The 57,671-nt window shown below is 41.9% G+C and carries 39 protein-coding genes and 2 tRNA genes (2 of these 41 cut by a window edge); 22 read left to right on the top strand and 19 right to left on the bottom strand.

Annotation, left to right across the window (positions count from 1 at the left end; genetic code table 11):
• The 6 genes from B4A24_RS05220 to B4A24_RS05195 form a co-directional block, all read right to left on the bottom strand.
• Positions 1-171: the beginning of a nicotinamide mononucleotide adenylyltransferase gene (locus tag B4A24_RS05220; protein WP_293943302.1), read on the bottom strand. The gene continues 1,143 nt to the left of window position 1, outside the view; 171 of the gene's 1,314 nt are visible here — the first part of the coding sequence; the start codon lies at positions 169-171; its stop codon lies off the left edge, out of view.
• 78 nt (positions 172-249) lie between these two features.
• Positions 250-792, bottom strand: a complete 543-nt coding sequence (locus B4A24_RS05215; RefSeq protein ID WP_293943300.1) for an NUDIX hydrolase — start codon at positions 790-792, stop codon at positions 250-252.
• The gene (locus B4A24_RS05210) at positions 793-2,529 is read right to left on the bottom strand and encodes a phospho-sugar mutase (protein WP_293943298.1); all 1,737 of its coding nucleotides are present in this window, start codon (positions 2,527-2,529) and stop codon (positions 793-795) included.
• Positions 2,530-2,563: 34 nt separating this feature from the next.
• The gene (locus tag B4A24_RS05205; protein ID WP_293943296.1) at positions 2,564-3,247 is read right to left on the bottom strand and encodes a hypothetical protein; all 684 of its coding nucleotides are present in this window, start codon (positions 3,245-3,247) and stop codon (positions 2,564-2,566) included.
• Between the two features lie 21 nt (positions 3,248-3,268).
• Positions 3,269-4,033, bottom strand: a complete 765-nt coding sequence (locus tag B4A24_RS05200; protein ID WP_293943294.1) for an enoyl-CoA hydratase/isomerase family protein — start codon at positions 4,031-4,033, stop codon at positions 3,269-3,271.
• 39 nt (positions 4,034-4,072) lie between these two features.
• Positions 4,073-6,757 carry a TonB-dependent receptor gene (locus B4A24_RS05195; RefSeq protein WP_293943292.1) on the bottom strand — a complete coding sequence of 895 codons (2,685 nt, stop codon included), beginning with the start codon at positions 6,755-6,757 and terminating at the stop codon, positions 4,073-4,075.
• Between the two features lie 195 nt (positions 6,758-6,952).
• On the opposite strand from B4A24_RS05195, the gene purD reads away from it, so the two are divergent.
• From purD to B4A24_RS05155, 8 genes are all read left to right on the top strand, one after another.
• On the top strand, positions 6,953-8,227 hold the full coding sequence (gene purD, locus B4A24_RS05190) for a phosphoribosylamine--glycine ligase (protein WP_293943290.1): 1,275 nt from the start codon (positions 6,953-6,955) through the stop codon (positions 8,225-8,227).
• 90 nt (positions 8,228-8,317) lie between these two features.
• Positions 8,318-8,389: transfer RNA gene (locus B4A24_RS05185), tRNA-Glu, on the top strand.
• 707 nt (positions 8,390-9,096) lie between these two features.
• Entirely contained in the window at positions 9,097-10,554 is a 1,458-nt protein-coding gene (locus B4A24_RS05180) for an IPT/TIG domain-containing protein (protein WP_293943288.1), read from the top strand.
• A 38-nt stretch (positions 10,555-10,592) separates the two neighbouring features.
• Positions 10,593-13,724, top strand: a complete 3,132-nt coding sequence (locus B4A24_RS05175; RefSeq protein ID WP_293943286.1) for a SusC/RagA family TonB-linked outer membrane protein — start codon at positions 10,593-10,595, stop codon at positions 13,722-13,724.
• A 12-nt stretch (positions 13,725-13,736) separates the two neighbouring features.
• Positions 13,737-15,794: a RagB/SusD family nutrient uptake outer membrane protein gene (locus B4A24_RS05170; RefSeq protein ID WP_293943284.1), complete on the top strand. Its 2,058-nt coding sequence runs from the start codon at positions 13,737-13,739 to the stop codon at positions 15,792-15,794.
• 15 nt (positions 15,795-15,809) lie between these two features.
• Positions 15,810-16,793 carry a DUF4973 domain-containing protein gene (locus tag B4A24_RS05165; protein ID WP_293943282.1) on the top strand — a complete coding sequence of 328 codons (984 nt, stop codon included), beginning with the start codon at positions 15,810-15,812 and terminating at the stop codon, positions 16,791-16,793.
• Positions 16,794-16,850: 57 nt separating this feature from the next.
• Positions 16,851-17,597, top strand: coding sequence for an aspartate/glutamate racemase family protein (locus B4A24_RS05160; RefSeq protein ID WP_293943280.1), 747 nt, complete (start codon positions 16,851-16,853; stop codon positions 17,595-17,597).
• Positions 17,598-17,696: 99 nt separating this feature from the next.
• Complete coding sequence (locus tag B4A24_RS05155; protein WP_293943278.1) at positions 17,697-18,410, top strand: pirin family protein; 714 nt, start codon at positions 17,697-17,699, stop codon at positions 18,408-18,410.
• A 31-nt stretch (positions 18,411-18,441) separates the two neighbouring features.
• Here B4A24_RS05155 and xseB read toward each other — a convergent pair whose 3' ends face one another.
• Complete coding sequence (gene xseB / locus B4A24_RS05150) at positions 18,442-18,663, bottom strand: exodeoxyribonuclease VII small subunit (RefSeq protein ID WP_293943276.1); 222 nt, start codon at positions 18,661-18,663, stop codon at positions 18,442-18,444.
• A gap of 42 nt (positions 18,664-18,705) precedes the next feature.
• On the bottom strand, positions 18,706-19,989 hold the full coding sequence (gene xseA, locus B4A24_RS05145) for an exodeoxyribonuclease VII large subunit (RefSeq protein WP_293943274.1): 1,284 nt from the start codon (positions 19,987-19,989) through the stop codon (positions 18,706-18,708).
• 172 nt (positions 19,990-20,161) lie between these two features.
• Here xseA and B4A24_RS05140 point away from each other — a divergent pair, with 172 nt between their 5' ends.
• The 3 genes from B4A24_RS05140 to radA are packed head-to-tail and all read left to right on the top strand — an operon-like array spanning position 20,162 to position 24,460.
• Positions 20,162-21,886, top strand: coding sequence for a serine hydrolase domain-containing protein (locus tag B4A24_RS05140; RefSeq protein WP_293943272.1), 1,725 nt, complete (start codon positions 20,162-20,164; stop codon positions 21,884-21,886).
• Positions 21,883-23,043, top strand: coding sequence for a dipeptidase (locus B4A24_RS05135; RefSeq protein ID WP_293943270.1), 1,161 nt, complete (start codon positions 21,883-21,885; stop codon positions 23,041-23,043). The genes B4A24_RS05140 and B4A24_RS05135 overlap by 4 nt, the downstream gene beginning before the upstream one ends.
• A 31-nt stretch (positions 23,044-23,074) precedes the next feature.
• A complete protein-coding gene (gene radA, locus B4A24_RS05130; RefSeq protein ID WP_293943268.1) occupies positions 23,075-24,460 on the top strand; it encodes a DNA repair protein RadA in 1,386 nt (461 codons plus the stop codon).
• Positions 24,461-24,660: 200 nt separating this feature from the next.
• Here radA and B4A24_RS05125 read toward each other — a convergent pair whose 3' ends face one another.
• Positions 24,661-25,341, bottom strand: coding sequence for a peroxiredoxin family protein (locus B4A24_RS05125; protein WP_293943266.1), 681 nt, complete (start codon positions 25,339-25,341; stop codon positions 24,661-24,663).
• A gap of 75 nt (positions 25,342-25,416) precedes the next feature.
• Here B4A24_RS05125 and B4A24_RS05120 point away from each other — a divergent pair, with 75 nt between their 5' ends.
• From B4A24_RS05120 to B4A24_RS05110, 3 genes are all read left to right on the top strand, one after another.
• Entirely contained in the window at positions 25,417-26,565 is a 1,149-nt protein-coding gene (locus B4A24_RS05120; protein WP_293943264.1) for a methionine aminotransferase, read from the top strand.
• 141 nt (positions 26,566-26,706) lie between these two features.
• Positions 26,707-28,635, top strand: a complete 1,929-nt coding sequence (gene nagB, locus B4A24_RS05115; protein ID WP_409456474.1) for a glucosamine-6-phosphate deaminase — start codon at positions 26,707-26,709, stop codon at positions 28,633-28,635.
• 121 nt (positions 28,636-28,756) lie between these two features.
• The gene (locus B4A24_RS05110; protein ID WP_293943262.1) at positions 28,757-31,246 is read left to right on the top strand and encodes a TonB-dependent receptor; all 2,490 of its coding nucleotides are present in this window, start codon (positions 28,757-28,759) and stop codon (positions 31,244-31,246) included.
• 164 nt (positions 31,247-31,410) lie between these two features.
• Here the strand turns inward: B4A24_RS05110 and B4A24_RS05105 are convergent, their stop codons facing one another.
• The gene (locus B4A24_RS05105; RefSeq protein WP_293943260.1) at positions 31,411-33,927 is read right to left on the bottom strand and encodes a family 20 glycosylhydrolase; all 2,517 of its coding nucleotides are present in this window, start codon (positions 33,925-33,927) and stop codon (positions 31,411-31,413) included.
• Between the two features lie 140 nt (positions 33,928-34,067).
• Here B4A24_RS05105 and B4A24_RS05100 point away from each other — a divergent pair.
• Positions 34,068-34,139, top strand: a tRNA-Glu gene (locus B4A24_RS05100).
• 305 nt (positions 34,140-34,444) lie between these two features.
• Here B4A24_RS05100 and B4A24_RS05095 read toward each other — a convergent pair.
• From B4A24_RS05095 to prfB, 3 genes are all read right to left on the bottom strand, one after another.
• Entirely contained in the window at positions 34,445-35,746 is a 1,302-nt protein-coding gene (locus tag B4A24_RS05095) for a nucleotide sugar dehydrogenase (protein ID WP_293943259.1), read from the bottom strand.
• A 39-nt stretch (positions 35,747-35,785) separates the two neighbouring features.
• Positions 35,786-37,234 (bottom strand): glycosyltransferase, encoded by a 1,449-nt coding sequence (locus B4A24_RS05090; protein WP_293943257.1) that lies wholly within the window; start codon positions 37,232-37,234, stop codon positions 35,786-35,788.
• Between the two features lie 404 nt (positions 37,235-37,638).
• Positions 37,639-38,722, bottom strand: a protein-coding gene (gene prfB / locus B4A24_RS05085) for a peptide chain release factor 2 (protein WP_293943255.1) whose coding sequence is annotated in 2 segments (ribosomal slippage) — positions 37,639-38,661 and positions 38,663-38,722 — 1,083 coding nt in all. Because the reading frame shifts where the segments join, the coding sequence is not laid out codon by codon here.
• Positions 38,723-39,004: 282 nt separating this feature from the next.
• Between prfB and pgi the strand changes: the two genes are divergently transcribed.
• Positions 39,005-40,672 carry a glucose-6-phosphate isomerase gene (pgi, locus tag B4A24_RS05080; protein WP_293943253.1) on the top strand — a complete coding sequence of 556 codons (1,668 nt, stop codon included), beginning with the start codon at positions 39,005-39,007 and terminating at the stop codon, positions 40,670-40,672.
• 92 nt (positions 40,673-40,764) lie between these two features.
• Here pgi and B4A24_RS05075 read toward each other — a convergent pair whose 3' ends face one another.
• From B4A24_RS05075 to B4A24_RS05065, 3 genes are all read right to left on the bottom strand, one after another.
• Positions 40,765-42,660 carry a heavy metal translocating P-type ATPase gene (locus tag B4A24_RS05075; protein WP_293943251.1) on the bottom strand — a complete coding sequence of 632 codons (1,896 nt, stop codon included), beginning with the start codon at positions 42,658-42,660 and terminating at the stop codon, positions 40,765-40,767.
• A 197-nt stretch (positions 42,661-42,857) separates the two neighbouring features.
• Positions 42,858-43,199, bottom strand: coding sequence for a phage holin family protein (locus B4A24_RS05070; protein ID WP_293943249.1), 342 nt, complete (start codon positions 43,197-43,199; stop codon positions 42,858-42,860).
• Between the two features lie 110 nt (positions 43,200-43,309).
• A complete protein-coding gene (locus B4A24_RS05065; protein WP_293943247.1) occupies positions 43,310-43,462 on the bottom strand; it encodes a hypothetical protein in 153 nt (50 codons plus the stop codon).
• Positions 43,463-43,551: 89 nt separating this feature from the next.
• Between B4A24_RS05065 and B4A24_RS05060 the strand changes: the two genes are divergently transcribed.
• From B4A24_RS05060 to typA, 4 genes are all read left to right on the top strand, one after another.
• The gene (locus tag B4A24_RS05060; protein WP_293943245.1) at positions 43,552-43,977 is read left to right on the top strand and encodes a DUF2147 domain-containing protein; all 426 of its coding nucleotides are present in this window, start codon (positions 43,552-43,554) and stop codon (positions 43,975-43,977) included.
• 174 nt (positions 43,978-44,151) lie between these two features.
• Complete coding sequence (locus tag B4A24_RS05055) at positions 44,152-45,399, top strand: ABC transporter permease (RefSeq protein ID WP_293943243.1); 1,248 nt, start codon at positions 44,152-44,154, stop codon at positions 45,397-45,399.
• A 346-nt stretch (positions 45,400-45,745) separates the two neighbouring features.
• Positions 45,746-46,936 (top strand): glycine C-acetyltransferase, encoded by a 1,191-nt coding sequence (kbl, locus tag B4A24_RS05050; protein WP_293943241.1) that lies wholly within the window; start codon positions 45,746-45,748, stop codon positions 46,934-46,936.
• A 78-nt stretch (positions 46,937-47,014) separates the two neighbouring features.
• Entirely contained in the window at positions 47,015-48,820 is a 1,806-nt protein-coding gene (gene typA, locus B4A24_RS05045) for a translational GTPase TypA (RefSeq protein ID WP_293943239.1), read from the top strand.
• Positions 48,821-49,053: 233 nt separating this feature from the next.
• Here the strand turns inward: typA and B4A24_RS05040 are convergent, their stop codons facing one another.
• The 3 genes from B4A24_RS05040 to B4A24_RS05030 form a co-directional block, all read right to left on the bottom strand.
• Positions 49,054-50,541, bottom strand: coding sequence for a SusD/RagB family nutrient-binding outer membrane lipoprotein (locus B4A24_RS05040; protein WP_293943237.1), 1,488 nt, complete (start codon positions 50,539-50,541; stop codon positions 49,054-49,056).
• A gap of 32 nt (positions 50,542-50,573) precedes the next feature.
• On the bottom strand, positions 50,574-53,741 hold the full coding sequence (locus tag B4A24_RS05035) for a SusC/RagA family TonB-linked outer membrane protein (protein ID WP_293943235.1): 3,168 nt from the start codon (positions 53,739-53,741) through the stop codon (positions 50,574-50,576).
• Positions 53,742-54,042: 301 nt separating this feature from the next.
• The gene (locus tag B4A24_RS05030; protein ID WP_293943233.1) at positions 54,043-54,552 is read right to left on the bottom strand and encodes an ecotin; all 510 of its coding nucleotides are present in this window, start codon (positions 54,550-54,552) and stop codon (positions 54,043-54,045) included.
• A gap of 271 nt (positions 54,553-54,823) precedes the next feature.
• Between B4A24_RS05030 and B4A24_RS05025 the strand changes: the two genes are divergently transcribed.
• Positions 54,824-56,515: a GMC oxidoreductase gene (locus B4A24_RS05025; RefSeq protein ID WP_409456475.1), complete on the top strand. Its 1,692-nt coding sequence runs from the start codon at positions 54,824-54,826 to the stop codon at positions 56,513-56,515.
• Positions 56,516-56,625: 110 nt separating this feature from the next.
• A protein-coding gene (gene uvrA, locus B4A24_RS05020) for an excinuclease ABC subunit UvrA (RefSeq protein ID WP_293943229.1) crosses the window boundary here: on the top strand, positions 56,626-57,671 show its 5' end (the start). It continues 1,756 nt past the right edge of the window; 1,046 of the gene's 2,802 nt are visible here — the first part of the coding sequence; the start codon lies at positions 56,626-56,628; its stop codon lies off the right edge, out of view.

The raw sequence follows: 57,671 nt of genomic DNA, 5'->3' as shown, positions 1-57,671 counted from the left end.
CATGTCATAAGCTGACATCGTTTTCGCAATTGTGCCTGATGCAGCTCCTGCATTGAAAAAGTTACGTGCGACTTCCTGTCCAGCACCGATCTCGGCGAAGGTTCCGTAAATCTCTGGGTTTAGATTTATTTTCAGGGCCTTTCGCTTAGTTTCAAAAATTTCTCTTGCCATGGCACAAAGGTACAAAAATCAAAAGTCTAGTGAAAATTAAAGTATGAAAGGAAAAAACAGAATAAAATTAGGCTTGTTTTAAAACAAGCCTAATTTATTAAAAGCATAGAATAATGCACTGCTATGCAAAGCCTGGCTAAATTTGTTTTCCAGTAGCATCGTTTTTGCTTCCTCAAGTGGTATTAGGAAGACGTCAATCTCTTCGTGTTCATCCAGTTCCTGTTCCTGAACTTTCTGTCCTCCCGTCATGAGATAGGTATACGTAATATTACCACTTGTTGCCGGATTGGCATAGAGCGTAGCGATTTCTTCAATTTTTTCAAACTGATATCCTGTTTCTTCGAGCATTTCCCGTACTGCGGCATCTTGGGGGTTTTCACCAGGTTCCATTGTGCCCGCCGGAATTTCCAAAGAAAGGATCCCTGCTCCATGACGGTATTGCTTGATCACCAATAATTCGTTTTGCGCTGTAATCCCGACCATGTTGACCCAATCTGGATATTCCAGCACGTAATAATGGTCGTTGATGCGCCCATCGGGCAGTTCACACGTATCCCGGCGTAAAGTCGCCCAGGGTTCTCTGCAGATATATTCAGAAGATAGTAGTTTCCACTTTTCCATTTAACCAACAATATCTTTCATCATACGGTCTACTTTTTCTGCCAGTAGGTGTTGAAGGCTTGGATAGTCCTTTTTGTCCTGAAGTATTCCCTTAACGGAGCAATAAAATTTGATTTTGGGTTCCGTACCTGAAGGTCTTGCCGAGATCACGTCGCCATCCGTCGTGATGAATTGCAAGACATCCGACTTTGGAAGTGTAATCTCTTTCTTACTTCCTGTCTTCATGTCAGTAGTTTGGGAAAGTTGATAGTCCCGAATTTCCTTAACTTCGATTCCCCCAAGTGTCGTGGGTAGATTTTGGCGCAGTCCAGTCATCATGGCCTGTATTTCCTCGGCTCCGGCTTTTCCTTTTTTCGTTAAGGAGATCAGTTTTTCCTGATAGCAGCCAAATTCTTGATAGATCTCCAATAAAACCTCATAGACAGTCTTGCCTTTTGACTTAAAATATGCAGTCATTTCTGCCAGGAAAGCACAGGAATTAGGCGCATCTTTATCTCTGACCAGGTCACCGACCAGGTAGCCGTAGCTTTCCTCTCCACCGGCAAGATATTGTGCTGAATCACCTAATTTAGTGATTAACTCGCCGATATATTTAAAGCCAGTGAGGGTTTCATAGTGCGCTACATGGTAATGTTCGGCAATATCCGCCTGAAGGTTGCTGGTTACAATCGTTTTAACGATGTAAGGGTTGTGTCCCAATTGTTTTAGATCACTCTTTGCACTTAAGACATAGTAGATCAACAGACTGCCGATCTGATTGCCATTGAGTAACTGAAATTGGCCGTGGTTGTTTTTGACGGCGATTCCGACACGGTCCGCATCGGGGTCAGTCGCCAAAACGAGATCCGCGTCAATCTCTTCACCTTTTTTCTTCGCTAAGGCCATTGCGTCTTCCTCCTCCGGATTTGGATAGATGACCGTTGGGAAATTTCCATCCGGTGTTGCCTGTTCTGTAACTACCGTAACGTTTTCAAAACCCCATGATGCGAGCATTTTGGGTACGATTGTAATTCCAGTGCCATGGATCGGAGAATAGACTATTTTTAAATCTTTCTGCGCCCGAACAGCTTCGGGATGTATGCTCAATGCCTTATTGGCATCAATATAAATCTGGTCAATTTCTTCACCGACAGGGATAATATTTTGGCTATTTCCTTCAAACTGGATATCCTTTACGGAGGTGATTGCATTGACCTCATCGATTACATTTTCATCATGTGGGGCAGTCAATTGTGAGCCGTCGTTCCAATAGGCTTTATAACCATTGTATTCCTTCGGGTTATGTGAAGCTGTCAACATGACCCCGCTTTGGCAACCAAAATGGCGGATTGCAAAAGAAAGCATTGGTGTAGGACGTAATTCGTCAAAGAGATAAACCCTGATACCATTGGCAGCAAATACCTGGGCTACAAGGTGACCAAAAGATTGGGAATTGTTACGGCTATCGTAAGAGACTGCTACCTTTATTTCCTGGTTGGGAAACTGTTTGATTAGGTAGTTTGATAATCCCTGAGTTGCTTTTCCAATCGTGTATTTATTCATGCGATTGGAGCCTACCCCCATAATCCCTCTTAATCCTCCAGTTCCAAACTCGAGATCCTTGTAGAATGAATCAATCAGCTCCGTCTCGGCCTGCTCATCTATTAATTTCTGAACAGCATCTCTTGTTTCCTCATCATAATTTGAGGTTAACCAATCGTCGATTTTCTTTTGTATGTCTTTATCTAAATTTCCCATTATCATTAAATATGGCTAAATGTAAAAAAATCTTTTAGGCATCGCAACCCGCATATGCACGATCAATGACTGTGATGTACCATTTTTCTCCTTCTTTTGTAACGTGAAAGACAAATGGTTCTTCGCTTTCATTGGAGGTCATTATCGCGCGATAACTCCTGACTTCTATATTTCTTAATCGTTGTAATTCGTTACCCGTAATTTTTGCGTCTAAAATCTCATTCATAAACTTGGCTGTTTGTGACAGTTCATTTGGGCGGGATTTCTTGTCATAAAAAAAACCGAGCTTATCCCATTTCATTGTGCCGCAGTCAAAAACAGGAAGTTTCCCAGTTTTTAAAGGTCCTTTGTAACTCAGTTTTTCATACGAATGATACTCTGGCACCGGTTTGGAAAAGTTGAAATTATTTTGATGTACATACGAATCCAATGCCCCGGGACGATAGATGATATAGATCCCTAATTTGGGGTGTATATAATTATTGATTGTTTTGCTGTCTTGATCAATATACGCTTTGGCTATTTTTTCCAAAACTTGTTCTAATGTTTCTGTATCCTCTTTTTTGACTTCCTTTTCGAGTGTGTCGGGTTTGCTTATCGTATCTAAGGGGATAGAATCTTGGACAATTTTCACGGCCTTGTCTTCCTTTTTATTGTTTCTACAGGAGAATACACCTATCGAGATACAGATCAGAACAAAGAAAAAGAGATTTCTCATGTTGTTTTTATTTATTTAATACTATTTTTTTGAGGTCAGGTTATCGATGATCGACTTTAATATTGACCTTGTCGATGGCAGCCACCATTGTTCAAGAATTCCTTGAATTGTTTCTTCTCTATTTTCGCGCAATTTAAGAATTATTTCTTTTCTGAAATTCAGTTTGGAGGTTTGCCAGGTCTTTTGATTAAACTGTGAGATCTGTTTTATTTTCTTTGCTGCGGTATTAAAAAGCATGTTCGCCGGAACGACATCATCCACTAAACCTTGTGCTTTTGCTTCATTCGGCGTGAGCAATTTTCCTTCAAGAAGGTTCTGATACGCAGTCCGTTTTCCAATCCAAAAAGCATACAGTTGAAAAATACTTTCGGGAACAATTAACCCAACTGGTATTTCATTGAGCCCGATGACAAAATTACCTTCCGCCATGATTCTATAATCGCAGCACAAAGCAAATACGCAGCCTCCGGCAGGACTATGACCAGATATGGCCGCTGCGATCGGTTTTGGAAATGACGCCAATAGCGAGGTTGCCTCCAAAAAGAGATTCCAAAATTCCCTGATTTGATCCTCATTATAGCCAAATAAGGTGATGAGATCAAGCCCTGCGCTGAAAAAGTTCTCTTTACCAATCAGAATTGCACCGTGAACGGTGTCGTTTTCCCTACTTATCTCCAACGTCTCTATCAGCTCTTTCAGTAATAGCGTATCGATGGCGTTTGATTTTCCCCGATCCAGAAAAATGCTTAAAATATGGTCTTCTACTTGGGTTTTGATATGCTCCATAATGAGTTTATTTAAATGTATAACGGTTTGTTCGGCTTGCTATTGTGGCTTTACTTCCATTAAATATTCTAGGTGTGCAATTTTCCCCTCCATGTCAATTCCTTCAATCGTGATTTTATATGTTCCGGGTTCATCCGAAGTATAGAAATCAAATTTGGCTTTCCCATCTTTCCCTGCTACCAGATTAGGTTCCCAGGCGATTGTTGTTCTCAGATCACGCTTGAGCTCCTGTTTTTGAGTGCTGTTGTATTGTGGTTTAAAAAAGTTACGGTTCACATGAAGGCCCTTAGGTAAAATAGTTACGATTCCTGTGGGTGTGTAGGAAGCCGATAGTGCATCGCCAGATTTACTTGTGATAACCAATACACCGTTTCCTCCATACATTCCATAGATAGCGGTATTTCCAGCACTTCTCAGCACTTCAATACTCGCGATATCCGGGACGTTGATCATACTAATCTGGTCAGGCTCAATATACATGCCGTCTAAGATCACCTGCATAGGGCTGCCGCCATTTAATCCCACCGATCGGGTACTGTAAGGAACTCCGTTTTGGAAAATAACTCCCACTAGTCTCCCCGCAAGGCATTGCTCTAGGGTAGCACAGGTAGATAGGTCCTCGGCCGTAATCACCTGATCTGCATTGCCGGGGCCATTGAGGTTTCTTGAATCTTTATCTGCTTTATTGACTCTGACCCTGTTGACCTGAACTTCTTCCAATTTGATGCTTTTTTGGATAATACCGGCAGCTTCAAGTTCGGCCAGAAATTGCTGATTATCCTTGAGCTGGTTGATTAGCTTGGTGTTGATGTCATTCCGCATCAGTGGCTTGTCTTTACTTTCCTTGACAGCGGGAGAGGGGGGATTGTCAACAAGTATATCGACTCTATTCTTCTCTTTTTGACCATTCCCGGTGACAATAAACTTGATACTATCCGCAAAAAACAGGTTATCAAAGGCAAATCTACCATCACTATCTGTCAGCGTATCTATACTTAGCATCATATTGCTCGTGGGGACTAAAGTAACTTTTGCATTCGGAACAAGTGCCTTTCTTCCGGTTTTTTTAACAGTACCCGAGACTGCGAGGCCCTTCTCCGGAAGGTACGCATTATTCGTCGTATTAAGATAATTTTTCCAATCTAGCTTACGCCAGCCCTGGATCAGCATAAGGTTGTCAAGTTCATTGAACTTAATATTGTTCAGATCTTCAAAGTAATAATTTGGACGTTCTATAAAGCCCCTGAGATCGGATTTTAAGAGCAGCTCGGAGACAATCGAAGAATAATATTGCGCTGTAGCAGAATCGGCTTTATTGAGGTTGATTACCGAAGCTGAGAGCGCGGCTATTTTTGAAGTATCACTGCTACCTTCCTTAACTGAAAGATTTGCGATTACCTGATCCCGTGTTGTAAATGTTGGCTTGTTCAATTGTAAGGTTATGGGCAAAATTGTTTTTGGAGCATTGTAACTAAATACGAGCCTTTCGATGATCGGAACCAGGTGTTCATTCAGTACTGATAATTGGATTACTCCCGAGGGAAGGTCCTGTTTGGGAATGTTGAATAATATTTCCGGCCCGTTTAACTTTTGTTTAACAGCATGTAAAACAAGTCCATTGTATTGTGCAATGAGGTAGACTTCTTTACCCGTTACGAGGTCATCTGTCGCCGATAATTGCGCGGCGATTTTATCTTTTAAACCTGAGTTGACCGTGAGTACATAGCCTGAAGCAGCTACCGGAGGCAGTGTGGTACTCACCGAATTCCCGTCTGGGAATACTGCCGTGGCAATATATTTTTTCCCTGTGCTTAAAATAAGCGGCATACTGCCCATGCCGAGGTCATTCGTCTCAAATTCAATGATGGGAGCCTGGTTTTCCTCTCCGATTTTGATTTTGGACTTCAGGCCCAGTCCGACGGGTGTAAGTACTTTAACCCCGGTTTTGCTCAGGATATTGTTTACGAGCTCACCACTTTCAGGAAAAACCTGGATACTGTTCCGTAGGTTTGGATCTGGGATTGTAAAATTCTTTAATACCCGTCTTTTATCTGATGATAAAAATTGTAGGGATAATGTTCCGCCCCTAAAATTATCTTTGAGCTCAAGAGCTATTGTTCCATTTTCATTGGATTTTAAGCGCCCGGTCTTTTCTTTTAGGCCATCCTGTTGGAGGGTATAGTTCACGCTGCTGTTTATTAGCGGCGCCCCCTGAATTGTCTTTAAGTTGATCTGGAAGAAATTTTCAGTTCCATTTTGAAGGAGAGTACTTTGAGTAATGACATTGTCTGCCCGACCATTGGTAATCGGTACAATCCGCTCATAGAAATTGGAGATGGAATCGTTTTGCATCCAGCGGGTGTATGCTCTGATCCGGTATGAGCCCTCTATGATTGTATCCGATAAACTAAAATCACCGATGCCCAGACCTAATGTTAGGGGAATTTTAATGCTTTTGATAATGTTATTTGTCGGCGAGATTAATTCTATATTGGCGATCTTGCTGATGTTGCTTAAGTAATTGAAAGGAGCGGTCGTACAATACAGTTTAAACCAGATATTTTCACCCGCTGAATAGTCATTTTTGTCCAGATGCAGATAAATTTTCTCCGTAACATGACTTTCGTGATAGGTCTCCAATTTCTGTATGGTCTGATCAATTTGAGCGGAGGCCAGAAAAGGAAGCAGGATGTAATTGATTAACAACAATAAGCGAGCATACATATGACTAATGTTTCTTGAAAATTAGAAAATATTTTCCCTTTAATCAACTTATAAATCAAAATATTATCGCATGAAAGAGGTCAAGCGATTACGATTGCTGCTATGAGAACGCTTTTGAGCCGGAAAATAAATATAAAATCCGTTTTTGAATGATCTTATGGCTGAAAATTAGCATAAAAAAAATATCTTTGTGCTATGAATATCCTAATAATCGGTTCAGGAGGTCGTGAATCCGCCTTCGCCTATAAACTATCGAAAAGTCCACGTTTAGATCAATTGTTTATTGCGCCAGGAAACGCTGGTACAGGAGTATATGGTCAAAATGTGAATATTAAAGTTACTGATTTTGAAGCTATCGCATCCTTTGTTTTGGAAAATGCGATACAAATGGTGTTGGTGGGACCAGAAGAGCCTTTGGTAAAAGGTATTCATGATTATTTTTTGAACCGCACAGATTTAAAAGATATTCCTGTTATAGGTCCACAGCAGGAAGGTGCACAATTAGAAGGTTCGAAAGATTTTTCGAAACAGTTTATGGATCGCCATGGCGTACCTACCGCCGCTTCCCGTTCTTTTGATGCAGACTCGCTGGCTGAAGGATTGGTTTATCTGGAGAGCCAGAAGTTACCGATTGTGCTTAAGGCCGATGGTTTAGCCGCCGGAAAAGGTGTGTTGATCTGTGAAACACTCGAAGATGCGAAAGCCGAACTGAAAGCAATGATTGCAGATTCCAAATTCGGAGAGGCAAGTCGCGTAGTTGTGGTGGAGGAATTTTTAAAAGGAATTGAACTCTCGGTATTTGTCCTGACGGATGGAAACTCTTATAAGGTCCTCCCTTCTGCAAAAGATTACAAACGTATTGGAGAAGGTGATACAGGTCTAAATACAGGTGGAATGGGCTCTATTTCTCCGGTGCCTTTTGCCGATGAAACATTTTTGAATAAAGTGGAAGAACGTATCATCAAACCCACTGTTGAAGGGCTAAAGAAAGATGGTATTCCCTACAAAGGTTTTATTTTCATCGGTTTGATGAATGTTGACGGTGAACCCTATGTAATTGAATATAATGTGCGTATGGGAGATCCGGAAACAGAATCTGTATTGCCTCGGATCGAATCTGATCTGTTGGATTTGTTGGAAGGCGTCGCGCAGGGAAATTTGGATCAACGTTCTTATACCGTTTCTCCAAAGACCGCAGTTACAGTTATGCTAGTCGCGGGAGGTTATCCCGGAGCGTATGAATCTGGAAAGGAGGTCGCTAATATAGAGAATGTTAAGGAGTCGATTGTATTCCAGGCAGGAACGAAGGAACAGGACGGCAAGGTTGTTACTGCGGGCGGACGTGTGATCGCGGTAACCACATTACAGGATTCGCTTTTTGAAGCGCTTCAACAGGCTACGGCTGATGCCGGAAGGATCTATTTTGAAGGAAAGTATTTCCGTCGTGATATCGGTTTTGACCTCATCTAAAAAATATTTAAAATTATTTTTGTATAAATGATTTTAAGGCCTATATTTGCAGCTCCAAAAACAACAAAACTTTTGGAGTTGCATAAAAATGGCCCGTTCGTCTAGGGGTTAGGACGCAAGATTTTCATTCTTGAAACAGGGGTTCGATTCCCCTACGGGCTACAAAAGATAAAACCTGCAGATGTTAAATTTGCAGGTTTTTTTGTTTTTTATAAAAGTCATTTTGCCCATCCTTTCAATTTCAACAAATTAATTTATAGGTTTTTGTGTCGAAGAAATCTTGTTTGATACAAATGCGCAGAATATTGAGATAATTCGATAGTCTCAAAAAAATTACAATTTCTACTTTTGAGTAATCAATTATAAAACAGAACATTTTAGAGAAATATTAGAAACCAAAATTTAAGAAATATCCAATAATTTTTTTGAACGAAACAGAAAGTACAATTCGGAATGATCAGTAGCTTGGCACGAGGGAGCCATTTAACAACGACCAGAGAGTTTCTAACAAGACATCAAGCTTGTACCATGTTTTGGGATTTGAAAACGAAAGCCAGAAATAATAGAAAAGTAATTTAAAAAAACAAGGAGGACTTTGAAGCTGATGCAATAAAGTCTTTTTTAGCTGTAAAAAGCTAATACCATTTAGCTTTAATCTAAAATAATCAAATATGTGTAGATTTTTAAAAAGAGTTTGCCCTTCGAAAGGGCGGGCATCCATTCGTTCGTCCTAAATTTTTGATGCTAGGAAAATTAATTTAGTTCCAAACAAGCCTTTTATGCGATAAACCTAAAGATAATATATCCAGAAGCTGACCATTGGAGTACTGAAAAAGCATTTGAATAAATTTATAACCAATTAGTAACTTATGAGAACAAAACAAGTAGTGCGTAGAGCCTTGTACCTATGTGGTAGGCTCTGGGTCTTTATGATTCTCTCCCTTGGCCTTTGGGGCTGCAAGAATGATACGCCAGCAATTGTTGGCGAAGCCAAGCCTTTTGACCCTTCCAAACCAGTTGTTGTGACAGATTTCACCCCAAAATCGGGAGGTATGGGACAGCGTCTGATTATTTATGGACAAAATTTTGGGAATGACCCGAAGAATGTTACCGTACTTATCGGTGGACAACAAGCAGTCGTTATTAATGCTTTAAGTGAATCCTTGTATTGCCTTGTTCCTAAACAGGCCTTTAAAGGGGATATTGAAGTGCGTGTTGGCGGGATTGAGAAGCCTGTCATTGGACGGGCTGAGGCCAAGTTTGACTATAAACGTAAACTGGTGGTGTCCACACTCGCCGGTTACAGGAATGCCCGTGGTGACGAGCCTTGGAAAGACGGCAAGTTTAAAGATGCTGATCAAAACAAAATGGCCAGTGGTTTTTGGCTTTCCTCTTTTATGAGGTTTGATCCCACGAATCCCAAACATCTATGGGTGACATTTGATGAAAATAACGGCCTTTATTTGATTAATTTTGAGGATAGCACGATTACAAAAAAACGTTCTGATTTTAACCGTCCCCGTAGTGTAGATTTTTCGATAGATGGGAAATACATGATTGTGGCGCAAGATCGGGGTGGAGAGAACGATGAATCTACCCTATTGTTTTCCCGTGTAAAAAGCTTTCTCGATAAAGAAGTATTGACCAAAAGCAGACAATGTAATGGGGCCTCCATTCACCCAATAAATGGCGAAATGTATTTTAATAGTTATGCAAAGGGAGAGTTCTTCCGTTTCGATTTAAATCAGTATTTCACGGATAAAACAGTAAAAGCCGAGCAGTTATATGTGATTCAGGATCCGGAATGGGAGTATCGGGCGTTGATTCATCCAACGGGTAACTATGCTTATATCTTGGTGATCAACCAAGGGTATATTATGCGTGCGGATTACAACTGGGAAAAAAAACGCTTTAATCAGCCCTATCTTGTCTGTGGTAAGGTACGCGAATCAGGATACCGAGATGGAGTAGGCTCTTCAGCACGGGTCAATCAACCTTATCAAGGAGTATTTGTCAAAAATCAAGCTTATGTGGAAGCAGGCAAACCCGATGCCTATGATTTTTATTTTACAGACCTGGCGAATCATGCCATTCGTATGCTTACGCCGGAAGGGGCGGTGACGACCTTTGCTGGTAGAGGAAGTTCAAGTCTAAATACTAATCCTTACGGTTATGTCAACGGCGATCTGCGGCAAGAAGCTCGCTTTGATCGACCATCAGGTATCGCTTATAATGAGAAGGAGCAAGCGTTTTATATCGGAGACCGAGAAAATAGGCGAATTCGCAAGGTCGCACTGGAAGAAATGGATGAAAATGACCAAGATTAACCTGTGATAAGATGATGAATAAAATATTACTTACATGTATGTTACTCCTCAGTTTCACCTTGAGTGTGTTCGCACAAGAAATTGTTGATGTGACGGGTGTCATTGTCGATACCCAAAATACCCCATTAATCGGTGTTAGCATCTCTGTGAAAGATGCCCCTGGCTTAGGGACGACCACGGATAGTAAGGGTAACTATAAGATTAAAGTAGAGCGCTACAAAACACTTGTATTTTCTTCTGTTGGGTATCAAAAGCAAGAAGTACTAGTGAAAGATTCGCGGATCATTGATGTGAGCATGAAAGAATCGGAGACCAGTGTATTGGATGAGGTTGTGGTAACAGGTACGGGAACGCAAAAGAAGTTGACATTAACAGGCGCCGCTAGTACTGTAGATGTGGAGACCATGAAAGGTAATCCGACTTCAAGCATAACAAATGCACTTGCCGGAAATGTACCTGGGGTAATGGCGATGATGCAGTCTGGTCAGCCAGGGAGAAACATCTCCGAGTTTTGGATACGCGGTATTTCTACCTTCGGTGGCGGTAGTGCTGCTTTAGTTCTAGTGGATAATGTTGAGCGCGATATCAATGATATAAATATCGAAGATATTGAAACATTTACGGTGCTTAAGGATGCGGCCATGACAGCAATTTATGGTTCCAGAGGAGCAAACGGAGTTATCCTGATTACAACTAAACGCGGTAAAGAGGGAAAAATCAATATCAATTTTAAGGACGAGACAATTTATAACACGCGTACCATTACACCTGAATTTGAAGATGGAGTCACTTACGCTAATCTACTGAATGAGGCTCGAATTACGCGAAATTTTGAACCTATTTATCGTCCGGAAGAATTGGAGATCTTGCGTTTGGGGTTGGACCCGGATCTTTACCCCAATGTCAACTGGAAAGACCTGCTTCTGAAAGATGGTGCCATGACTTATCGCGCAAATCTTAATATGACCGGAGGAGGAGCTACCGCCCGTTATTTTGTATCCGGAAGCTATGTGGATGAAGGTGGTATGTATAAAACGGACGAAACGCTGCGCAATGATTACAATACAAATGCCAATTATAAACGCTGGAATTACCGGTTGAATACAGATATAAACGTGACCAAGAGTACGATATTGAAAGTTGGCGTCGCTGGGTCCCTAGATAAAAGAAATAGCCCGGGGCTGGGTGACCAGGATCTTTGGGGGTCTTTTTACGGCTATTCTCCGATCAGTACGCCCGTGCTGTATTCCAATGGCCGTGTACCGACCATAGGGGATGGCAATAAGATCAATCCATGGGTGATGTCGACACAAACGGGGTTCAATGAAAATTGGAAAAACAAAGTGCAGACCGATGTCACAGTTGAACAGAATTTTGATTTTATTACCAAAGGTTTGCGCCTTAGAGGAATTGTGGGTTTTGATACCTACAATGACAATAATATCACAAGGATTAAGCAGCCTGAGTTATGGCATGCCGAACGAGCACGAGATGAGAATGGAAATCTGATATTCACCCATATTGCTGACCCCAAAGAAATGATGCAGGGAGGATATTCCGAGGGAAATAGACGGGAATTTTACGATGTGATGTTAAATTATGATCGCAAAATTGGTGACCATAATGTAGGTGCAGTAGCGCGTTTTACTCGGGATGCTTTTACCAAAACAGTTAATTTAGGAAATGATATCAAAAACGGTATATCTCAACGCAACCAGGCTTTAGCTGGGAGGGTAACCTATAACTGGAAGTCTCGTTACGTTGCTGATTTTAATTTTGGATATACAGGTTCAGAAAACTTTGCTATGGGGCAACAATACGGCTTCTTTCCTGCTGTAGCAGCCGCATGGAATATCTCCGAGGAACCTTTTGTCAAAAATAATATTCCCTGGTTGAATTTGCTTAAGATACGTTACTCCTGGGGTAAAGTGGGAAATGATCAGCTTAAAATTGGCGATAATAACGAACGCTTTCCATACTTATATACGATCGATGAGATTTGGCGTAGGGATAGTGATGGCAATCTCATCCTGGAAAATGGTCAAAAGATTCCTGCCGGCGGATATCAATGGGCAGACTATGGTCTAGATAGATATTATGGCGGTATTCGATACAGTCAGGTGGCTTCGCCTTATGTAACCTGGGAAATGGCGACTAAAAACAACCTGGGGGTCGATATCGCTTTGTTTAGAGATAAAATTGTCGCCAACCTCGATTTCTTTGATGAGAAACGTACCGGAATTTATATGGAAAGAAAATTTTTGCCCGCTATGGTTGGTCTGGAAAGTATTCCAAGAGCTAATGTGGGTGGGGTAAAATCGCGGGGGTTCGATGGACGTCTGGAGTATAAACAGAAGATCGGCGAATTAAATCTTACAGCACGTAGCAATATCACCTATAGTAAGAACGAGATTACGGCAATCGATGAAGAAAATAATGTATATGGTTATCAAAATCAAAAAGGCTACCGCGTAGATCAGTCTATAGGATTAATCGCTTTAGGCTTGTTTAAAGATTATGATGATATTCGCAATAGCCCGAAACAACAGTTTGATAATAATCCACCAAATTATCAGCCCGGAGATATTAAGTATAAAGATGTCAATGGGGACGGTGTCGTGAATGACGGTGACCGAGTCGCCATTGGAGCAACAAGGAGACCTAACTTGGTTTACGGTATAGGAGCATCAGCGAGCTGGCGGGGATTTGATCTTAGCGTTCATTTTCAGGGATCAGGGAAGTCCACTTTTTCGATTTATGGAAAAACGGTACAAGCGTTTCGCGAGGGAGAATGGGGTCAGGTGATGAAAGGTGTCATGGGTGATAATCGTTGGATTTCAGCCGATATATCGGGCGATCCCTCAACTGAAAATCCGAATGCATCCTATCCGCGCTTAAGTTTCGGAGACAATATTAACAATTTTAGAGAGTCAACATTTTGGTTGAAAAATGGTCAATATCTTCGTTTGAAAACCTTGGATATTGGTTATACATTGCCAAAACACCTAACGAATCGGATTAAGGCTAATAGCATTCGCCTATTTCTAGTCGGCTCAAATTTATTGACCTGGTCGAAATTCAAGCTTTGGGATCCAGAACTGGCTACACCAAGGGGTGAAGATTATCCGCTGCCCAAGTCATTTACATTTGGCATCAATGTGAACCTATAAAATTAGAAGAAGATGCATAGAAAAACATTATATATTGCACTGATGCTCGTTTTGGGCACAAATGTGATCTCGTCCTGCAAAAAGGATTATTTAAAGTCCGACCAATATTTTAAAGATCGGATTACCTTGGAAAAAACATTTAAGAGCAAGTTGTATTCGGAGAAATGGCTGGCCCATGTTTTTGAGGAATTTAAGGGTGAAAATGCGGATGTAGCCAGTAAGGGTCTTACCCCGCACTGTTTTGCCGATGATATGTATTATGGTGACCGCGATAAGGATTATGATCCCTCGAAAAATGAACTGTCCTACAATATGTTTAAGATGGGCTTATATACCGAAATTGATAAACAGGGAACATGGGCGCAATCCTATCGCGGGATCCGGAATGCGTCAACCTTTATTCACAATATTTATATGAATACCGAAATGTCTGAGGCTGAAGTCACGGATTATCGTGGGCAGGCACGTTTTGCACGGGCTTATCTCTATTGGCTATTACTCCGCAAATACGGTCCAATTCCATTATTACCAGACGAAGGTGTGGATTACACCGATAGCTATGAAGAGCTGGCTATTCCGCGTAACACTTACGAAGAATGTGCGGAATATATCAGTGCAGAACTGCTACAGGCGGCTAGAGAAATGGAGGCCTTAGGGCTGAAGCGAGGCCAAGACGGCTCTGCGCGCCCTTCCGTGGGTGCCGCTTTAGCAGCCAGAGCGAAAGTACTGCTCTATGCAGCGAGTCCATTGGCCAACGGAAATAATTCGGCTTACGCAGCGCGCTTGGTAGATAAACAGATGAAGCGCCTGCTATCTACTGATTATAAAGAAGAGAAATGGGCGAAAGCGGCCGCGGCAGCCAGAGATGTCATCGAATTGGGTGTATACCGGCTTTACACCGCCCCTTTTCAGGAAACGGGCGACGATGCAACCGTCAGGCCACCCCAAGATCATAATTTTTCGGATAAAAGCTGGCCCGCTGGCTGGTCAGATATAGATCCTGCGAAGTCTTACGCACAAGTATTTGATGGAACTTTGCAAGCTTCCGGTAATCCTGAACTGATTTTTACACGGGGAAACAACCAGTCAAATGAGGGGATTGACCAGATGGTTATCCATCAATTGCCCCGCTCTGCAACCGGATGGAATACACATGGGCTGACCCAAAAATTGGTGGACGCATACTATATGAATGACGGCACAGATGTCCCTGGAAAAGACAAAGAAATTGGTCGCGGTAATGGTTCCAGCCGGATCGGTGGTTACGTGTCTCAGGAAGATTATGATAATAAAAAATACAGACCATTGCGCCCTGGCGTATCCTTGCAATATGCAAACCGAGAACCAAGATTTTACGCTTCGGTGTCTTATAGCGGAAGTTTTTGGACACTACTGAATGAAACGAAAGAAGAAAACCGCAATAAGCAAATCTTTTATTATAGTGCTGATCCGAAAGGAAATGGCTTCAATTCAGCGAATGGGTATTGGTTGCGCACAGGCTTTGGGGTGAAGAAGTTTGTTCATCCCAGTGATACCTACGAAGGAGGTGTTGGCTCACGCATTATTCCTAAGGCGGAACCTGCCATCCGGTATGCCGATATTTTGCTTATGTACGCAGAAGCATTAAATGAATTAAGTGGTTCATATACGATTCCATCTTGGCGTGGAGGAAGCTATACTATAAGCCGAGATATCGCTGAAATAAAAAAAGGTATACATCCGGTTCGTATCCGCGGCGGTGTACCTGATTATCCGGCTAGTGTATATGGGAATAAGAATGAACTGCGCAAAACATTAAAACGCGAACGTTTTATAGAATTGATGGGTGAAGGGCAGCGCTACTATGATCTGCGCCGTTGGATGGATGCGCCAGTGGAAGAGGCATTACCAGTATATGGTTGTAATGTATTGATGAATGAAAAGGAACGTGACCTTTTTTATCAACCCGTTGCGATCTGGACGTTGAAGACAACCTTTGCCGACAAGATGTGGTTTTGGCCGATTAGCCATACCGAACTGAAACGCAATAAGAACCTCACGCAAAATCCTGGTTGGACTTATAATGATTAATCAAATATGCATTTTATGAACAAGTCTTATATACAGTTATTGCTACTCACTTTACTTGCCGTCTGCGGTTCTTGTAATGATGAGTGGAAAGAAGAACAATTTGAACAATACATTTCTTTCAAAGCTCCTTTGGAAAGTGAGGGGGTAGCTAATATCTACGTTCGGTACAAGGATGAGCAAAAGACTACCTTTATGCAACCGTTGGAAGTGAGCGGATCGACCACGAATGATCAAAATCTTTCGGTCAAGGTTGCGGTAGATACCGATACTTTGGGGATATTGAATTACGAGCGCTTTCAGACACGGACAGATTTTTATTACAAACAGCTCGATGCCAACTATTTTTCTATTCCGCAGACAGTAGACATTAAGTCCGGAGAAAATACGGGATTAATGGGCATCGATTTTACGCTAAAAGGTATTGATATGACGGAAAAATGGGTCCTTCCGTTGACCATTTTGGATGATCCCGCCACACAATACAAGGCAAACCCTCGGAAGCATTACAAAAAAGCACTTTTACGGATTAATCCTTTTAATAATTACTCGGGTACCTATAGTGGTACAGCACTGAAAGTTGTTATGGAAGGTCATGAGAATGAAACACCGATTGTTAAAAGCCAGATCCGAAGTTATGTGGTTGACGAAAATACGATTTTCTTTTACGCGGGGAATATCGATGAAGACCGTAAAGACAGAAAAAATTATCAGGTTTTTGCAACTTTCAATGATAAGGGCGGCGTAACTTTTCGTGCCACAAATCCGAATATGAAATTTGCTGTGAAAAAAGATGCAAGTTATACCATTACAGAGCAAATGGATGCCGTGCGCCCCTATTTACTGCATCGTTATATCACGATAAATAATGTGGATTACGAATTTACAGATTATACGCTTGTTTCTACTACGGCGATTAAATTCAAGGTTTCTGGCTCGTTGATCTTGGAGCGTCAGCTCAATACACAGATTCCGGACGAGGATCAGTCCATCGAATGGTAACTTTATCAAACCATTCGGCGAGCTATTGGTTATATCTAAGGTATAAAAAATAGTGTTATGATTGGTATAGTAGGAGGACTTGGTCCTTATGCAGGCTTAGATATAGCCAAGAAAATTATAGATGAGACAGTGGCAAGCTCCGATCAGGAGCACTTGCCACTGTTGTTGTTTTCCTGCCCTAATTTGATCCCGGATCGTACCGCATATTTATTGGATAAATCGAAGGAGAATCCGGGAAAGGCAATAGCGGTGATTCTAAAACAACTGGAACAAGCGGGGGCAACTATTGCGGCAATTCCGTCCAATACAGCGCATGCAGAACCGATTTTTTCAGTTATTCAGGATGAAATGGCCCGTTTGGGAAGTGAACTGAAGTTGCTTCATATTGTTCATGAGACGGTACGTTTTGTTCGTGAAAATTATCCCGAAAGCACAGTTGGTGTTCTATCGACAGCAGGTGAGCAGGCTTATAGCCAATATCGGGAAGCTTTTATGAAAAAGGGATTTCCTATCGTAGAGCCGGAAGGTGCACAAAAAGAAAAGGTAAACAATGCTATTTACGATAAAGATTATGGCATTAAGGCGCAGCCTGCGCCGATTGCCAATAAAGCGAGGGAGGATTTGTTAATGGCGATGGATGATCTGAAAAAACAAGGTGCCCATATCATTATTTTGGGATGTGCCGAATTGCCATTGGCCATTCCCGAGAGAGACCATAATGGAATGATTGTGGTCGATCCCAACCGGATCCTCGCCCGCGCACTGATACAGGCGGTCGCTCCAGATAAATTAAAGGAACTCTAGTTATTTTCCTTGCCAAATTGGCAGGTTTTTCGTTGAAAGTTTCATTGGTATGAGTTTTGTCCGCTGATTAATAGTTATTTATCTTAATAGGAGGAACGGATGCAAAAGATCATACACCGGGAAAATGATCGGGGCCATGTTGACTTTGGTTGGTTGAAAAGTGCCCACTCATTTAGCTTTGGGCAATATTTTGATCCTGAAAAAGTAAACTTTGGAGCCTTACGTGTATTAAACGATGATCAGGTGGAGGGCGGTCAGGGTTTTGGTCGCCACGGACATGACAATATGGAGATTGTGAGCATACCTTTGGAAGGGATACTTGCTCACCAGGATAGCATGGGCAATGTGCGTAATATTGAAACCGGGGAAGTGCAGATTATGTCTGCTGGAACAGGAATGAAGCATTCGGAGTTTAATGGAGATCAAAAGGCGCCTGTAAGGTTTCTGCAAATCTGGATAATGCCGCATGAAATGAACCTCACACCGGGTTACGATCAAAAATCCTATCTGCATTTGGATCGGCATAATAAGTTTGCAACCATTGTATCTCCTGATGTTTTGGATCAGGATACTGTGCATATTCATCAAGATGCATATTTCAATCTTGCAGATCTGGATGAGGGGAATACAATCTCCTATACTATACATTCAAAAAGAAATGGTATTTATCTTTTTGTGCTCGAAGGAAAAGTGCAAGTGGAAGGCGAAACATTATCACGAAGAGACGCTATTGGTATCTACGATTTGGCTAAAATTGAGATCGAAGCTGACTACAATGCAAAATTGTTGCTAATTGAAGTTCCTATGTTCTAATATAGCTAACCTCTCCTTACATTCTATTACCCTATTCTCCGGAGTCAGGCTCCTTTATGGGCGAGATTTTTTGCAGTAACTGATTTACTTCGTCTTCGGTTGCGGTCAATTTTGCCCGGCATACTTCAATAAGCTCGGATGCGCGTTTGATTTTCTCAGCAAGCTCATCAATATTTGTTGTGCCGTTTTCAATTTCTTTCACAATTGTTTGTAGTTCGTTGAAGGCGTCAGTGTAAGTATATTTTTGCTCCATTTTATTTTCTTCTTAAAATTTTTCAGTTTAATATAGTTCCGGTTAGCTATTTTCGGAACTGTCGCTAAGCGTTTTCTTATCCGTTACAGTACTTATAATTTCGCCATCTTCCACAATCGTTTGGATCAGGTCTCCCGGAGATATCTGATCAAGAGATTGAAGCAACTTGCCATTGACTTTTGTTATAGAAAATCCTTGTTTGAGCAGTCGCCGCGGATCAGAAAGCTGGATAATCCGTTCGTTGTGTGCCAAAGCCGTTTTATGTTCGTAAAAGCGTAGTTTGATCAAGGCACCCAGTTCGTGCTGCATATGCTGAATATTGGCGCGCGCAGTCTGAAGTTCTCTTTTTCCGACCCATTGGATATGCGTTGCCATTTGAGACAAGAAGTTTCTCTCCTCCTTAAACCGTGTAAAGATCAGCTGTTGGATCCCTTCCGCAGCCTTTTCGATTGGAACAGAAAAATTGTGGAATTTTTGAATGAGAAAATCAGCGAGCTCACTTGGTGTGATTGCATTTTTGTAGGCCACCATCTCACTCACAGTATAGTTGGTAGAATGGCCAATTCCGGTCAATACAGGAATAGGGAAAATCGCTATTGCCTTTGCCAGCAAATAATTATTGTAGCTGGATAGGCCAACCTCACCGCCGCCGCCACGAATAATGGCAACCACGTCAAATTCAGCTATTTTATCCGCAATGACCGCGAGTTGATTGATAATTGAGGGAATGGATTTATCACCCTGTAAGAGCGCGGGAAATAACGTGCATTCCAACCGGTAGCCCCATGGATTTTGATTGATAATCTTGTAAAAATCAGAAAGACCTTTGCTCGTCTCTACCGAAATAATTGCTAGCCTTTTTGGAAGCATGGGGAACGGGACAGATTTATTAGCCTCGTAAATGCCTTCTTCTTTGAGCTTTCGAATGCTATCCAGCTTCTCTTTCTCGAGCTCCCCCAATGTAAAAGTTGGATCAATATCAACAATTCTTAAGCTCAAACCATACATTGGATCATAGGAAATACCCGCCTGAAATAACATCGTAATGCCCTCCCGAAGGGGTTCTTGCGCAATTTTCAGAAAATTGTTGTTGATTCGGGTGAAGTCTGCCTTCCACAAAGTTGATCTGATCTCAGCTACAATTTTACCATCTTGTTTTTCAACGAGCTCGGGGTAACAATGCCCCGAATGCGTATAGTGGTTAAGCTTATTCATCTCCGCCTTGATCCAATATAAGCTCTTGTAACGCTCAGTAAGCGTTTTTTGGATACTTTTGCTCACCTCTAACAGGGAAAATATTGTTTTATCTTGAATCAATTCCGGCATTAATCAAACTTACAGAAAAAAAAAGATTTATGCTTGCTCATCCCGAAAATCCCTAACCGGGGGCCTTAAAAAAACAAGCGTAACAAAATTGATTTTTTTACTGGAATGGACTTGGCTTGTTTATTTTATTCGTATTTTTATTTGATAGAACCTAAAAAACGATAAAAACAGAATGAAAAAAGGAATTTTCGGGGTATTATTTGCAGGTTTATTCTGTATTGGCCCCCTGTTCGCTCAATATAAGTCGACCATAAAGAATGAAACCGTACTCTACAACAATATAGATCAGCTATTGCCACTCACTGGCCTGGATCAACGGCGCATTGCGGTTATTGTACCAAACGCCGAAAAATATGCCGCGTTTACAAGCCAGCTGGCGCGTTATGCAACTACAGCGCTTTTTGATTTTAGTAAATTTAATGAAGATATCAAATATTATAATACCGTTATTGTAGCGGGCAAGGAAGATGATTTGGATGCAGATTGTTTGGCGCAGCTCAAGCAGGCAGTCCTGAACAATAAAAAGGTTGTGCTCTGTCATTTTTTTGAGCATGAACGCAGCAAAAAAGTCCTGTCCGAACATCCACAATCCGATTTGATTGAACTACTGGCACCTTTTACTGCTGTCGGTCAACGCAATGCCGCGATGTCAATTTTTGGCGGGGCAGCTATTACTGAAGGAAACGCCAAGACGGCTCAAACGCGACTTCAATACAGTTTTGGTGAAAACGCAAGTCTGAACTTGGGTAAATTGACAAAAAAAATTGATGCCATTGCACAAGAAGCAATTGAGAAGCAGGCAACACCCGGCGCGGTCGTGATGGTTATCAAAGACGGACAGGTGTTATTGGAAAAATCTTACGGTTATCATACCTACACGAAGGCAATTCCGACAAAAACGAGTGATATTTTTGATCTGGCTTCAGTCAGTAAAATCGCGGGTACTACTCCTGTTATTATGCGTCTGACCGAACGTAATATCATTAATCTGGACAGTACCATGGGGCACTATCTGTGGCAAGCGAAGTATACGAATAAAAAAGATATCAAATTGCGATCCGTAATGCTACATGAAGCTGGTTTTACACCATTTATCCCATTTTATAAATATTTGAAAGCCGGAGATGTTGTTGCCAGCCCAGATCAACAGCATCAGGTTAAGATGGCCGACAATAGTTATATTCTCAATCATTACTATCGGGATGTGATGTGGCCCGAAATGTTAAAGTCCCCAGTTAAGCCAACAGGAAACTATGTGTATAGCGACATAAGCATGTATGTGATGAAGGAAGTTGCCGAACATCAGACGGCTGTACCGTTGCAAGATTATGTTCAGGAAAATTTCTATCGACCATTAGGGATGACACATGCCGGATATCTTCCAAGGGAACGATTCGCAAAAGAGCAGATTGTACCGACGGAGCAGGATACCTCTTTCCGTAAAACCTTGTTGGAAGGATATGTGCATGATCAGGGAGCAGCGATGGCTGGAGGTATTGCCGGACATGCGGGACTGTTTGCTACGGCCAATGATCTGGCAATATATGGACAGCTGTTGTTGAATCGGGGTGAATATGGCGGAGAGCGCTATTTTAAGACGGAAACGATAGATCAGTTTACCAGTAAACAGTCCACTTCAAGCCGAAGAGGACTCGGGTTTGATCGCTGGGATCCAAATCCGAAAAATGAATATCCATCTAAATTGGCCAATAGCGCTGTCTTCGGACATACGGGGTACACAGGTACCTGTATCTGGATAGATCCGCAAAACCAGCTGGTCTATATCTTTCTATCCAATCGGGTACACCCGCAGGTCAGTACCAAATTGTTGGATCTCAATATCCGCAGCCGGATTCAGGATGCCATTTACGAAACAATTAATGAAATGAAAAAATGATAAAAAATCCATTGCTCATGGTACTGTGCATGCTATCCTTGACCCGCCCGACCTATAGTCAGGAATATAAGCAAATTCATGCAGACATGATTGTTGTTGATGGGCATAATGATGTGATCTATGAGTCTATTTTTCAGGGAAAAGATATCGGCCAGCGTCTGAATTCCGGTGCCACGGATTTACCAAGGTTAAAGGAAGGTGGAGTAGATGTGCAGGTATTTGCTGTCTGGTCGGATGATGCAAAATGGAAGACCGGAGCATTTGAACATGCCAATGCCCAGATAGATGCGCTGGAAAAAATGATTGCGACTAATGCGGAAGATATCGCCTTAGCGAAATCCACAAAGGACATTGACGCAATTCTAAAAACCGGAAAAATTGCTGCTGTTATCGGTGTGGAGGGTGGTAATATGATCGAGGAGAGTATTGACAATCTGGTTAGGCTCCATGAACGTGGCGCGAAATATTTGACCTTGACCTGGAACTATAATCTACTGTGGGCAAGCTGCGCTGCAATGGAGTCCAAAAAGATGGATTCGAAGGCAAAAGGATTAACTGATCATGGGAAAGCAATCATTAAAAAAATGAATGAACTTGGTATGCTGGTCGATCTTTCCCATGGTGGTGAGCAGACTTTTTATGATGTCCTTGCGGTTTCCAGTAAGCCAATATTGGTGTCGCACAGTAATTCCTATCGTTTATGTCCACATTTCCGAAACCTGAAAGATGAACAATTGGAAGCGTTGAGGAAAAACGGCGGCGTGATCGGTGTGAACTTTTACTCTGGTTTTTTAGACCCGACCTATGAAACAAGGTTAAAGAAGATCTACAAAAAACAGGTTGGGAAGAATGCGGATACAACGCAGAGTACCTGGAGCATGTATGATCAGTTGTCAAAGGAGGCCAAGCGCGAAGCCGACGCACCATTATCCAAATTATTGGATCATATTGATTATCTGGTCAGGAAAGTAGGTATTGATCATGTTGCAGTTGGGTCAGATTTTGACGGCATCGAATCGTCACCTCAGGGCTTAGAAGATGTTTCTAAATTTCCTTTATTGACAAAGGGGCTTTTGGAAAGAGGCTACAACAAAGCAGCTATCGCTAAAATCATGGGGCAGAATTTTCTGCGGATTTTAAAAGAAAATGAAGGGTAAGGTAAAGGATAGAAATTTGTAATTTCGTAGAATGGCAAAAACAAAATCAGCATATTTCTGTCAAAACTGTGGTTATGAGGCCCCCAAATGGATGGGACAGTGTCCTTCGTGCAAACAATGGAATAGTTTCGTGGAGGAAGTGGTCGAAAAGTCAAGCTCAAAAGTTCCTGAATGGCGAAGCACGACAACAAGCAGTAATGCAAAAAGGGCAAATAAGGCGGCAATCATACATGAGATTGTGTATCAGGATGAATCGCGTATTCTTACCCCCGATCAGGAGTTCAACCGTGTATTGGGAGGTGGAATTGTTCCGGGCTCTCTGGTATTGATCGGCGGTGAGCCCGGGATAGGAAAGTCCACCTTAATGCTGCAGCTGGCTTTGTCCATCCCACAGGTTAAAACACTCTATATTTCCGGAGAGGAGAGTGAGCAACAGATCAAGATGCGGGCAGAAAGGTTGTCGCAGTCCTCTAAAGCCAATTGCTATATTCTGACGGAAACATCTACACAGAATATTTTCAAGCAGATTGAGACCGTACAGCCCAATGTTATTGTCATCGATTCCATCCAAACGCTGCACTCATCACAGATTGAATCGGCACCGGGTTCAGTTTCCCAAGTGCGGGAATGTACCGCCGAACTACTCCGGTTTGCCAAAGAAACCAGTACTCCCGTATTTATTGTAGGCCATATTACTAAGGATGGTTCCATCGCTGGACCGAAAGTATTGGAACATATGGTCGATACCGTACTCCAATTTGAGGGCGACCGTCATCATGTGTACCGTATTTTACGCGCAGTCAAAAATAGATTTGGCTCCGCTTCGGAATTAGGTATATATGAAATGCAGGGGTCCGGATTGCGGGAAGTATCAAACCCATCCGAAATTATGATTTCGCAACGTGATGAACCCGTGAGCGGGGTTTCCATTGCTGCCATGCTTGAAGGGATGCGGCCCATGATGATCGAGGTGCAGGCTTTGGTCAGCAATTCTGCATTTGGAACAGCCCAGCGCTCCTCTACAGGTTACGATACAAAACGGTTAAACATGCTGCTGGCCGTATTGGAGAAGCGTTTTGGTTTTCGTTTAAGTGCACAGGATGTGTTTTTGAACATTGCCGGCGGGCTTCGTGTCGAAGATCCCGCTATTGATCTGGCCGTTGTCGTTGCGATTATTTCATCTCAGCAAGATATTCCGATCCGGAGCAACCTGACTTTTGCCGGCGAGGTGGGCTTATCGGGAGAAATCAGAGCTGTAAACCGGATTGAGCAACGCATCCAGGAAGCCGAAAAACTGGGTTTTGATGGTGTCTTTATTTCTAAGTTCAATACTAAAGGGTTGGACGCCAAGAAATATAATATTGCGATTAGACCAGTGGCTAAATTGGAGGATATATTTAGTGCTTTATTTGGATAATATGTTTACAAAAGATGCAAAAAAAAATAGGTGTCCAACATTGGCACCTATTTTATCTTTAATAATGTACCTATTTCCCTATAGTATTATTCAATATGAATACTATTTCTTTACGTTTATCGAATTTTACGCTGTCAGAAATTGACTTGTCCTCATACTGATTTTCGGGCGATAATAGGTAAAGTACGTCTTTATGAATCTTACTTTAAGACCTCTTTCAATTTAGCACGTAAGGCATCCCCATGCAAATTCTTCGCAATGATTTTTCCATTCGGGTCAATTAGTACATTTTGCGGAATAGACTTCACTGCATATAATGTACCTACATCATTCTGCCAACGTTTTAAGTCCGAAACATGTCTCCAGTGTAGCTTGTCTGCATGAATAGCCTTAATCCAGGAGTTGCGGTCTTTGTCAAAGGATATGCCCAGGATTTCAAAGTTGTCTCCTTTGAACTGTTGGTAAGTTTTGACCAGATCCGGGCTTTCTACGCGGCAATCGGGGCACCATGAAGCCCAAAAATCAAGCAGTACATATTTACCTTTGAAATCTGACAGGTGCACTGGATTGCCTGTTGTGTCGTTTTGAGTAAAAGCGGGAGCAATTTTTCCGATCTGAACGGTCTCCAATGTATTGAGATATTGCTGAAATTCTTTTCCTTCAATGGAGTTTTTGACATTAGTACTCAATGTATTGTAAAGTGCCTGAAGCTCCTTATAGATAGGGTCATAGCCACCTACACGACGCAAGTCAACTAACGTCGAGATAGAATCCGGTACCGCTTTAACACGGGCAATATATTCCTGTTTGGTCAATTCTTTTTTCTGCGCTGTAGCAAAGAATGGAAGAACCAAAAAAAGTAGTGTGATGTATTTTATCATGTTGCTATTCTTATATATATTTAACAAATATAGGAAAATCCACTAATTTAGTAGATTAATAAAATGTCAAAAAAAATGAACTTCGACCTCATAGCTAAACTTCCACATGTCGGTACATCAATTTTTACCAAGATGACCATGCTTGCCAATGCAGAGCAAGCCCTAAACCTTTCACAGGGGTTTCCAGATTTTGAAACAGATCCCAAACTTGTCCGATTGGTTTCTGAGGCCATGGAAAAAGGGCACAACCAGTATGCACCAATGATTGGTGTACAAAGCCTACGTGAGACCATTGCCCAAAAATACAAGGCAATATATGCTGTGGATATAGACCCAACCGATGAACTCACTGTAACGGCCGGGGGAACCCAGGCCATCTTTACGGCGATAGCAACAGTTGTCCGGCCTGGGGACGAAGTGATTATATTCGAACCTGCATACGATAGTTATGCACCCACGATCGAATTGTTTGGCGGTCAAGTCATTCCCGTTCGGTTATTGGCACCGGATTTTCAAATTGATTGGGATTATGTAGCGACCCTGATCAACGAAAAGACGCGGCTGGTGATTATCAATAATCCGAATAATCCTACAGGGAAAGTTCTCGGGAAAGAAGAATTGAATAAACTTGGCAAGCTTCTGGAAGGTACAGACACCCTGCTACTCAGCGATGAAGTCTATGAACATCTTGTCTTTGATGGAGTTGAGCCGCAATCAGTTTTGAGTATTCCGACCTTGCGCGAACGGAGTTTTGTTGTCGCTTCCTTCGGAAAGCTGTTGCATACAACAGGTTGGAAGATTGGGTACTGTGTAGCTCCCGCCATGCTGACGCGAGAATTTCGAAAGATCCATCAATTTAACGTGTTCAGTGTCAATACACCAATGCAAATTGCGATCGCTGAATATTTAAAAGATATTACCCACGTAGAAAGTCTCGCTGGTTTTTTTGAGAAAAAAAGAGACTTGCTCAAAAATGGTTTGAAGGAATCCCGTTTTAAGGTGTTACCCTGTGAAGGTACCTATTTTCTGAATCTGGATTATAGTGCAATCAGCCAAGAGAAAGAATTTGATTTTGCCTGTTATTTGACAAAGCATCATAAAATAGCGACAATCCCACTCTCCGCATTCTACAAACTGGCTACAGATCAGCAAGTTTTGCGCGTTTGTTTCGCTAAACAGGACGTTACTTTATCGGAAGCGGTAGCGATTTTGAATAACATTTAGCCTGTTTTAGATGCTAAATTCAGGGCTAAAAGGTTTTATTTAAAATATTGTTAAGAACAGGGTACTTTATTAAAATTTTACTTCAACTTAACTCACTAATTTCATAAATTTGTAATTCACGTTTATCAATATATCCATAAAATGGCTAGATTAAATTTATTGGAAGAAACACGCTTCGAGAAAGTCCCCGTAAGCGTCTATCCAGATCAAAATTCAGCTTCGAAAAACGTTGCAAATCGTATTGCTGACATTATTCGTGCAAAGCAAGAGAAAGGTGAAAAAGCTGTTCTAGGTCTTGCCACTGGTGCCACACCGGTGAAGGTCTATCAAGAACTGATTCGCTTGCACAAAGAAGAAGGTTTAAGCTTTAAGAACGTGATTACCTTCAATCTTGACGAATATTACCCCATGCAACCTGACGCCGATCAGAGCTACGTGACCTTTATGAACAAAAACCTGTTCGATCACGTGGATATTGATAAGGCGAATGTAAATATTCCTGATGGTACCCTGGCACCTGACCAAGTCAATACATTTTGTGAGGCATACGAGCAAAAGATTACAGCTGCTGGCGGTTTAGATATTCAATTGCTAGGTATTGGTCGTACAGGACACATTGGTTTTAACGAACCGGGTTCTGCGCCCAACTCCGGTACCCGTATTGTAACCTTAGATGATTTGACACGTCGCGATGCATCACGCGCTTTTGGTGGAAAAGAGAATGTGCCAAGAAAAGCCATCACAATGGGCGTTGGTACAATTTTCAAAGCAAGAGAGATTATTTTGATGGCATGGACTGAAACGAAAGCGGAGATCATTAAAAAAGCTGTTGAAGGCGAGATTTCTGCAGAGATTCCGGCTACATATCTTCAGCTGTCAGATAATGTCGAGTTCATTTTGGATGAGGCAGCAGCGTCGTTGTTGACACGTTTTGATCTTCCATGGTTAGCCGAAGATGTTACCTGGACGCCATTATTGATTAAAAAAGCAGTAGTCTGGTTGGCTTTAGAGATTAATAAGCCTATTTTGAAACTTACCGATGAAGACTACAATGCCCATGGTATGGCAAAACTGGTGACTGAAACGGGTCCTGCTTATAATATCAACATCCGTATTTTTAATGAACTTCAACATACGATAACAGGATGGCCAGGTGGTAAGCCTAACGTAGACGATTCACAACGTCCAGAACGTGCAAATCCGGCTAAGAAAAACGTGATTGTATTCTCTCCGCATCCAGATGATGATGTCATCTCCATGGGGGGGACATTTATCCGTTTGGCAGATCAAGGACACAATGTCCATGTCGCTTACCAAACTTGTGGTAATACGGCTGTGTGGGATGATGATGTGGTGCGTTACCTGGAGTTTGCGGAGGATCTGGCAAATCAAATCGGTGCGAAAGCGGAGGCCGCTCAGATCAATCAGATTTATGATGAAGAAAGAGCAATCTTTGCAACGAAAAAACCAAATCAGATCGATACCGAACTTGTTCGCAAAATAAAGGCATTGATCCGTAAAGGAGAAGCCATTGCCGGTGCTCGTTTAGTCGGATTGCCAGATGAAAATATCCATTTCCAGGATCTTCCTTTCTATGATAGACAAAAATTTGCGAAGGAAGTATCGTTTGAAGACGATATCCAACAAACAATGGAATTGTTGCGTCAGGTAAAGCCGCATCAAGTATTCGCAGCTGGAGATTTTGCTGATCCACATGGTACACATAAAGTATGTTTCGATATTTTGTTTGAGGCTTTGAGAAGATTGAGCAAAACTGATGAGTGGACAAAAGATTGTTGGTTGTGGTTGTACAGAGGCGCATGGCACGAATACCCAATCCATGAGATTGAAATGGCCGTTCCCCTATCGCCACAAGAGGTATACCGCAAGCGTTTAGCGATCTTCAAACACCAATCCCAAAAAGATTTACCTGTATTCCCGGGCGATGATCCACGTGAATTTTGGGTACGCGCAGAAGACCGTACGAGTGACACAGCGTCGGTATATGATAGGTTAGGTTTAGCTAACTACGAAGCGATAGAAGCTTTTGTTCGATGGAAATTTGACTAAAAATAATAAGTTAAAAGCTTATAGAAAGCTCTGAGCCATAGGTGGTTCAGAGCTTTTCTATTTTTATTCATTCTAAATANNTATTTAGAATGAATAAAAATAATTGCCCAAAATTATTAACATGAACAAACACTTACTTGCTCTTGCGGCTACGATTTTAATCGGAAGCACAGTATATGGACAGACCTCAGGAATTGTAAAGGGGAAGGTTGTTGACGCCAATAATAATCCTTTAAGTTCGGTAACGGTTTCGATTGGCGATAAAACGGTACGTACAGATCATAAAGGCCATTTTAGATTGCATGGTGTCGATCAGAATGCGGTTATCCGTTTTACCTATTTAGGATATCAAACGACTTCGATTGATTATGTGTTTAACACCGCCAGCCGTGAAGTGATGATCAAACCAGTGGTTTTGGTAAGCAACGAGCAAGCTATTGACGAAGTGGAAGTGTTTGGTGAGCGTAATAAAAAACCAAAAGGGCTAGAGATGATTACCCGTATGCCGTTAAAACCTTCAGATCAGATTCAGAGTATATCGGTGATATCCAATAAAGTAATTCAAGATCAGGGTATATTAACATTGACTGATGCTGTAAGAAATATTCCAGGTGTCACGCTGTTTGGTTCATACGGAGGTGTCAAAGAGTCCTTATCTACACGCGGATTCAGGGGGGTGCCAGTTTTGAAAAATGGGGTACGTATGGACTCTCAGTTTCAGACCGCTTCTGGTGTTGTTGATATGCAGGGGGTGGAGTCTATCCAGATGATCAAAGGGTCTGCTGCGGTAACACAAGGTGTTATAACCGACATTGGTAATGCCGGCGGAGTGATCAATGTGGTGACCAAAACGCCTAATTTTACCAACGCTGGCGAAGTTGGAGTACGCGTAGGAAGCTGGGGGCAATTTCGTCCGACATTTGATTTTCAGACTGTGTTGGATAAAAAGGAGACTGTTGCTTTTCGTATGGACGGTGCCTATGAAAGAAATGATAGTTTTAGAAAAGGGCTTTCAGCCAATCGTGTCTATCTAAATCCATCTTTAGCCTGGAGACCTACAGATAAGACGACAATAACTTTAGAGGGCGACTATTTTAATGATAATCGTACACCGGTTAATTCCGCTGTCAATTTAAACCCTTCACAAGGTGTGAATGCGTTGTATGTTATTCCAAACAACAAGTTTCTCGGCTTCAATTCGGATAATAACAATACAGAGATGAAGAGCTTTATGGCGCAGATCAATCATGAATTGACCGATCGCTGGAGTATCAGAGCTTCTATTGCGACATCATCTTATCAGGTCGATAACCAATCATCATCTTCCTCATTGATTAAAGATGATGCAAAACAATATAATACATTCTCGCGCTCGATGAGCAAAAGCCTGCGTGACGACAAGAATAAAACGTTCCAGTTTGATTTGATTGGGAAAGATCTTTATACGGGTAAAGTAAAACATTTGGTTCAGGCAGGGGTAGACTATCGTATCGCTGATGCGACAACAACTTCTTTCGCTGGGAAACTAAGTCCATTGGAGAAAAATGTTCTTTTGAAAAAAGCAGATCAAAATAGTTCCGTGATAGACATCATTGATATCCATGGTGATTGGGTGAATGATCTTTCGGAAGTCGTATATGTCGATTCTTTGGGTAATCAGCGAAAAGGAAAAAAAATTAACTATACGGCAGGGACTCCTGTAAGAAGCTATTACTCTGCTATAGGTTTCATGGGACAGGATGTTATCGAATTTAATAAGTACATCAAAGCTGTGTTGGGACTGCGTTATTCAGAGATTATAACCAAGGATTTTACATCAAATGGAAATAAAAGAGAATCCGCATGGAACCCAATGGCGGGTATAATCCTTACTCCATTTGAAAATTTCAATGTATTCGGTTCTTATACAAATTCGACGAATTTAAGAAATGCCGCCAATCCATTAACAGATGGTACAGCCGCAGGATCTTCTAAAACAGAGCAATTTGAAGGGGGGATTAAATCGGATTGGTTAAATAATAGATTGCGCTTTAATTTAACTTATTTCCATATTTATACTTCTAACTTGACCAACGCAGAGTATACATCAGGAACTAATATTGCTACGGGATTATACTTTAAAGCCGGGGATCTGGTACGTGACGGTATTGAGGCTGAATTGAATGGCCGTGTATTGGAAAATTTGACTGTAATGTTGGGTTATGCCTATTTAGATGCACGATATAAAAATTCACCATCTTATATGGATGGATCCGCGCCAATGAATGCCCCAAAACATACAGCCAATGCATGGATACAGTACGTGTTTAACCAAGGAGCTCTTCGAAATCTGAGTTTAAGTGCCGGAGTTTACTATGTTGGAGATCGTCCAGTTAATGAATATAGCTTGACGCCCAATGGTCATGGTGAATATTATGGAACCGAACCATTCAATATGCCAGCTTATACAACTTTAAATGCACAGGTAGGTTATAAATGGCAGAGGTTTGATGCGAAAGTTTTTGTGAACAATATCACCAATGAGATTGGATTGAACTCGTATTTCCGTGGTGGATTTATCAATCAGATCGACCCGAGAAATGCGGCTGTTTCGTTAAGCTATAAGTTTTAAGCGGATAGCATTTAATAGTTAATACTAAAAAGGGGATGATTTCGAATAGAAATCATCCCCTTTTTAGTTTCAAGCGACCCTCGGAAGTATTATTTCATCACTTCACTGATGGCTTTCTTTATGTTGGCTATTACTGTTTTTATTGTAATAATCCCGTTTCGTTTTTAATAAGCAATAACGTCTCCGGATCTACCTTTGGCATCAAATACCTTGAATAGATATTTCTTGCCCGCTTGAAAAGGGATTGCGCCATCTACTTGTTTTGACTTCAATGTTGGCGTGCTTCCATTTTCTGTATAATAGACTTTGAATCCGGGATAATCTGTGTTGATATAGAGTTGGTTACCCTCTTTTTTAATTCCAAGCTTCGGAAGGCGATAGGTATAACCCCCATTAATAATATCCAGTTTCTTCAATTCATCCTCGCCTAATTTCTTAATAAAGGCTGTATACGACTTGCGATAGGTTGCTTCATCATAAGAATTGCCTTTTTCCCAAGCTTGTTCCTGGGCCCAGGCGCGATCGGCAATAGCAATTAATCGAGGGAATATCATCTCTTCAAGGCGTTGATCTGTCGATACTTTTTCGGACCAGAGTGCACCCTTAATGCCGAGCAGATTTTTCTTTCCTTCTGCAGTGAGCTGCTCTTTGTTGGTATAAGCTTCTTTTACGAGATCTTTTCCTGTATCATCTTTACGAAGATTGATGAAGAAGTTTTCCGGTGAGAAAGAATAGGTTCTGTTCAAGTTTACAGTACCCACCCAGCTATGGCCCGGATCCGCAAAATCACGATCCCATGACATATCCAGGTAGTTGTTAGCTGCACTTGTATACACAACTTTATAACCTGCATTTGCTAAGCGGTAAGCTAAATCCTCCTGTCCCTGTCCCGGAAGGTTATTCCATACATTGAGATGGATGCTGGATTTACCCAATTCAGCGTTAACTTCCATTCCTTTCCCTTTATTACGCATGCCCATCTCTTCCCATCCTGACATTGTCAAACCTTTGCTTTGGACAAGTTGATTTATTTTGGCAATGTATAGCGGCCATACATCCAGGACATTGCTGATGTTATTATCCTTCATGAAAGCAAGGATTTTGGGTGATTTTTCCCAGACGCCACTCGGTGTTTCATCACCTCCCAAATCGATAATTTTCAACGGTATCCCGGCTTTTTCATGGATCGTTTTGATTTCATCGACTACTTTGCTCAGGAAATGATACGTTGAAGGTAGGGCAGGGTTCATCACATTGTCGTTCCAGTTCTGCGCAGAGTTATAGACCGATTTGTCATCCGCATCATCCAATAGGAACTCTTCTGCTTTCTGTTTGTCGCCCGTCTTAGTGAAGTGAGCATAGCGGGCACGCATGGCTTTGATCGCCGCACGGGCATGCCCCGGTGTTTCGACTTCAGGAATTACGTCAATATGTCTTGCCTGTGCGTATTGCAAGATTTCGATATAATCGGCTACTGTGTAGAATTGATGCGCTTTTGCAGTTGCCCCAGAACCGTAAGCTGGTTGAATTCCTTTGCCATCCTCAAAATTAGCAGTGCGGTTGGCACCCACTGCCGTCAGTTCGGGTAGGGATGGAATTTCCAATCGCCAACCTTCATCGTCAATAAAGTGGAAATGGAACTTATTTAATTTGTAGGTAGCCATCAGATCCAAAATGCGTAGCACTTCTGTCTTGCTATGAAAATTACGGGCTGCATCCAGCATAAAACCGCGGTAGCCATAACGCGGGCTATCTTCTATTTTTGCGTGTGGTAAGGCAATTGATTTTGTGGTTTTACTCCATTGTTGATGATTGATCAGTGATTTTAACGACTGTATGGCATAAAATGCACCGGCTCTATCCGATGCCTCTATGTGTATACCCTTTGCATCAATGTTTAACCGATAGGATTCAGGTTTTAGATCATTTGCTTTGACGATAACAATTCCATCCTCTTTTTCCGGGGAAGGAGATAGCTTGATTCCCGTGTACTTGTTCAGAAAATCTGTCAGAAAATTCGCTTCTGAAGAAAATTCGCTGGCGATAAATACCTTAGTATCGGTCGTTACGTTGAATTTTGTGTTGTTGTCGATGTTTATATTGCTGGGTAAAGGGATAATGCTTTGCGCTTCGACTCCTTTCGTAAGTTGGTTCAGGTCGTATTTATAGGACCAATAGTCATTTTTTTCGGCCTCGGATTGAGGAGCCGTTTTCACTGCCGTATAGTTCCGAATATCTGTTGAAAGCCCGGTTTTGTTATTTTTTATGTACAGACCGATTGGTCCATCGGTATAATTGACGAGTCCAGTTGTGGCGAAATCAATATGAACGGTGTCCTGTGCTTTCAATAAAAAGTTGTTTTTCTTAAAGCTAACCTGGAATAGGTCACCATTCCTGTGGTCAATGGCAAATCTATTATCTACTTTATTGGGATCAATAGATCGGATAAAATTAAACCAGAGGCTCCAATCATTAAGCTGTATTGCGCTTTTGCCCGTATTTTTCAGAATGATTGTTGAGACAGGGTTTTTACGGATATTTTGGCCATCCTTGACTTGCCAGGTGAGTTGCAGCTGATCTGCAATTGAGCTCGATTTTTGAGCATATGCTGTTTGGCTAAAAAGTGCCATGCCAAGGCCAGCATAGAGTAGAGGGTTTTTAATTTTTTTAAAATCAGTCATGTTGGTTACTTTTTCAATGAGTCTAAATATAGCTATTTTAGAGGTGTTTGAGATTTGTTTTAAAAAAAATGAATAAAATTTTCGATAAAATTTTGACAGATTTAGAAAACTTTCTATATTTGCACACCGAAACAGAAAACGGCCCGTTCGTCTAGGGGTTAGGACGCAAGATTTTCATTCTTGAAACAGGGGTTCGATTCCCCTACGGGCTACAAAAGCGACTTCAAAAGAGTCGCTTTTTTTATTAAATCTTGATTATCCTGTCTTATAATATCTAAGCTTTTTTAGAATCAAAAGATTTTATGCTTAAAAACATTTGGTTAGTTATCGTCCTGATTTGATCTTCTGTATTTTTTTAAAGTTGTAAAATCCTATTGCTGATTATTGTATAGTCATAAAAATCAAGAACTGCGCAACCGCTATTTATATAAAAAGACCGTCCATTTTCTTCCCATTTAAGGGAGAAAATGGACGGGTTACAAAGAATGTTGTCAAAAATAGAGTTTAGTAAATGAGACTACAAGCGGGCATCTACCAATTTTCGATCAAGTATTCCTTTGATATCAAAGACAACAGCAGGATCTTTTTTTAGATTTTTGAGATCCAGATTTAGAAATTCCCGATGGCCTACGGCAAGAATAATCGTATCATAATCACCCACCTGCGGAAGGGTTTCTAATAGTTCTAGACCGAAATGCTTTCGTAATTCGTCTGTATTGACCCAAGGATCGTAAATATCAACTTCTAGGCCAAATTCTTTAAGGTCGTGGATCATATCGATGACCTTACTATTGCGTATATCAGGGCAATTTTCCTTAAACGTGATTCCCAATACCAAGGCTTTTGCACTTTCGAATTTGATATTCTTCTGTATCATCAGTTTGACAACCTTGGAAGCAATAAAAGAAGCGATTTGATCATTAACCTCGCGGCCAGATAAGATAACATGCGGATGGTAACCCAACTGTGTCGCTTTTTGCGCTAAATAATAAGGATCTACTGAAATACAATGTCCCCCAACCAATCCCGGTTTGAATCGGAGAAAATTATATTTTGTTCCAGCAGCATCGAGCACATCCTGTGTATCTATACCAACGCGGTCAAAGATCAGGGCCAATTCGTTCATAAAAGAAATATTGACATCCCGCTGCGCGTTTTCAATTACTTTTGCTGCTTCTGCTACCTTGATGGAAGGAGCTAGATGTGTACCGGCATGAATAATCTTTTTATAGAGCCCATCCACCACAAATCCGGCTTCGGCAGTACTTCCGGAGGTTACTTTCATCACTTTTTGCAGTGAATTCACCTTATCTCCGGGGTTTATACGCTCTGGAGAGTATCCAACAAAGAAGTCTTGATTAAATTTCAAACCCGAATTTTTTTCCAAAACGGGGACACATTCTTCTTCGGTACACCCCGGATAGACCGTCGATTCATAGATAACTAAATCACCTGCCTTTAACAGTTCTCCAATCATTTTAGATGCAGCCAAGAGCGGCGATAAGTCCGGCGAATTATAACGATCTATCGGTGTCGGCACTGTGACGATATACACATTGGCATCTGCGATATCATGAACGGTTGAACTTGCGTCGTAGCCCCTGCGCTGTTCCGATGTGGTAAATAGATTCCGTGCATGCAATAGCTCATCACCATCCGCTTCAAGGGTATGGTCTATACCAGCTTTAAGTTCATCAATACGCGTTTTGTTTATATCGAAGCCAATCACCGGAAAGAATTCAGAGAAAGCTATCGCTAAAGGCAATCCCACATACCCCTGACCAATAATGGCAATTTTTTTAATCTGAAAATCTGTCATATTTATATTTAAAGTAAAGATACGTTCTTTCCGTCGAAACTAGCCTCTTGTCAACCAACCTTTGCGCCCAGCCGTAGCAATGGCATAAGGTGTGATCCAAAATAAACTAAAAGCGTAAAATATACTGTAACTATATGCCCAGAAAGCTTCTTTTGCATTTGAATTTTTGGATGCAAAGAAATAAGCCTGAATACTTGAAAATATTAGGATTCCAACCAAGGTTGAACTCAAAAACATCAATGGATAATGGAATACAGTCCAAAGCATCAATAACATCATCGGATACGAAAGCAATACTTTCTTCCATTGCATGATCAACAAGATACGGGCACCCCATTTTGGTCCGTTACGGAAATTCTTAAAGGCAAACTGACTCATCATAATGTTTTCACGCACATTACTTCTTTCCCAACGGATGAACATTTTATATAAGTTTTTATAGCGTACAGGCGTATCAGTGTACACGAAGGCGTTTGATTGGAACAATACATGGTATCCCTGTTTCAATATCATATTTGTCATGGCGCGATCTTCTCCAATATCAGAAGGTTGTCCCATAAAAGTTTGGTTGACCCAATCCTCCAAGCAGTTCATAACAGCTTCTCTGCGGTAACCAGATAATGCTCCAGGGGTACACATTACAGTTCCCAACATACTTTGAGCCGAACGTACAAACTCAAAACTGAATACAAAACTCACATTTAACATACGAGGTATGATTGCCTTTTTATTATTCAGTACGCGCACATTACCAGCTACTGCCCCACATTCCTGGTTGGTCACAAATGGACTGGCCATGTTACGAATGGTGTCTTTGTTGACAACAGAATCGCTATCTACTGTAATAAAGACTTCGCCTGTCCCCAATTTAAATCCACGGTATAATGCATGGCGTTTACCCATGTTTTTTGGTTGTTGATAGATTTCAATACGATCACCCAATTCCATCTTCGCACGTTGTATCCAGGCAAAGGTATTGTCTTTGCTTCCGTCATCAATAGCGATAATCTGAAGTTTTTTCTCCGGATAATCACTGCTGGCCAAGCTGTGCAGGGTATCGTATACCAATTGCCCTTCATTATATGCTGGAACGATAATCGTACATGTTGGCAGTTCTTCATCTGAAACAGATGCAATTGGTCTGTATTTACGATGAAGTACAATTAAGAATAATAAGAAACTGATGGCGACAACGGCTAAAAATATACCTAAACCAATTAAAAAAGTACCGCCGATACTGTCCAAACGTTGGAAACGTAATGCATCAAAATCTGGTTGTAGCATATATACACCAAAGACTGACGCAAATAGCACAAAAAAGGTTGCTCCAAAAATACCGTATTCTTTTGCGCCGAAATTGCTTTCTTCAACTTTGTCTACTGTCGTCGCAGATTGTTGCTGTTTTTCTTCATTAACGTCGTACACTGCAGGTTTCCATTGTTTGGCCATCTGCTTTGATACGATTGAGTTTTCTTTCATGTAATTCATAACCGTTCTATTTTTAGATATACATTCTTCTTTATTCTCTTTGCTGACCCATATACTGAGTCCTTTGTAATGAAAATATTACGAATCCATAAACGCAAAACACATGCCTTTATTTTGTGCCAAAAATTGAAGGCACTTGTGTTTTGTAACGTTGTTGATACATAAGTTTTTATTTTAATAAATTGATAATGAGTTTGTTGATTGCATTTTGTTGTCTATCTAATCAATAATTACCTACGCTAACCATGTGGTAGACTTTTAAGGTTTTTTAACATTTTTGGGATTTTTTTAAATAGTAATTGACAGTTTATGTGACAAACTGTGTCTGAAATAAGGCAGTGCTCTATAGCAAAAAAAAATACGCTCAGTCTGGAGCGTATTTTTTTATTTATTGTGAGGGGATATCAACCGCCAAATTCCATTAGATAATTTTTCAGGAAATCATTGAGGTCTCCATCCAATACAGCCTGGGTATTTGATGTTTCGTAATTAGTGCGTAAATCCTTGATTAATTTATACGGGTGTAAGACATAGTTCCGAATTTGGGACCCCCATTCAATTTTCTTTTTATTTCCTTCAATCGCCGCTGAAGCTTCTTGTCGCTTGCGCATTTCGATCTCATACAATTGTGATTTCAATAAGCGCAAAGCGTTTTCCTTATTTTGCAATTGCGATCTCGTTTCCTGATTTTTGATAATGATGCCTGTGGGTTTATGGTGTAGCCGTACAGCTGTCTCCACCTTGTTTACATTCTGTCCTCCAGCACCTCCCGAACGGAAGGTATCCCATTCGATTTCAGAATCTTTAACATCGATTTCGATATTGTCATCAATCAGCGGATAGACATAAACCGATGCAAATGAGGTGTGTCTTTTTGCGTTGGAGTCAAAAGGGGAAATACGGACCAATCGATGGACACCATTTTCACCTTTAAGGTAGCCATAAGCAAAGGCTCCAGATAATTGAAGGGTGACACTTTTGATTCCAGCCACATCGCCTTCCTGGGAGTCCTGTTCGGTGACTTTATACCCATTTTTCTCGCCCCACATAATATACATCCGCATCAGCATGGCTGCCCAGTCACAGCTTTCGGTACCTCCGGCACCAGCGGTGATCTGCAGGATGGCATCCAGCTGATCCTCTTCAGCACTGAGCATATTTTTGAACTCCAGTTCTTCGACTTTCTCCAATGCAAGTTTATACTGATCATCCAGTTCTTTATCCGTAGCATCTCCAGATTGAAAAAACTCATACATGACATACGTGTCTTCAACTGCCGAAGCCACTTCATCAAAATGATCAGTCCATACTTTTTGGGTTTTGATGGCCTGCAATATTTTCTCTGCAGCTTTGGAATCATCCCAGAAGTTTGCTTCCAGGGTAATGGCCTGGTCCCTCTCTATTTCGTCTTTGCGGGCATCGATGTCAAAGATGCCTCCTCAGGGAAGTAACGCGATCCCTCAAGTCTTGAATTTGTTCTTTTGTCATAGCTGCTAATGTAGAAATTTTTTAATTAATAAATGCGGAATAGCATCCAATTAAGTTGTTGCGATCACCGCCTGCAGACTGAGAGCAACATGATCAGCTGTAGGCGCCTATTAAATTTTTTTAATAAGCAATAGGTAGTCCACGGTACGAATATCTGACCTTTTTTTTTTAGTTTTGATATCGTCGACAGAATAAACAGTCGTTAACGATCTATACGATGTGTAATAAAATATACAACAGGATCTGATCGAGGTTTAAAAACAAATAATTCAGTAAAACAGCATGTTCCCAAAAATTAATTTTACAAAGACAGAGGCCTATAGAAATCTAACGCAGCATTTTGGATCGCTATTTGGCCCATATAGTAACGGTTTCAAGGATTTACGCCAGCTTTTTGCCGCAGATCCTGCACGTTTTGAAAAGTTCTCGATCGCTTTCGAAGATATCCTTTTGGACTACTCCAAGAATCGTATAAACGAAGAGACGAAAGCTCTTTTGGTGCAGCTGGCGAAAGAATGCGGCCTTGCCGATGCCATTGAGGCTATGTTCGCGGGTGAACGAATCAACGTAACAGAAAATAGGCCTGTCTTGCATACGGCGTTGCGGAATCAATCCGAAAGACCTGTATTTGTCGATGGGAAAGATGTGATGCCAGATGTGAGACGTGTGTTGGCACAAATGAAAACCTTTACCGCCAAAATTATATCCGGAGAGTGGAAAGGGTATACAGGCAAAGAGATCACGGATGTGGTTAATATCGGTATCGGTGGTTCTGATCTTGGCCCCGTTATGGTAACGGAGGCTTTAAAGGCATATAAAACGCGTTTAAATGTACATTTTGTATCTAATGTAGATGGCACCCATATTGCCGAAACATTGAAAACTGTAGATCCCGAAACGACATTGTTTTTGATCGCATCAAAGACCTTCACTACGCAGGAGACAATGGCGAATGCACATACAGCTAAAGATTGGTTTTTGGCCAATGGAGCTCTTCAGGAGAATGTTGCTAAGCATTTCGCTGCATTGAGTACCAATACCGAAGCAGTACGTACATTTGGAATAGATACCCAAAATATGTTTGAATTTTGGGATTGGGTCGGCGGACGTTATTCCCTTTGGTCCGCAATAGGTCTTTCCATCAGCTTGGCTATTGGATTTGATAATTTTGAGGAACTTCTAAAAGGGGCCTACGATGCAGATGAGCATTTCAGAACCAGCGCCTTCGAAGAAAATATTCCCGTGATATTGGCATTGCTTGGCATATGGTACAATAATTTCTTTCAGGCAGAAAGCCATGCAATCCTTCCTTACGATCAATACTTGCATCGTTTTGCCGCATATTTCCAACAAGGTGATATGGAAAGCAATGGTAAGTATATAGATCGCAATGGCGAAGCAGTGGACTATCAAACAGGACCTATTATCTGGGGGGAGCCTGGGACAAACGGGCAACACGCCTTTTACCAATTGATCCACCAGGGAACAAAATTGATTCCATGCGATTTTATCGCACCAGCGAATAGTCTCAATCCTATAGGCAACCACCATCAGCTTTTATTGTCTAATTTCTTTGCCCAGACTGAGGCATTGATGAATGGTAAGACCGAGCAAGAAGTGGTTACCGAATTGAAGAAAGCAGGGAAATCAGAGCTACAGATCGAAGAACTAAAAGCCTATAAAGTATTTGAAGGCAACCGACCGACAAATTCTATACTGTTGAAAAAAATGACACCACGTACCTTGGGCCGGCTTATCGCATTTTATGAACATAAGATCTTTGTACAAGGGGTGATTTGGAATATCTATAGTTTTGACCAATGGGGAGTCGAACTTGGCAAACAGCTGGCCAATCAGATTCTGCCTGAATTGGGCGATAATAATCCGGTTATAAGTCATGATTCTTCCACCAATGGATTGATCAATACTTATAAATCCTGGCGTGACTAAGTGAAGAGAACTGATACACTGGGCTGCGTATCAAAAAAGGTAGCCCAGTGTGTTTTTTAGCAACGATATTGGCTTTAATTTGTCTCATGCCGTCATACCGTTTTGTTTTGGATACGGATGGCGTTTAAAATCGCCAATAGCGCAACCCCGACATCAGCGATGACAGCTTCCCAGAGCGTTGCAACTCCACCGGCCCCTAGGATCAGCACAATAACCTTTATGCCCATTGCCAGGATGACATTCTGCCATACAATATGACGCGTAATTTTTCCAATTTTAATCGCCGATAGGATTTTATGAGGTTCATCATTCTGAATCACCACATCAGCCGTTTCGATAGTCGCATCTGCACCTAACCCGCCCATTGCGATGCCTACCTGGGCCAAAGCAACCACAGGAGCATCGTTGACACCATCGCCGGCAAAAGCGACATTTCGCCCTTCGTCGATCAGTTTTTGGACATGTCTTACTTTGTCCTCGGGCAGCAGGTCACCATAAGCTTTATCTATCCCCAGTTCGCTTGCCACATCATCTACCACCGCCTTTTTATCGCCAGACAGCATGACTGTGTATAAGCCCTGTGCCCGCATTGCCGAAATGACCGCTTTTGCATCCGGTTTGTTTCGATCAGCAACCGTAATATAGCCTGCATATCGATTGTCTATTGCTATCAGTACAATGGAATGGACAATTTGCTTTATTTCTTTCGGATAGGAAATACCAAACTTGTCCAGCAGTTTGTTGTTGCCAGCGAGAACAAGCTTATCGTTGATCGTCGCTTTGAGTCCATGGCCAGCCACTTCCTCTATCCCTTTGGTATTGAAGGTAGCATCTCCCTGATGATAGTTCGCTATCGCCTTTGCGATAGGATGGGTGGAATTGGATTCAATGGCTTTGGCATAATCCAATAGTTCCGCCAACTGTCCATTGACAGCAACGACCTCTTTCACTTCAAAAACACCCTCGGTCAGAGTCCCCGTTTTATCCATCACAATCGTATCCACAGCAGTGATGGCATCCAGGAAATTGCCACCTTTAAACAAGATGCCATTTCTGGAAGCTAAGCCTATCCCACCGAAGTAACCTAAGGGGATCGACACGACCAAAGCACAAGGACAACTGATTACCAGAAACACCAGACTGCGATAAAACCATTCTCTAAAGCTATAGTCACTGACAATAAATATTGGGACGATCAGTACGAGAACTGCCAGGGTGAAGATAATAGGAACATAAACCTTTGCAAACTTGGAAATAAATAGCTGTGTTTTGGATTTTCGTGCCGTAGCATCCTGCACCATTTCTAGTATCTTGCTCAATTTGCTGTCTTGAAAGGAGCTGCTTACGCTGATTTCAGAAACCGTTTCTAAATTTATCATGCCCGCAAAGACAGCGTCACCCTGATATTTGGTGTCTGGCTTACTTTCTCCGGTTAGGGCAGCGGTATTGAATGCAGCCCGTTCATTCAGCAGCTTTCCGTCAAGCGCAACTTTTTCGCCCGCTTTAACAACAATCACCTCACCGATGTTGACGGTTTTGGGATCTACATCCAGTTGTTTTCCAGCACGCAGGACCGTGACTTTATCCGGACGGATGTCCAAAAGCGATTTTATGGATTTTTTGGCGTTATCTACAGCTGTATCCTGAAACCATTCACCGATCTGGTAAAAGACCATGACGGCAACGCCCTCTTCAAATTCCCCGATTGCAAACGCACCTAAGGTAGCAACGCTCATCAGAAAAAATTCATTGAAGAAATCGCCACGTTTTGCTTTCCGCAATGCCATCTGCAGAACGGGTATACCTGCTAATAGGTATGCCGCACCATTTAAAAGTAATGCAGCATAAAAGGGAAGGGTAATGTTAAAGGCATATTTGAGGACCAGCAGGGTGATCAATATAATGAGCGCAATAAGGAGTTTACGTTGTGATACCCACCAGGGAGTCTCTTTTTCTGTATGGCTATGCTCATGATTGTGTTCGCACATAATATGGGAGGATCTGTTAAATAATTTAAATTTAGCTATTTTAAGCTTAAAAAGCGAAGGTCGGGAAATTAAAATAGCGCATAGAGAACATTAGAAAATAGGCTTTTTGTTCGGAGAGTATCATGCCCGCTGATATAGAAAAAGGCTGCTTTCGCCAATCGGAAAACAGCCTTTTATATTATATAATTAATATGATTTTAGTCTTTTGAAGTGCTTCCGATGATCATTTCCAATACGGCAACGACGATGGCGAACAATGCTGCTGTCCAAAACCCATCCACGTCAAATTTGGATCCAAGGAGCGAGTCTGAAAGTAATACCATTAAAACGGTGATAATAAAGGAAATCAGCCCAAGCGTAAGCCAGTTTAATGGAAAAGTGAACAATCTTAAAATTGAACCTACGGTTGCATTGACAAATCCAATGACCAACCCCGCGACAATAGCCCAGCCGAATCCTGCGACATGTGCGCCTGGAACAATCCAACAAGCAACTGCGACGATTACGCCGGTAAGTAGAAGACTAATAATAAATTTCATAATATGTGCTAATTTATAAACAGTGAATAAAGTAATAATATAATAACTGTCGTACAAACGCGATGCCAAAATTTATTTTATTTGTGTGGTATAAACTTGGTCTGTTGAATCTAGGTGGCAGCATTGCTGCCATCGTCATGCAATAGCGTTCCAGCCGTATTTTTGCTTGCAGCCCCATACAACTTGAAGGAAGATTTAAACCGAAAAGAAATTGCTTGTCTATCTTGTAAATGTATATCAAGCGAAATAATGTATGCTAGCATAGTAAATATTTTGTATATTTATTTCTAATAGATTAGTAAGTAAGACAAAGCGATTGTTTTATAGTAATAACTCATAAATCAATAGACCAATGAAAAAAATTATGATGGCATTTACAATGTTGTTTGTTACAGTAACATTGTTTGCACAGACAGATCCTATTATCGGAAAATGGGAAAACCCAAGTGGTGAGGGACGTGTGGAGATTTATAAAAAAGGAGATAAATTTTTCGGCAAGCTTTATTGGCTTAAATTTCCGAATAATGAAGCCGGACAGCCCAAGAAAGACGTTAAAAACCCAGATAAGGCGCTTCAGGCTAGGGCAGTCCAAGGATTGGAGATCTTGACTAATTTTGTAAAAGATGGAAATACCTACGAGGACGGGAAAATCTATGATCCGAAAACAGGGAAAACTTACAGCTGTAAAATGACTTTAAAGGGAGATAAACTTGACATTCGCGGTTATGTGGGGGTTAGTTTGCTGGGTAGAACAGAGAGCTGGAAAAGGATAAAGTAGTCGCCAGATGATCGTGTAACTATGCGCCGTGTGCCATTGCAGTAAAGTTAAAACAGATCTGCCTGTTGGTAGAAATCTGTGATAAAAAGGCAATTTATTCCAGTAGAATAAATTGCCTTTTGGTTTTGTGGAGGAATAACAGTATTTTCATCTGCAAATTATAAAAATCGCTTTATGTCCGTAAAAATGTCTTATGTTGAAAACGTAAAACTTGCGCTGCAATCTATTGTGGGCAACAAGTTGCGGACATTTTTAACGGCATTGATCATAGCGATAGGGATGATGGCCCTGATTGGCGTATTGACATCTATTGATGCCATGAAAAACTCCCTAACGGATTCTTTTTCTTCCATGGGTTCCAATTCGTTCAATATTCGAAATAGAGGTATAAATGTGCAGATAGGAACAGGAGGGACACGGTCAAAGGTATTCGCCAATATTACGTACGCTCAAGCTGCCCGGTTCAGACAGAATTTCCATTTTAACGCCACGACATCCATCAGCGCCAATGTAACCTGGAATTCGACCGCAAAATTTCAATCTAAAAAGACAAACCCGAATATAGGCCTTATAGGTACCGATGAAAATTATCTTCAGACCTCGGGCTATATTGTCAGCGAAGGCCGGAACTTCTCCGTCAGGGATGTTGAGACCGGTGGGGCCGTGATTATTATTGGTAGTGAGGTCAGTAAAATGCTTTTTGGCGAAATCATTGATCCGATTGGACAGTTTATCACGGTCAATAATATTCGGTATCAGGTGATCGGGGTATTGAAAAGCAAAGGTTCTTCGGCCGGTATGGGCGGTGATAGAGCCTGTTTTATTCCTTTGGTGAAAGCAAGATCCGTTATGCAAGTTGTAGAACCCTCCTATGTGATCACCGTGTCCTCCAATGATCCGATGCGCCTGGAAGCAGCAATTGGCGAAGCTTCCATTGTATTTCGCAATATTCGTGGCCTTTCGGCCAGGCAGCCCAATGATTTTGAGATTACCAAATCAGATGCAGTCGCACAGATGTTGATGCAGAATATGGCAATGGTAACCTTGGGAGCTGTTGTGATTGCATTTATTACACTTGTTGGCGCATCCATTGGATTGATGAATATCATGTTGGTGTCTGTAACGGAACGGACACGGGAAATCGGTATTCGCAAGGCAATAGGCGCTACACCGAGTGTGATCCGAAAGCAATTCCTCATGGAGGCCATCGTCATCTGCATGATGGGCGGGGTTGCGGGAATATTTATCGGTATCCTTATCGGTAATTTATTGGCCCTTCAGCTGGGGACTTCATTTATTATCCCCTGGACAGCAATTATTCTTGGATTTGCCGTATGTGGCCTAGTCGGGATGCTATCCGGTTATTACCCTGCATCAAAAGCCTCAAAATTGGATCCGGTGGACGCGCTGCGGTACGAATAGCAGCGGATCCGTATATCACAGCCTTTTCTGAGAGGCAGTCATGCACTTGAATTTTAGGTATTAAAGGAGGTTAACGGCGAAGGATAGCTATATGTTCCTGTTTTTAAACTTTGCGAACTGGTATGTAGTAGCTGGGTATTCGAGATGTAGTCAATGAATACAAATCAATCGTGAGGTTATCATGAGCAGTAAGCTGGTAGCGCAATATAAATTTGTGCAATCGTTTTCATGTTATCAAAACATTGATTTGAGATGAATTCTGCATGAATAACCCATTTCTCAAGTGCCGAAAGCGAATTATTCCAATGAAAACCTGTAATATTGTATAAAAAAATAAATTCGAATTATGTACAATACATTACAACCAGTTTTACAAAAAGAATTGGAAGCAATCAAAGAAGCGGGATTGTATAAACAAGAGCGGGTGATCGTTACCCCTCAAGGAGCAGATATTAAAGTGAGCACAGGGCAGGAAGTCATCAATTTTTGTGCAAACAACTATTTGGGATTATCTTCTCACCCGAAAGTGATCGAGGCGGCTAAGCAGGCAATTGATACACATGGTTATGGCATGTCCTCCGTACGTTTTATCTGTGGTACACAAGATGTACATAAAGAATTAGAAGCAAAAATATCCCAATTCTTAGGGACAGAAGATACGATTTTATATGCCGCGGCATTTGATGCAAACGGAGGTGTTTTCGAGCCTTTGTTTGGTGCTGAGGACGCAATTATTTCCGATGAATTGAATCATGCTTCGATTATCGATGGTGTACGTTTGTGTAAAGCACAACGTTTCCGCTATAAAAATGCGGATATGGCAGATTTAGAAACACAACTGCAGGCAGCATCAGGAGCGAGACACAAAATCATCGTTACCGATGGTGCATTTTCCATGGACGGATCAGTTGCTCCGTTAGACAAGATCTGTGATCTTGCGGACAAATATCAGGCTTTGGTCATGATTGACGAATCCCATTGTACGGGTTTTATTGGCGCTACAGGCCGTGGTACACACGAGCTATTCAACGTGATCGACCGCGTAGATATTATTACGGGAACACTTGGTAAAGCCCTTGGTGGTGCTTCTGGCGGTTTCACTTCCGGTAAAAAAGAAATCATCGATTTGTTACGTCAGCGTTCGCGCCCGTATTTATTTTCAAATACCTTGGCACCCGCGATTGCAGGCGCTTCTGTTGCCGTATTGGATATGCTGAGTGAGACGACAGTATTGCGTGACAAGCTTGAATCCAACACCAAATATTTCCGTGAAAAGATGACTGAAGCAGGATTTGATATCAAGCCAGGTTTCCATCCGATCGTCCCTGTGATGCTTTACGATGCGAAACTTGCCCAAGAGTTTGCCGCTAAAATGTTGGACGAGGGTATTTATGTGATCGGTTTTTACTATCCTGTTGTACCTCAGGGAAAAGCCCGTATCCGTGTGCAGATTTCAGCAGGACATGAGCTTGCGCACTTAGATAAAGCGATCGCCGCCTTTACCAAAGTAGGTAAAGAATTAGGTGTAATTAAATAAAATACACATAGTTATAAATTTTGTGGTGCAAAATGTTTATCTTTGCACCCTGAATTTAAAAACAAATTTACTTGCTGGATGCAAAATATTAGAAACATAGCGATTATCGCTCACGTCGATCACGGTAAAACTACGTTGGTAGACAAAATCTTACACTTCACAAATCTTTTTAGAGATAATGATGGTACAGGTGATTTAATTCTGGATAATAACGATTTAGAACGTGAACGCGGTATTACTATTGTCGCTAAAAACGTTTCAGTACAATATAAAGGCGTAAAGATTAATGTTATTGATACACCTGGTCACGCCGATTTCGGTGGTGAAGTAGAGCGTGTATTGAAAATGGCTGATGGTGTTGTATTGCTTGTGGATGCTTTCGAGGGTCCGATGCCGCAAACACGTTTTGTTACACAAAAAGCATTATCCTTAGGTTTGAAGCCTTTGGTTGTAGTGAATAAAGTGGACAAAGAAAACTGTCGCCCAGAAGAGGTGTACGAAAATGTATTTGATTTATTCTTTAGCCTTGATGCTACAGAGGAGCAATTGGCATTTCCAGTATTATACGGTTCTTCCAAACATGGTTGGATGTCAACAGATTGGAAAGAAAAGAAAGAAGATGTATCTGAATTATTAGATGCAATCATTAGTCACTTCCCACCTTCGCCATTTGTTGAAGGTACATTACAGATGCAAATCACTTCCTTAGATTACTCGACTTTCGTAGGTCGTATAGCTATCGGTCGTGTGGCACGTGGTACCATCAAAGAAGGACAGCCTATTTCGTTAGTAAAACGTGATGGTAAGATCGTAAAATCCCGTGTAAAAGAATTACATACATTCGAAGGTTTGGGCCGTCGTCGTGTGGAAGAAGTTAAATGTGGTGATATTTGTGCTGTAGTTGGTATCGAAGGTTTTGATATCGGTGATACGATCGCTGATTTTGAAAACCCAGAGCAATTGGAAGTGATCAGCATTGATGAACCAACAATGAACATGTTGTTCACAATCAACAACTCGCCATTCTTTGGTAAAGAAGGTAAATTGGTGACTTCGAGACATATTCATGATCGTTTACAAAAGGAATTAGAGAAGAACTTAGCTTTACGTGTCGTTCCTACTGAATCTCCAGACGCATGGTTGGTATACGGCCGTGGTATCCTTCACTTATCCGTATTGATCGAAACAATGCGTCGCGAAGGTTACGAATTACAGGTAGGTCAGCCTCAAGTTATCTTGAAAGAGATCGACGGTAAAAAATGTGAGCCTATCGAAGTATTGGTTGTTGACGTACCTGCTGAAGTTTCCGGTAAAGTGATCGAGTTGGTAACACAACGTAAAGGTGAACTTTTAGTGATGGAAACGAAAGGCGAAATGCAACATCTTGAGTTTGAAATTCCTTCTCGTGGTATCATCGGTCTGCGTAACAACGTCTTGACTGCTACTGCCGGAGAGGCTGTAATGGCACACCGTTTGAAAGGGTACGAGCCTTGGAGAGGAACAATCCCTGGACGTTTGCATGGTGTATTGATCTCTTTGGATAAAGGTACAACTACTGCTTACTCTATTGATAAGTTACAAGATAGAGGTAAGTTCTTTGTTGATCCAGGTGTGGATATTTATGAAGGACAAATCTTGGGAGAGCACATCCGTGACAATGATTTAACGATCAACATTGTTAAAGGTAAACAATTGACAAATATGCGTGCATCGGGTACAGATGATAACACACGCATTGCACCGGCAATTAAATTCTCGCTAGAAGAATCTATGGAATATATTCAAGCCGACGAATACATTGAGGTTACACCACAATCTATCCGCTTGCGTAAAATCTACTTGACAGAAAATGAGCGTAAAGTAAACGCGAAAAAATTTCAATAGTAAGTAGTTAAAGATTATAAGATAAAAGCCATCGAAATAGTATTTCGATGGCTTTTTTGTATCAGTTCTTTCCGCTGTTTTTTAGCTTAGTAATAGCTCTTTAATGACGGATACTATTCCTCCGTGGAGATTCCTGCTTTTCTAATTTTCTTTTGAAATATTTCCTGATTTTCAAAAATTTCTACTTTGCATCTGAATACATCGAATGAGGGATACAAAGGTGTTGATTTTGTTTATTTGATAGACCAGATGACATCATTCTGCGTATCCGATCCGTTAAACTGACGTTGCAGGGCCTCTTTTAAATTGCTCTCGTTGGTACTATATTCATTTTTAGGATAAGCCCATCTTTTTGGAATCTGGTTGTTGTTGGCATTTGCCGGTCCTACATTGAATTCAGGGATACCGGTGCGGCGTTGCTCAAAGAAGGCCTGTTTGCCTGAGTTTTCGAAAAAAGAAACATACTTCTGTGTGAGGATCTGTTTCAGACCTTCGGAATTGTCGCCCTTGTAAGGATAGCCCTTTAAAAAGGTTTCAATCTTTTCTGAGGAGACGCCATAAAACAGCATGGATTGCGTTACACCGGCTTCAAATCTACTCTTTGCATCCGACTTACTCCAGCCTCGGTTGATCCCTTCTGCAAGCGCAAACTGCACTTCGGAGGCCCCGAGCTGAATGGATGGTAATCCTGAAGGAGAAGCGAGCCAATAGTCAAAATTAATCATGGAAAGCTGTCCTTCTGTTGCTTGTTTCAACAGCGTGCTTTGTAGGTCGCCCGTCTTGCCGCCCTGATAGGCCTCGAAAGGTGTTGCGGGATCAAATGGTAAGGCAGAGGCCGGAAGTGCCTGTACCGGCAACCGTGGATCCCGCGTTGTTTTTAAGATGTCCAGATAAGTTGCACCTAGGGTATTTCGCACATCTTTTTTGATAATCACACCGTCAGTGGGCCAGAGCGGATATGTATTGATCGAATTGTATTGCAGCTGGAAATTATCCCGATTATCCAGGATCAATGGATATTTGGAAGGATTGGCCAGCAGTTCCGCAAATCGCTCTTTGATGCGCAATACCGGAGTATCGTCGGCACGTTTGCTCAGGCTTATCAGTATACGCAACTTCAGGGAGTTGACCAACTTTTGCCATTGCTCCGTCTTTCCGTTGTAAAAGAAATCACCTTCAAGAAGAGAGCCTTTTTCTTTAAAGCTAGCCAGTTCGGTATTGGCTTCCTCCAGCCAGGAAAGCACTTGCTGATATACTTCCAGCTGTGTATTGTACTTTGGGGCAAAGTTGTTGCCGGTCTCACCCTGTAGCGCATCTGCCATTGGGATATCGCCAAACATTTCGGTTGTCCGGGCAAAAAAATAGGCTTTGAAGAATTTAGCTAAGGTGAGGTAAACAGCACCCGGTTCCGGTGTTTTAGCTGCCTCGATTTCCATCCGGTAGACATCCCGCAGCACGCCATAAGGTGTATCAAAGGAACCTGTCGTCCAGCTGTATGGCTGTCCGGTATAATAGGCTTCATTTTGGGTCATATACTGGTTATAGCGGTGGTCTTCGCTCCAGGGAGCATCGTGCGACCGCATCAATATACCTGTAAACAGCAGTTTTGGCGCAGGATCATAGACGGCTGCAGGATCCTTTTGTAAGTCTTCGATTTTTTTACAGGAGCTCAGTGTGCTGCCAAAGAGAAGTAAGAGTAAGACTGATTTAAAGTATTTCATATTGAAAAAAATATCTTGATGTGTTAAAACCTTTAAAATGTTGCATTAAGATTGAGACCAAAGCTCTTTACAGACGGGGTTTGGTAATCCGAACTAGCGCTGGTAAACTGATCCAGATCCATGTTTCGTGTACCTTTTCCAGTAAAGTACAGTAGATTTCGGCCTACTAAGGAGACGCTTGCGCTTCGTAAAAACCTGGAGTTTTTCAATAAATTGGCAGGCAGGTTATAGCTGAGGACGATCTCCCGTAATTTGACAAATGTCCGGTCTTTTGCCGTGATCGGTCCGGACTGGTAATAGTTGGTGGCCCAGTTTTGCCATAAAACGGGGATATCGTTTGGTGCAAATTCCCGTGTGTCGGAAATTATTTTGCCATCTTGGTCTGTGCTCAATTGACCTTTGACAATTTTTAGTCCCTCGGTCATGACCGTACCCTTATAATCTTTGACATCTCTATTTTGCCAATCTTTGAGACGATAGGTGTTAGCCGATTCGGGATGCGTTCCCGAGCCCCATTGTTTGGCATCCTGTACATTTTTGATCAGGCCCCCAAAGCGGCCGTCAACGAGGAAGCTTAAGTTGAAATCACGGTAACGGAAACTGTTGCTGATACTCGCTGTAAACTTATTGTCGCTGTAACCAATCCTGCTGACATAGGGATTGTAGGCCGGAAGACCGTTGGTTCCTACAATTAAGTTTCCTTTTTCGTCACGCTGAAAATCATTGACATAGAAGCTATCCCAGCGTTCTCCGATGCGTACATCGCCGGAGCGAGTTTGATGACCATCTATATCATGCAGCCAGGCGTGATTGGTCGAGGCATTGACCAATACATTCCAGCTGAAGTGTTCACGTTGGATTGCTGTTGCGTCTATGCTCAGCTCGATGCCTTTTCGCAGCAAAGTCAGTCCATTGGTTTGTCTTGCCTTTACACCCGAGGTGACTGATGTGGCCAGCTCGATAATTCGGGGTCCCTCCAGATTCCGGAATACCGCGAGGTCTATCCCGAGACGGTTGTTGAATAGCCGGGTTTCCAAACCGATCTCTGCTGTTTTCACGCGCTCCGCTACAAGGTCTGGATTTGGTAATACATCTGTATAAGTAACTCCGGTCAGGGAATTGGCCCAACGGCCATAATTACTGTATGCGGGGAGAAGTTTGTAGATATCGTACTGTGCCGTTTCGTTGACAAAATCGCTGGCAACATTGGCATAGGCACCACGCACTTTAAGCGAGGAAATCACTTTGGGTAGAGAAACCATCTGCGATATAACGGCACTGAGGGAGGCAGAAGGATAAAAATAAGTGTTATTTTTTATCGGCATGGTCGACGACTTATCAAATCGGCCGGTCAAGTTTAAAAATAGCCTGTTTTTGTAGTCAAGATCGACAAAGCCATAGGCGCTACCGACCTGACGTAGTGCGCGGTCATTGGTTGATACTGTTGGCATGACCGAATTGCTGAGATCATATACCCCCGGTACAGTTAGGCCCCGATCCGTACGCGCAAACAATGATTTTGCGCTTACTGTTCGTAGGTTTCCGAATACCGAACCCGTGAAACCAAGGTCTTCTGAAATGCGGTGTTGGTATTTTAATGATACTTCGGTATTATTTTCCCAGAAAGTATCGTAGGTTTCCTGGTAACCGCCGACACGGCTCCCGCCAATATTGTAATTGTATAGATTGGCGGAGATCGGAATTTTAATGGTACGGTTCCTGTTCCAGGTACTTGCGCTGGTACGTGCATTCAAGGTAAGATGACTGTTCCATTTGTAATTGGCAGAAACATAGCCGTAAATATCATCTTTATCGTAGGTACGCAGATTTTCATAGGCGGTCATCCAAGGGTTGTCATATATCGTATATTCGCGATTATACTGCTGCACATTTTCTTTCCCCGGTTGCCAGTAGTTCCTAAGATCGTTGATATCATAATCCGCGCCACCCCATAGAGTCAGAATATAAATGGGACTGTTCGGCCCATAAGCGATATTTGGGTAGTTTGGCGAATACTGCTTATTGTAGTTGATGCTCGCATCAATCCTCAGCTTGCTTCCGGCATTGATGCCGCCCGTTAAATTGATATTTGTGCCACCGAGTTTTGTGTTTGGTGTTGTCCCGCGTTGGAACATCTGCGAAGCAGAAAGCCGGATGTCCCCACGCTCAGTTTTACTTGAAATAGAGATATTGTTGGTGCTCAACAATCCATTTTGTAAAAATTTCTCCAAATTATCCTTCCCACGGGCTTCCCAGGGAAGCGGTGTCAATGCACCTGTTTTAGGGTCAATGGGACTGTTGTATTGCGGGATAAGCTGTCCTTCAAAGCGCGGCCCCCAGATGTTGTAGTCGTTGTCGTTTATTCCGCCGCCACGTCCATCCTTGAAAGCATATTGAAAATTTGAACCGGGACCATATTCCGTTTGGATTTTAGGAATTGCATTGTATCCGGTCTGCAGTTGGGTACTCGAGTTGAATTCTACCTGAAAACCCTTGTCCTCCGACTTTGCTCGCTTTGTCGTAATCACAATAGCACCATTTTGTCCGCGGTTTCCGTATAAGGCTGCGGCATTGGCTCCTTTTAGTACAGAATAGGATTCGATATCATCTGGACTCAGGTTCCAGGAGTCCGTATTGATCGGCATCCCGTCCACGACAATAAGAATATTGCTTCTCCCGCGTAAGGTAATGCCGGGGTCGCCAAATAAATTCGTACTTGGTGTAATGGTTAGGCCAGATACCCGGCCTGCGAGACTGGAGATTGCGTTGGGTTCGCGGGCTTTGACAAGATCCTTGCCCTTGATCTCCTGTACGGAATAACCTATGGCCTGCTTTTCCTTTTTTATGCCCAGGGCAGTTACTACGACTTCATTGAGCGATTGCTGATTAGGAGATAATACAATTAGCAAAGGCTGCTGACTAGTAATAACAAAGCTTTTAGGAAGATAACCCATAAAACCTATACGTAGGGTATCACCGATTTGCGCCTGAATGGTGAATTTTCCTGTCTGGTCTGATGAAACTAATTTACCCAGGTGGGAGTTTCGAATGGTTGCGCCCTGAATAGCGTCCTGGCTTAATGAATCAATCAGTTTTCCCTGAAATGATTGGGATTGGGCAAAGCCCTTTGCAGCCAACGTCGTTAAAAAACAGGTGAGCACTGCAATTTTTGGTAGATGTAATGAAGATTGATTGAACATGATCATTTATACTTATGTCTGAAAAACGTAAGCAATATTAAACTTTGTATATTAATACTAAACTAATCAAATGTTAATTTTATGGTCTTTGGATTTTTTTCCTGCTGTAATGCGATGTGAATCACGTCTTTGAAAAAGGTTGCCAGGTGGTTTTCAGAAGGATTGTAACGGGAGAGGCCTGATGCGGATCGTTTTCTTTATGGGATCATATAGAAAGAAAAAGTCTCCAATTTTTGTTGGAGACTTTTCATTGCAAGCTGAGTTTGCTTGCTATTGATTAAACAATTAAATTTTACTGCTATTATTTATTTTTTTCTCTGACTTCGGCAGCACGGTAGGTATCCCCGTCCGTTGTGAAGATTTTAAATTGAGCTTCGTAGCCTTCAGGAACATAAATAACAATAGGCATCCGACCATTGTAACGTACCGTTTCCGGCTGTGCGCTTACAAAAAGATGTCTTTTTGCCTTATCCGGGCAGGCCATTCTTGTACTCGCCACATTTCCGTTGGTTTTGAATACATAGTAATCATAACCCCATCCCTGAAGATCTTTCTTTTCAAAAGAACCGGCTAAGTTAAAGGTGTTACAGCCATCTACTTCCAACCATTTACCAACAGAAAATTCGATTTTTTTATTCTTGTCATTTTCTGAATATGGAACCTCGATAACCATTTTTTTATATCCTTTTTCTGCTGCCGGAAAAATACTTAGGTCTATTTTATCTATCACCATTTGTGCTTTACTTACTGTTGTGGATGCGACGAAAACGAATAGCATCATGACCATAATTTTAAATACATTTTTTCTCATAACCATTTTTTACTTTGTTCTTCAAACGCAGTTTCCCGCTGTATTGCTACTTTGTTTTAAATGAAACTATATTTCTAAGACAAGTAATAATACAGAAGGATTAATTGATAATAGCTAGATATTTAAAATAAAAGACCGCGATCTATCAGTATCTTGATTCGGCATATCTATCATATGTGTTTGTAACAAAATTATCTGACTTATAATAATGGTTTCTGTAATTGTATTATTTACAGTATATTACCTTTTCAAATACGACCTAAATATAATGATGAATAAGGAAAATTATTTTGATGCCATCGTGATCGGTTCGGGCATATCTGGCGGATGGGCTGCCAAAGAATTTTGTGAAAAGGGATTAAAAACTCTTGTTTTAGAGCGGGGAGAAGATGCCAAACATATTCAAGATTATCCGACAGCATATATGGATCCATGGCAATTTAAACACAGCGGCCAAGTGGAACGTCAAATGAGGGATGAAAACCCCATTGCTTCAAAATGTTACGTGTACCGAGAAGACGCCAGGCATTTCTTTTTGCCAGACGCCGCCCAACCATACATCCAGGAAAAACCATTTGACTGGATTCGGGCTAACAAAGTTGGCGGAAAATCGCTCCTTTGGGCACGTCAGACCCAGCGATGGTCTAAATACGATTTCGAAGGACCGGCACGGGATGGTTTTGCGGTAGATTGGCCCATTCGCTATGATGACATTGCACCCTGGTACTCGTATGTTGAACATTTTGCAGGTATTTCGGGTAATAAAGATGGAATTGACACGATGCCAGATGGTGATTTTCTTCCAGCCTGGGACATGAATGTTGTCGAGAAAGAGATACAGCAGCGCATAATGCGACAATATAAGGATCGCCCCGTAATTCAAGGGCGTTGTGCCCATTTGACCCAACCCCGACAGATCCACATCGACCAGGGGCGAAGCCAGTGTCAGGCACGAAGTTTATGTCATCGTGGCTGTCCCTTTGGCGGGTATTTTAGTTCCAATGCATCTACTTTACCCTGGGCTGCCAAAACAGGCAATCTGACCATTCGTCCACAGGCGATTGTGGAATCTATATGCTATGACGATAAGCAGCAGAAAGCTATTGGTGTCCGCATTATTGACACGGTAACAAAAGTGAGTCAGGAATTTTTTGCAAAAGTGATCTTTGTCAATGCTTCGGCATTAGCGACAAACCTCATCTTGTTGAATTCGACATCTGAGCGTTTTCCGAATGGACTCGGAAACGATAGCGGTTTGTTAGGTAAATACGTCGCCTTTCATAATTATCTGGGCACAATCTCGGGTACATTCGAGGGCTATGAAGACAAATATTACTATGGTCGTAGGCCTACCCAGCCGATTATTCCCAATTTTAGAAACGTCCATCATCAGGAAACCGATTTTTTGAGAGGTTATGCCTCGTTTTTTAGTGCCTATCGTTCGCGGGGTGGAGAATTTGACGGTGATCCAGTTGGCGGCGCCTATAAAGACAGTTTGTCCGAATTGGGCTGTTGGGGCGTGTCGATGATGATGCAGGGAGAAACAATTCCCCAGGAGAGCAATCACGTCCGATTGAGCACAGATCAAAAAGATCCCTATGGTATTCCACAGTTGATTACTTCTGTAGGTTACGGAGAAAACGATTATAAATCAAGAGATGACTTCTTTCAGCAGGGGCAAGAGATGCTGGAAGCTGCCGGAGTCAAGAATCTCAAGGTCAGTGACAGTCAGCAAAATCCAGGCTTGGATATCCACGAAATGGGGGGCGTGCGGATGGGATTGGACCCAAATACCTCGCTATTGAATAAGTGGAACCAGCTCCATCTGGTAAAAAATGTATTTGTTACGGATGGTGCGTGTATGACCTCAACGGGAACCCAGAATCCATCATTGACCTATATGGCGTTGACAGCAAGAGCCGTGGATTATGCGGTCAGTGAACTGAAAAAAGGGAAGCTCTAAATCTACAGAAAATACCCATTACAGGGATGCGATTTTTTCGTCTATGCATTTACTTCAGAGCGGCTATAATCAGCCAAGATTGCGTAACTTTGTGTGAGATAAGGATTATTATGAGTAACAAAGTGGAGCATACTCCAAAAGAATATATTCAAATAAAAGGGGCTAGAGTCAATAATCTAAAGAATATTGACGTTGATATTCCCAAAAATAAATTAGTTGTCATTACCGGAATGTCCGGTTCAGGAAAATCTTCCCTTGCTTTTGATACCCTCTACGCTGAGGGACAGAGAAGGTATGTCGAAAGTCTTTCTTCTTATGCGCGGCAGTTTATGGGGCGGATGAATAAACCCGAGGTCGATTACATCAAAGGTATCGCACCGGCGATCGCCATTGAACAGCGTGTGATCACCAGTAACCCGCGTTCTACTGTAGGAACGTCTACCGAAATATACGACTACCTGAAGTTGCTTTATGCCAGAATTGGCAAGACGATTTCCCCTGTGTCCGGCAAGGAAGTGACAAAAGATAGTGTTAGTTCAGTGGTCGACTTCGCCTTGAAATTTGATGTAGGCGAGTCTGTCACGCTCTTGGCTCCGTTGGTGCCATCACATGGGCGGAAGCTCAAGGAAGAGCTATCACTTTTATTGCAGAAAGGATTTGTCCGGGTTGTCTATCAGGATAAAATGCAAAAAATCGAAAGCATTATTGACGACAAGAACATGGCCAATGCAACAGTTCAGGATGGCACGGTATTGATCGTGGTAGATCGGGTACGTATTGAGCAGGATGATGATACCGTTAACCGGTTGTCCGATTCTATTCAGACTGGATTTTTTGAGGGAAAGGGCGAACTGTATATCGAAGAAAATGGGCAAAGACATCATTTCTCACATAAGTTTGAGCTCGATGGAATTACCTTTGAAGAGCCTAGTCCAAACTTTTTCAGTTTCAATAATCCTTATGGTGCCTGTCGGCGTTGCGAAGGTTATGGAAAAATTATCGGTATAGATCCCGATCTGGTTATCCCAGACAAGAGCCGTTCTGTATACGATGGAGCAATTGCACCTTGGCGGGGGGAGAAAATGGGCGAATGGTTGCAGGTACTGGTCAAAAACTCCTTGAAGTTTGATTTCCCTATACACCGTGCCTATTCCGA

The sequence above is a fragment of the Sphingobacterium sp. UBA7249 genome (assembly GCF_002472835.1).
GTDB lineage: Bacteria > Bacteroidota > Bacteroidia > Sphingobacteriales > Sphingobacteriaceae > Sphingobacterium > Sphingobacterium prati.
Note: the sequence above shows the minus strand (reverse complement) of the source record. Positions and strands in the feature narration are given on the sequence as shown.

Coding starts and splice junctions, on each gene's coding strand:
- B4A24_RS05170 (WP_293943284.1), top strand. CDS start 13,737: ATGCATAGAAAAACATTATATATTGCACTGATGCTCGTTTTGGGCACA.
- nagB (WP_409456474.1), top strand. CDS start 26,707: ATGGCTAGATTAAATTTATTGGAAGAAACACGCTTCGAGAAAGTCCCC.
- radA (WP_293943268.1), top strand. CDS start 23,075: ATGGCAAAAACAAAATCAGCATATTTCTGTCAAAACTGTGGTTATGAG.
- B4A24_RS05155 (WP_293943278.1), top strand. CDS start 17,697: ATGCAAAAGATCATACACCGGGAAAATGATCGGGGCCATGTTGACTTT.
- pgi (WP_293943253.1), top strand. CDS start 39,005: ATGTTCCCAAAAATTAATTTTACAAAGACAGAGGCCTATAGAAATCTA.
- B4A24_RS05110 (WP_293943262.1), top strand. CDS start 28,757: ATGAACAAACACTTACTTGCTCTTGCGGCTACGATTTTAATCGGAAGC.
- kbl (WP_293943241.1), top strand. CDS start 45,746: ATGTACAATACATTACAACCAGTTTTACAAAAAGAATTGGAAGCAATC.
- B4A24_RS05140 (WP_293943272.1), top strand. CDS start 20,162: ATGAAAAAAGGAATTTTCGGGGTATTATTTGCAGGTTTATTCTGTATT.
- xseA (WP_293943274.1), bottom strand. CDS start 19,989: ATGCCGGAATTGATTCAAGATAAAACAATATTTTCCCTGTTAGAGGTG.
- B4A24_RS05030 (WP_293943233.1), bottom strand. CDS start 54,552: ATGAGAAAAAATGTATTTAAAATTATGGTCATGATGCTATTCGTTTTC.
- B4A24_RS05095 (WP_293943259.1), bottom strand. CDS start 35,746: ATGACAGATTTTCAGATTAAAAAAATTGCCATTATTGGTCAGGGGTAT.
- B4A24_RS05065 (WP_293943247.1), bottom strand. CDS start 43,462: ATGCTAGCATACATTATTTCGCTTGATATACATTTACAAGATAGACAA.
- B4A24_RS05040 (WP_293943237.1), bottom strand. CDS start 50,541: ATGAAATACTTTAAATCAGTCTTACTCTTACTTCTCTTTGGCAGCACA.
- B4A24_RS05205 (WP_293943296.1), bottom strand. CDS start 3,247: ATGAGAAATCTCTTTTTCTTTGTTCTGATCTGTATCTCGATAGGTGTA.
- B4A24_RS05180 (WP_293943288.1), top strand. CDS start 9,097: ATGAGAACAAAACAAGTAGTGCGTAGAGCCTTGTACCTATGTGGTAGG.
- B4A24_RS05035 (WP_293943235.1), bottom strand. CDS start 53,741: ATGTTCAATCAATCTTCATTACATCTACCAAAAATTGCAGTGCTCACC.
- B4A24_RS05195 (WP_293943292.1), bottom strand. CDS start 6,757: ATGTATGCTCGCTTATTGTTGTTAATCAATTACATCCTGCTTCCTTTT.
- B4A24_RS05210 (WP_293943298.1), bottom strand. CDS start 2,529: ATGGGAAATTTAGATAAAGACATACAAAAGAAAATCGACGATTGGTTA.
- B4A24_RS05175 (WP_293943286.1), top strand. CDS start 10,593: ATGTTACTCCTCAGTTTCACCTTGAGTGTGTTCGCACAAGAAATTGTT.
- B4A24_RS05160 (WP_293943280.1), top strand. CDS start 16,851: ATGATTGGTATAGTAGGAGGACTTGGTCCTTATGCAGGCTTAGATATA.
- B4A24_RS05125 (WP_293943266.1), bottom strand. CDS start 25,341: ATGATAAAATACATCACACTACTTTTTTTGGTTCTTCCATTCTTTGCT.
- B4A24_RS05055 (WP_293943243.1), top strand. CDS start 44,152: ATGTCCGTAAAAATGTCTTATGTTGAAAACGTAAAACTTGCGCTGCAA.
- B4A24_RS05200 (WP_293943294.1), bottom strand. CDS start 4,033: ATGGAGCATATCAAAACCCAAGTAGAAGACCATATTTTAAGCATTTTT.
- B4A24_RS05075 (WP_293943251.1), bottom strand. CDS start 42,660: ATGTGCGAACACAATCATGAGCATAGCCATACAGAAAAAGAGACTCCC.
- typA (WP_293943239.1), top strand. CDS start 47,015: ATGCAAAATATTAGAAACATAGCGATTATCGCTCACGTCGATCACGGT.
- B4A24_RS05025 (WP_409456475.1), top strand. CDS start 54,824: ATGAATAAGGAAAATTATTTTGATGCCATCGTGATCGGTTCGGGCATA.
- B4A24_RS05060 (WP_293943245.1), top strand. CDS start 43,552: ATGAAAAAAATTATGATGGCATTTACAATGTTGTTTGTTACAGTAACA.
- B4A24_RS05090 (WP_293943257.1), bottom strand. CDS start 37,234: ATGAATTACATGAAAGAAAACTCAATCGTATCAAAGCAGATGGCCAAA.
- B4A24_RS05070 (WP_293943249.1), bottom strand. CDS start 43,199: ATGAAATTTATTATTAGTCTTCTACTTACCGGCGTAATCGTCGCAGTT.
- B4A24_RS05105 (WP_293943260.1), bottom strand. CDS start 33,927: ATGACTGATTTTAAAAAAATTAAAAACCCTCTACTCTATGCTGGCCTT.
- B4A24_RS05135 (WP_293943270.1), top strand. CDS start 21,883: ATGATAAAAAATCCATTGCTCATGGTACTGTGCATGCTATCCTTGACC.
- purD (WP_293943290.1), top strand. CDS start 6,953: ATGAATATCCTAATAATCGGTTCAGGAGGTCGTGAATCCGCCTTCGCC.
- xseB (WP_293943276.1), bottom strand. CDS start 18,663: ATGGAGCAAAAATATACTTACACTGACGCCTTCAACGAACTACAAACA.
- B4A24_RS05215 (WP_293943300.1), bottom strand. CDS start 792: ATGGAAAAGTGGAAACTACTATCTTCTGAATATATCTGCAGAGAACCC.
- B4A24_RS05165 (WP_293943282.1), top strand. CDS start 15,810: ATGAACAAGTCTTATATACAGTTATTGCTACTCACTTTACTTGCCGTC.
- B4A24_RS05120 (WP_293943264.1), top strand. CDS start 25,417: ATGAACTTCGACCTCATAGCTAAACTTCCACATGTCGGTACATCAATT.